54 protein-coding genes (2 of these 54 cut by a window edge) are annotated in these 56,996 nt (G+C 57.4%); 28 read left to right on the top strand and 26 right to left on the bottom strand.

Annotated elements, in window-relative coordinates; genetic code table 11:
• The 4 genes from secD to M2416_RS06095 all read left to right on the top strand — a co-directional run.
• Positions 1-448, top strand: partial view of a protein translocase subunit SecD gene (gene secD / locus M2416_RS06110; protein ID WP_071844890.1) — the final stretch only. 1,400 nt of this gene lie to the left of the window's left edge; the window shows 448 of its 1,848 coding nt (coding positions 1,401-1,848); its start codon lies beyond the left edge, outside the window; it ends in the stop codon at positions 446-448.
• A gap of 10 nt (positions 449-458) precedes the next feature.
• Positions 459-1,430 carry a protein translocase subunit SecF gene (gene secF / locus M2416_RS06105; RefSeq protein WP_041144284.1) on the top strand — a complete coding sequence of 324 codons (972 nt, stop codon included), beginning with the start codon at positions 459-461 and terminating at the stop codon, positions 1,428-1,430.
• 309 nt (positions 1,431-1,739) lie between these two features.
• Positions 1,740-2,117, top strand: a complete 378-nt coding sequence (locus tag M2416_RS06100) for a VOC family protein (RefSeq protein ID WP_259222692.1) — start codon at positions 1,740-1,742, stop codon at positions 2,115-2,117.
• Between the two features lie 49 nt (positions 2,118-2,166).
• Positions 2,167-2,862: a helix-turn-helix transcriptional regulator gene (locus tag M2416_RS06095; protein WP_259222690.1), complete on the top strand. Its 696-nt coding sequence runs from the start codon at positions 2,167-2,169 to the stop codon at positions 2,860-2,862.
• A 51-nt stretch (positions 2,863-2,913) separates the two neighbouring features.
• On the opposite strand, the gene M2416_RS06090 is transcribed toward M2416_RS06095, so the two are convergent.
• Positions 2,914-3,798, bottom strand: coding sequence for a nucleoside-specific channel-forming protein Tsx (locus M2416_RS06090; protein WP_045854198.1), 885 nt, complete (start codon positions 3,796-3,798; stop codon positions 2,914-2,916).
• Between the two features lie 293 nt (positions 3,799-4,091).
• Complete coding sequence (locus tag M2416_RS06085) at positions 4,092-4,634, bottom strand: SadB/YajI family lipoprotein (RefSeq protein ID WP_076944655.1); 543 nt, start codon at positions 4,632-4,634, stop codon at positions 4,092-4,094.
• Between the two features lie 148 nt (positions 4,635-4,782).
• Here M2416_RS06085 and nrdR point away from each other — a divergent pair, with 148 nt between their 5' ends.
• From nrdR to pgpA, 6 genes are all read left to right on the top strand, one after another.
• Positions 4,783-5,232 carry a transcriptional regulator NrdR gene (gene nrdR / locus M2416_RS06080; RefSeq protein ID WP_004858609.1) on the top strand — a complete coding sequence of 150 codons (450 nt, stop codon included), beginning with the start codon at positions 4,783-4,785 and terminating at the stop codon, positions 5,230-5,232.
• 3 nt (positions 5,233-5,235) lie between these two features.
• Positions 5,236-6,339, top strand: a complete 1,104-nt coding sequence (ribD, locus tag M2416_RS06075) for a bifunctional diaminohydroxyphosphoribosylaminopyrimidine deaminase/5-amino-6-(5-phosphoribosylamino)uracil reductase RibD (protein WP_259222682.1) — start codon at positions 5,236-5,238, stop codon at positions 6,337-6,339.
• 197 nt (positions 6,340-6,536) lie between these two features.
• Entirely contained in the window at positions 6,537-7,007 is a 471-nt protein-coding gene (ribH, locus tag M2416_RS06070; RefSeq protein ID WP_041144290.1) for a 6,7-dimethyl-8-ribityllumazine synthase, read from the top strand.
• Positions 7,008-7,029: 22 nt separating this feature from the next.
• Positions 7,030-7,449, top strand: a complete 420-nt coding sequence (nusB, locus tag M2416_RS06065) for a transcription antitermination factor NusB (protein ID WP_041144291.1) — start codon at positions 7,030-7,032, stop codon at positions 7,447-7,449.
• Between the two features lie 97 nt (positions 7,450-7,546).
• Complete coding sequence (thiL, locus tag M2416_RS06060; protein ID WP_259222678.1) at positions 7,547-8,524, top strand: thiamine-phosphate kinase; 978 nt, start codon at positions 7,547-7,549, stop codon at positions 8,522-8,524.
• The gene (gene pgpA / locus M2416_RS06055) at positions 8,505-9,017 is read left to right on the top strand and encodes a phosphatidylglycerophosphatase A (RefSeq protein WP_175636946.1); all 513 of its coding nucleotides are present in this window, start codon (positions 8,505-8,507) and stop codon (positions 9,015-9,017) included. The genes thiL and pgpA overlap by 20 nt, the downstream gene beginning before the upstream one ends.
• Positions 9,018-9,075: 58 nt before the next feature.
• Here the strand turns inward: pgpA and M2416_RS06050 are convergent, their stop codons facing one another.
• From M2416_RS06050 to xseB, 4 genes are all read right to left on the bottom strand, one after another.
• Positions 9,076-10,050 (bottom strand): aldo/keto reductase, encoded by a 975-nt coding sequence (locus M2416_RS06050; protein ID WP_076944658.1) that lies wholly within the window; start codon positions 10,048-10,050, stop codon positions 9,076-9,078.
• 67 nt (positions 10,051-10,117) lie between these two features.
• Positions 10,118-11,980, bottom strand: a complete 1,863-nt coding sequence (dxs, locus tag M2416_RS06045) for a 1-deoxy-D-xylulose-5-phosphate synthase (protein ID WP_076944659.1) — start codon at positions 11,978-11,980, stop codon at positions 10,118-10,120.
• 18 nt (positions 11,981-11,998) lie between these two features.
• Complete coding sequence (ispA, locus tag M2416_RS06040; protein ID WP_076944660.1) at positions 11,999-12,898, bottom strand: (2E,6E)-farnesyl diphosphate synthase; 900 nt, start codon at positions 12,896-12,898, stop codon at positions 11,999-12,001.
• Entirely contained in the window at positions 12,899-13,141 is a 243-nt protein-coding gene (xseB, locus tag M2416_RS06035; protein ID WP_041144297.1) for an exodeoxyribonuclease VII small subunit, read from the bottom strand. It lies immediately after the preceding gene.
• A 285-nt stretch (positions 13,142-13,426) separates the two neighbouring features.
• On the opposite strand from xseB, the gene thiI reads away from it, so the two are divergent.
• Positions 13,427-14,875 carry a tRNA uracil 4-sulfurtransferase ThiI gene (gene thiI / locus M2416_RS06030; protein ID WP_259222670.1) on the top strand — a complete coding sequence of 483 codons (1,449 nt, stop codon included), beginning with the start codon at positions 13,427-13,429 and terminating at the stop codon, positions 14,873-14,875.
• A 101-nt stretch (positions 14,876-14,976) separates the two neighbouring features.
• Here thiI and yajL read toward each other — a convergent pair whose 3' ends face one another.
• Both yajL and panE read right to left on the bottom strand, forming a co-directional pair.
• Positions 14,977-15,570 carry a protein deglycase YajL gene (gene yajL, locus M2416_RS06025; RefSeq protein ID WP_259222668.1) on the bottom strand — a complete coding sequence of 198 codons (594 nt, stop codon included), beginning with the start codon at positions 15,568-15,570 and terminating at the stop codon, positions 14,977-14,979.
• A complete protein-coding gene (panE, locus tag M2416_RS06020) occupies positions 15,533-16,444 on the bottom strand; it encodes a 2-dehydropantoate 2-reductase (protein ID WP_259222663.1) in 912 nt (303 codons plus the stop codon). The genes yajL and panE overlap by 38 nt, the downstream gene beginning before the upstream one ends.
• Positions 16,445-16,642: 198 nt before the next feature.
• On the opposite strand from panE, the gene M2416_RS06015 reads away from it, so the two are divergent.
• On the top strand, positions 16,643-17,134 hold the full coding sequence (locus tag M2416_RS06015; protein WP_041144301.1) for a YajQ family cyclic di-GMP-binding protein: 492 nt from the start codon (positions 16,643-16,645) through the stop codon (positions 17,132-17,134).
• Between the two features lie 27 nt (positions 17,135-17,161).
• Here the strand turns inward: M2416_RS06015 and M2416_RS06010 are convergent, their stop codons facing one another.
• From M2416_RS06010 to M2416_RS05975, 8 genes are all read right to left on the bottom strand, one after another.
• Complete coding sequence (locus M2416_RS06010) at positions 17,162-18,526, bottom strand: MFS transporter (RefSeq protein ID WP_045854210.1); 1,365 nt, start codon at positions 18,524-18,526, stop codon at positions 17,162-17,164.
• Positions 18,527-18,682: 156 nt separating this feature from the next.
• Complete coding sequence (locus tag M2416_RS06005; RefSeq protein ID WP_259222658.1) at positions 18,683-19,861, bottom strand: Gfo/Idh/MocA family protein; 1,179 nt, start codon at positions 19,859-19,861, stop codon at positions 18,683-18,685.
• A gap of 339 nt (positions 19,862-20,200) precedes the next feature.
• Positions 20,201-21,565 carry an MFS transporter gene (locus tag M2416_RS06000; protein ID WP_041144304.1) on the bottom strand — a complete coding sequence of 455 codons (1,365 nt, stop codon included), beginning with the start codon at positions 21,563-21,565 and terminating at the stop codon, positions 20,201-20,203.
• 10 nt (positions 21,566-21,575) lie between these two features.
• Positions 21,576-22,394, bottom strand: a complete 819-nt coding sequence (locus M2416_RS05995; RefSeq protein ID WP_135185123.1) for a sugar phosphate isomerase/epimerase family protein — start codon at positions 22,392-22,394, stop codon at positions 21,576-21,578.
• 65 nt (positions 22,395-22,459) lie between these two features.
• Entirely contained in the window at positions 22,460-24,163 is a 1,704-nt protein-coding gene (locus M2416_RS05990; protein ID WP_259222650.1) for an FAD-dependent oxidoreductase, read from the bottom strand.
• A 10-nt stretch (positions 24,164-24,173) separates the two neighbouring features.
• Entirely contained in the window at positions 24,174-24,494 is a 321-nt protein-coding gene (locus M2416_RS05985; protein WP_004099512.1) for an NIPSNAP family protein, read from the bottom strand.
• A 13-nt stretch (positions 24,495-24,507) separates the two neighbouring features.
• On the bottom strand, positions 24,508-26,184 hold the full coding sequence (locus M2416_RS05980; protein ID WP_259222647.1) for an FAD-dependent oxidoreductase: 1,677 nt from the start codon (positions 26,182-26,184) through the stop codon (positions 24,508-24,510).
• Positions 26,181-27,002: a shikimate dehydrogenase family protein gene (locus M2416_RS05975; protein WP_041144308.1), complete on the bottom strand. Its 822-nt coding sequence runs from the start codon at positions 27,000-27,002 to the stop codon at positions 26,181-26,183. Before M2416_RS05975 ends, M2416_RS05980 begins: the two co-directional genes overlap by 4 nt.
• A gap of 152 nt (positions 27,003-27,154) precedes the next feature.
• On the opposite strand from M2416_RS05975, the gene M2416_RS05970 reads away from it, so the two are divergent.
• Positions 27,155-27,913 carry an IclR family transcriptional regulator domain-containing protein gene (locus M2416_RS05970; RefSeq protein ID WP_041144309.1) on the top strand — a complete coding sequence of 253 codons (759 nt, stop codon included), beginning with the start codon at positions 27,155-27,157 and terminating at the stop codon, positions 27,911-27,913.
• 50 nt (positions 27,914-27,963) lie between these two features.
• On the opposite strand, the gene cyoE is transcribed toward M2416_RS05970, so the two are convergent.
• The 7 genes from cyoE to M2416_RS05935 all read right to left on the bottom strand — a co-directional run bounded on the left by cyoE (position 27,964) and on the right by M2416_RS05935 (position 35,371).
• Entirely contained in the window at positions 27,964-28,851 is an 888-nt protein-coding gene (gene cyoE, locus M2416_RS05965) for a heme o synthase (protein ID WP_045854212.1), read from the bottom strand.
• Positions 28,852-28,862: 11 nt separating this feature from the next.
• Positions 28,863-29,192 (bottom strand): cytochrome o ubiquinol oxidase subunit IV, encoded by a 330-nt coding sequence (locus M2416_RS05960; RefSeq protein WP_041144311.1) that lies wholly within the window; start codon positions 29,190-29,192, stop codon positions 28,863-28,865.
• Entirely contained in the window at positions 29,192-29,803 is a 612-nt protein-coding gene (locus M2416_RS05955; RefSeq protein ID WP_076944669.1) for a cytochrome o ubiquinol oxidase subunit III, read from the bottom strand. The genes M2416_RS05960 and M2416_RS05955 overlap by 1 nt, the downstream gene beginning before the upstream one ends.
• A complete protein-coding gene (gene cyoB, locus M2416_RS05950; protein WP_041144313.1) occupies positions 29,793-31,784 on the bottom strand; it encodes a cytochrome o ubiquinol oxidase subunit I in 1,992 nt (663 codons plus the stop codon). Before cyoB ends, M2416_RS05955 begins: the two co-directional genes overlap by 11 nt.
• A 19-nt stretch (positions 31,785-31,803) precedes the next feature.
• A complete protein-coding gene (gene cyoA, locus M2416_RS05945; RefSeq protein ID WP_041144314.1) occupies positions 31,804-32,751 on the bottom strand; it encodes a cytochrome o ubiquinol oxidase subunit II in 948 nt (315 codons plus the stop codon).
• Between the two features lie 520 nt (positions 32,752-33,271).
• On the bottom strand, positions 33,272-34,747 hold the full coding sequence (ampG, locus tag M2416_RS05940; protein WP_259222645.1) for a muropeptide MFS transporter AmpG: 1,476 nt from the start codon (positions 34,745-34,747) through the stop codon (positions 33,272-33,274).
• A 45-nt stretch (positions 34,748-34,792) separates the two neighbouring features.
• On the bottom strand, positions 34,793-35,371 hold the full coding sequence (locus M2416_RS05935) for a lipoprotein (RefSeq protein WP_123706769.1): 579 nt from the start codon (positions 35,369-35,371) through the stop codon (positions 34,793-34,795).
• 303 nt (positions 35,372-35,674) lie between these two features.
• Between M2416_RS05935 and bolA the strand changes: the two genes are divergently transcribed.
• The 9 genes from bolA to M2416_RS05890 all read left to right on the top strand — a co-directional run bounded on the left by bolA (position 35,675) and on the right by M2416_RS05890 (position 46,152).
• On the top strand, positions 35,675-35,992 hold the full coding sequence (gene bolA / locus M2416_RS05930; RefSeq protein WP_041144317.1) for a transcriptional regulator BolA: 318 nt from the start codon (positions 35,675-35,677) through the stop codon (positions 35,990-35,992).
• 344 nt (positions 35,993-36,336) lie between these two features.
• A complete protein-coding gene (gene tig, locus M2416_RS05925) occupies positions 36,337-37,635 on the top strand; it encodes a trigger factor (RefSeq protein ID WP_041144318.1) in 1,299 nt (432 codons plus the stop codon).
• 359 nt (positions 37,636-37,994) lie between these two features.
• The gene (gene clpP / locus M2416_RS05920) at positions 37,995-38,618 is read left to right on the top strand and encodes an ATP-dependent Clp endopeptidase proteolytic subunit ClpP (RefSeq protein ID WP_003021624.1); all 624 of its coding nucleotides are present in this window, start codon (positions 37,995-37,997) and stop codon (positions 38,616-38,618) included.
• Positions 38,619-38,750: 132 nt separating this feature from the next.
• Positions 38,751-40,025 carry an ATP-dependent protease ATP-binding subunit ClpX gene (gene clpX, locus M2416_RS05915; protein ID WP_041144319.1) on the top strand — a complete coding sequence of 425 codons (1,275 nt, stop codon included), beginning with the start codon at positions 38,751-38,753 and terminating at the stop codon, positions 40,023-40,025.
• 184 nt (positions 40,026-40,209) lie between these two features.
• Positions 40,210-42,564: an endopeptidase La gene (lon, locus tag M2416_RS05910; protein ID WP_076944672.1), complete on the top strand. Its 2,355-nt coding sequence runs from the start codon at positions 40,210-40,212 to the stop codon at positions 42,562-42,564.
• A gap of 207 nt (positions 42,565-42,771) precedes the next feature.
• A complete protein-coding gene (gene hupB / locus M2416_RS05905) occupies positions 42,772-43,044 on the top strand; it encodes a nucleoid-associated protein HU-beta (RefSeq protein ID WP_002444653.1) in 273 nt (90 codons plus the stop codon).
• A 213-nt stretch (positions 43,045-43,257) separates the two neighbouring features.
• Complete coding sequence (gene ppiD / locus M2416_RS05900) at positions 43,258-45,132, top strand: peptidylprolyl isomerase (protein ID WP_076944673.1); 1,875 nt, start codon at positions 43,258-43,260, stop codon at positions 45,130-45,132.
• A 148-nt stretch (positions 45,133-45,280) separates the two neighbouring features.
• Positions 45,281-45,643 (top strand): ComEA family DNA-binding protein, encoded by a 363-nt coding sequence (locus M2416_RS05895; RefSeq protein ID WP_259222641.1) that lies wholly within the window; start codon positions 45,281-45,283, stop codon positions 45,641-45,643.
• A 110-nt stretch (positions 45,644-45,753) separates the two neighbouring features.
• Positions 45,754-46,152 (top strand): YbgC/FadM family acyl-CoA thioesterase, encoded by a 399-nt coding sequence (locus M2416_RS05890; RefSeq protein ID WP_041144323.1) that lies wholly within the window; start codon positions 45,754-45,756, stop codon positions 46,150-46,152.
• 101 nt (positions 46,153-46,253) lie between these two features.
• Here the strand turns inward: M2416_RS05890 and queC are convergent, their stop codons facing one another.
• Both queC and M2416_RS05880 read right to left on the bottom strand, forming a co-directional pair.
• Complete coding sequence (gene queC / locus M2416_RS05885; protein ID WP_041144324.1) at positions 46,254-46,949, bottom strand: 7-cyano-7-deazaguanine synthase QueC; 696 nt, start codon at positions 46,947-46,949, stop codon at positions 46,254-46,256.
• A 66-nt stretch (positions 46,950-47,015) separates the two neighbouring features.
• On the bottom strand, positions 47,016-48,716 hold the full coding sequence (locus tag M2416_RS05880; RefSeq protein WP_259222638.1) for an SgrR family transcriptional regulator: 1,701 nt from the start codon (positions 48,714-48,716) through the stop codon (positions 47,016-47,018).
• A gap of 562 nt (positions 48,717-49,278) precedes the next feature.
• Here M2416_RS05880 and cof point away from each other — a divergent pair.
• The gene (cof, locus tag M2416_RS05875) at positions 49,279-50,097 is read left to right on the top strand and encodes an HMP-PP phosphatase (protein ID WP_259222637.1); all 819 of its coding nucleotides are present in this window, start codon (positions 49,279-49,281) and stop codon (positions 50,095-50,097) included.
• A 59-nt stretch (positions 50,098-50,156) separates the two neighbouring features.
• On the opposite strand, the gene M2416_RS05870 is transcribed toward cof, so the two are convergent.
• The gene (locus tag M2416_RS05870) at positions 50,157-51,209 is read right to left on the bottom strand and encodes a PLP-dependent cysteine synthase family protein (protein WP_045854225.1); all 1,053 of its coding nucleotides are present in this window, start codon (positions 51,207-51,209) and stop codon (positions 50,157-50,159) included.
• A gap of 115 nt (positions 51,210-51,324) precedes the next feature.
• On the opposite strand from M2416_RS05870, the gene M2416_RS05865 reads away from it, so the two are divergent.
• The 5 genes from M2416_RS05865 to amtB form a co-directional block, all read left to right on the top strand.
• Positions 51,325-51,783, top strand: a complete 459-nt coding sequence (locus M2416_RS05865) for an Lrp/AsnC family transcriptional regulator (RefSeq protein ID WP_041144328.1) — start codon at positions 51,325-51,327, stop codon at positions 51,781-51,783.
• A 42-nt stretch (positions 51,784-51,825) separates the two neighbouring features.
• Complete coding sequence (locus tag M2416_RS05860; protein ID WP_076944677.1) at positions 51,826-53,598, top strand: SmdA family multidrug ABC transporter permease/ATP-binding protein; 1,773 nt, start codon at positions 51,826-51,828, stop codon at positions 53,596-53,598.
• Complete coding sequence (locus M2416_RS05855) at positions 53,591-55,369, top strand: SmdB family multidrug efflux ABC transporter permease/ATP-binding protein (protein WP_123706778.1); 1,779 nt, start codon at positions 53,591-53,593, stop codon at positions 55,367-55,369. Before M2416_RS05860 ends, M2416_RS05855 begins: the two co-directional genes overlap by 8 nt.
• Positions 55,370-55,611: 242 nt before the next feature.
• Positions 55,612-55,950: a P-II family nitrogen regulator gene (gene glnK / locus M2416_RS05850; protein ID WP_004858743.1), complete on the top strand. Its 339-nt coding sequence runs from the start codon at positions 55,612-55,614 to the stop codon at positions 55,948-55,950.
• 33 nt (positions 55,951-55,983) lie between these two features.
• Positions 55,984-56,996, top strand: the 5' portion of a protein-coding gene (gene amtB, locus M2416_RS05845) for an ammonium transporter AmtB (protein ID WP_041144331.1). It continues 277 nt past the right edge of the window; only the first 1,013 of its 1,290 coding nucleotides appear in the window; its start codon is at positions 55,984-55,986; its stop codon lies off the right edge, out of view.

Raw genomic sequence — 56,996 nt, 5'->3', positions numbered from 1 at the left:
CATGATCTTCTTCTATAAGAAGTTCGGCCTGATCGCGACCTCTGCGCTGGTGGCTAACCTGGTGCTGATCGTCGGTATCATGTCCCTGCTGCCTGGGGCGACGCTGAGTATGCCGGGGATTGCGGGTATCGTCTTAACCCTTGCGGTGGCGGTCGATGCGAACGTTCTGATCAACGAGCGTATTAAAGAAGAGTTGAGCAACGGGCGTTCCGTTCAGCAGGCAATTGATGAAGGTTACAGGGGCGCATTCAGCTCGATCTTCGATGCGAACATTACGACGTTGATCAAAGTTATCATCCTGTACGCGGTCGGTACCGGTGCAATTAAAGGGTTTGCTATTACCACCGGTATCGGTGTGGCAACCTCGATGTTTACCGCTATCGTCGGCACCCGTGCCATCGTGAACCTGCTGTACGGCGGCAAGCGCGTTAAAAAGCTGTCTATCTGAGGAGTGCGTTGTGGCACAGGAATATACTGTTGAACAATTGAACCACGGCCGTAAAGTCTATGACTTTATGCGCTGGGACTACTGGGCTTTCGGCATTTCCGGTTTTCTGCTGATTGCCGCCATTGTCGTGATGGGCGTGCGTGGCTTTAACTGGGGTCTCGATTTCACCGGCGGTACGGTGATTGAAATTACCCTCGAAAAACCCGCCGATCTGGACCAGATGCGCGAAGCGCTGCAGAAGGCGGGCTTTGAAGAGCCGCAGCTGCAGAACTTCGGCAGCAGCCGCGACATCATGGTACGTATGCCGCCGGTACATGATACCAACGTCAGCCAGGAGCTGGGCAGCAAGGTCGTGAGCGTGATTAACCAATCGACCAGCCAGGAAGCGACGGTTAAACGAATCGAGTTCGTGGGGCCGAGCGTCGGGGCCGATCTTGCGCAAAGCGGTGCGATGGCGCTGCTGGCGGCGCTGATCTGTATCCTGGTATACGTCGGCTTCCGTTTCGAATGGCGTCTTGCTGCCGGGGTGGTCATCGCCCTGGCGCACGATGTGGTCATTACGATGGGTATCCTCTCGCTGTTCCATATCGAGATTGATCTGACCATCGTTGCCTCGCTGATGTCGGTTATCGGCTACTCGCTGAACGACAGCATCGTGGTATCTGACCGTATTCGTGAAAACTTCCGCAAGATCCGCCGCGGTACGCCGTACGAGATCTTCAACGTGTCGTTGACCCAGACGCTGCACCGTACCTTGATCACATCCGGGACCACGTTAGTGGTGATCCTGATGCTGTATCTCTTTGGCGGTCCGGTTCTCGAAGGCTTCTCGCTGACGATGCTGATCGGTGTCTCCATCGGTACGGCCTCTTCTATCTACGTGGCGTCCGCACTGGCGCTGAAGCTGGGCATGAAGCGCGAGCATATGCTGCAGCAGAAAGTGGAGAAAGAAGGGGCGGATCAGCCGTCAATTCTGCCGTAAGGCAGTCCCGTTCTGATAACGCAATCCCGGCCGCAAGGCCGGGATTTTTTTATTACAGCGTCGCCAGTTTTGGCTACTCTTCATTATCCGCATGTGATGACAGGGAGTAACGCCCGCGGCCGTCGCAACCCGCTTCGCACTCCCCAACCGACCCTCCGGCACGCCCGGCCCTGCGCCTGCGCAAAGCCGTACAGGCTCCGGGTAGCGAAGAGGCGCTGTACGGCAGGGAAGCTAATCGCTACTGACACTACGCTGTCAGTAGCCCTGTCGTAGACTTCTCCTGAAGCCAAACAATGGACAGGAGGATGTATGAACAACGTAATTAACTGGTTTGAAATTCCGGTCGCCGATATGGATCGTGCGGTGGCGTTTTACGAGCCGGTGCTGCAGGTGACGCTGCGTCGGGAAAATATGGATAGCGCTGAAATGGCCGTGTTCCCGTACCAGGATCCGGCTCCCGGCGGCGCGCTGGCAAAATTTGACGGGGTTAAACCTGCCGATCAGGGATGTATTATCTATCTGCATACTGACAATCTGGCCGCGACGCTCGACCGCGTAAGCTCCGCCGGCGGGCGCTGCGTCTTTGGCCCGCTTGAGCTGTCGAAGGATATTGGCACCATCGCGCTGTTTATTGACAGCGAAGGTAATCGGATTGGCCTGCATCAACCGAAGAACCTGTCCCGTTAATGCTCAAAGACGCCTGCGGGACAGGCCCTAAACAGTAAGAGAAGAGAGAATGAGCCGACGCGCCGACCGCCTTTTTCAAATCGTGCAGATCCTGCGGGGGAGAAGGCTGACCACCGCCGGACTGCTGGCGGAGCGGCTCGGCGTATCGGAGCGCACCGTCTACCGGGATATCCGCGATCTGTCGCTCTCCGGCGTGCCGGTGGAGGGGGAGGCCGGCAGCGGATATCGCCTGCTGGCCGGCTACAGCTTGCCGCCGCTAATGCTGACGACCCAGGAGTCGGAAGCGCTGGTGGCCGCCATTCGGCTGCTGCAAACCTGGGGAGGCGAATCGCTGTCCCAGGCGCTGGAGTCGGCTCAGGAAAAGGTGCTGGCGATTTTACCTGAGGAGAGCCGGCGCAAGGCCGAGCAGTCGCGGCTGTTTGCGCCGGACTTTGGCGTTCAGGGCTACAGCAAGACGCAGTTCGATCTGGTGCATCGGGCGGTTTCTGGTCAGCGGGTGCTGGCGCTGCACTATCGCGATGAAGCAGGAAAGGTGTCGCAGCGTGAAGTGCTGCCGCTGGGGCTCTTTTTCTGGGGCGAGCGCTGGCTGCTGGTGAGCTGGTGCGAGCTGCGCGATGATTACCGCTGCTTTCGCCTCGACCGCTGTCTGGAAGTGGCGGCTACCGGGCGTCTTTTCAGCGAGCGGGCCGACCGTTCATTGAGTGATTTTCTGCGTAAGGTGAGGTGCGAAGATCGTGAGTCATAATGCGGGTCAATCGATATCCCCGGCGCAGAGGCCGGGGACCATCAGGCAGGATTAGAAGTTGTAACCCACCACGAAGTAACCACCCCAGCCGGTAGAGCGAACGTTGAAGTCGCCGTCACCAAAGTTCAGCTTCGCGTCGTTAGCCCACTGACCGCCGTTATGGAAGTAACGCGCCACTACCGAGTAGTGCCAGTGCGCGTAGTTCAGCGCCAGGATGTGGCTGGAGGCGATGGAGTTGCTGGTGCGCGCGTGTTTGCCGTTCTGGTCGTAGAAGTTGTCATCGCCCAGATCGGAGCCCCAGTCAAAGTTGGTGAAGCCGATGTAGCTCAGCGAGCCGCCCCACAGGTCGGTCAGCGGAACAAAGTATTTCACCTTGAAGCGGTAGCCATCCCACTCGTTTTCGTTGGATGCGCCGTAGTTCTGCCACTGGTATTTGGCGTAGACGTTGAGGGAGAGGCTCATCGGCAGGCCGGTATCGATGTCGGTACCGAGGCCCATATACCAGGTGCTCTGACGACCGGATGCGTTGCGGCCCATGTCGTAGATGTAGTTGTTAGCGAAATACCACTCTTTAAACGGACCGAAGCTCAGGTCGGTATTGGTCAGCTTATCGATAGAGAAACGCGGCTCAATTTCCATAAACAGCGGGGAACCGTGGTTCCAGATACCTTTCGCGTTGGTGTTACCGCCGAAGAATACCGGTGCATCCATGTAACCATAGAAATCAAACCAGTCTTTCTTGGCAAAGGCTTCGTATTCCAGGTAGGTATCGTTACGGATTTGTGGCCCAAAACGGGTGTGGTAGCTACCCACCACGTTTACACTCTGGTGCCACCAATCAGACAGGTACTGCGGTTTGTCGTTTTCTGCCGCGCCGGCAGTGAAAGATGCGGAGAGCGCCACAACGGCGCTTGCTGCCAGTAATGTTTTTTTCATAATGATGCCACTGTTTAAATTGAGCCAAAAGGCGTGAAGAAAATTGCCGAAGCGTTTCTAAATATTTCGTATTTCTGTGGCGTCTATTATAGAAATCATTGCTCACAAAAATACGTGTTGTTTCACAGATCGAAAACATACGTAATCGATTGCGTTCACGATTCTATGCATTTCTTGACAGAATGCCACTGAAATTCATCAGTGAGACCCATTTTTACTGAACTGTTGTGAAAAGTTGTAAGTGGATTTTAGGCGGGAAAAACCGGGCGTCAGAAACACCCGGTGGAAGCGGTCTACTGCGCGTCTGCGGGCTGAATATCGTGGATGCGTACGAAGCCTAGCTGTTCCGGCGTGACGCCGCTGAGGCGTAGCGGAATATCGACGTCGCTCGGTGCCAGAATGCTGGCGGGAGCGCTAATCAGCTGGTCGCGGACGTTGACTTCCCGGTAGCTCTCGGTGGTACCGCTGATCTGCCCGGAGGCCACGGTTGCGCTAAATGCCGGCAGCGGATCGTTTGATTCGCCCTGAATACGCAGGGTCAGGCGGGTGCCGTCGCCGTCGGGAGCGATATCGCGCAGCGACATCCGCAGGGTGCCTATCTGGCTGTTCAGCCGCGCCGGGGTTTTCGCGCCGGGCAGCAGGTAAACGCCGCTGCTGGACTTCGCGTTAAGGGCGTTTTGCTGGGTAATTTTCACCGTTTGCTGATTGAGCTGGGTCATCTCCTTGCTCAACGTGCTCACGCTCTGATTCATCTGGCGAACTTCGCTTTGTTGAGCGCAGGCGCTGAGCGTAAAAAGGCTACCCACAATCGCCAGCTGCAAATAACGTCTTGTCATGGTCGGGATTCCGTTAACAGAGGGATGCTTAATGGTAGATCGTTTGCATAAGCGCACTATAGATCCTTTGTCTCAAAAGCTCTTTCTTTGTAGTCGGGTCACTTCGCGGTAAACTACCTGCCAGTTTAACTTGATGCCAGGACGCGCTATGCACTGCCCTTTCTGTTTCGCCGTAGATACTAAAGTGATCGACTCTCGCCTGGTGGGGGAGGGCTCTTCTGTACGTCGTCGTCGGCAGTGCCTGGTCTGCAATGAACGCTTTACCACTTTCGAAGTGGCCGAGCTGGTGATGCCGCGAGTGGTAAAAAGCAACGACGTCCGCGAACCCTTCAACGAAGATAAGCTGCGCAGCGGGATGCTCAAAGCGTTAGAAAAGCGTCCGGTCAGCGCCGACGATGTAGAAATGGCGCTCAACCACATCAAAACGCATCTGCGCGGCACCGGTGAACGCGAAGTTCCCAGCAAAATGATCGGTAACCTGGTGATGGAGCAACTAAAGAAGCTCGATAAAGTCGCCTACATCCGCTTCGCTTCCGTCTATCGCAGTTTTGAAGACATCAAAGAATTCGGCGAAGAGATCGCCCGCTTACAGGATTAAGCCATGCATGACGAAATATACATGGCACGCGCGCTCAGGCTCGCCGCGCGCGGTCGCTTCACCACCCATCCAAACCCGAACGTCGGCTGCGTCATTGTTAAAGATGGCGAAATTGTTGGCGAAGGTTTCCACTACCGCGCCGGCGAGCCGCATGCCGAAGTGCACGCGCTGCGTATGGCCGGTGAAAGGGCCAAAGGCGCCACCGCCTACGTCACCCTGGAGCCCTGTAGCCATCACGGACGCACGCCGCCGTGCTGCGATGCGCTGATTGCCGCAGGCGTTGTGCGGGTGGTGGCCGCGATGCAGGACCCCAACCCGCAGGTCGCCGGGCGCGGTCTGTATCGCCTGCAGCAGGAAGGTATCGACGTCAGCCACGGCCTGATGATGGGCGAGGCCGAAGCGCTGAATAAGGGCTTCCTGAAGCGAATGCGCACCGGCTTTCCCTATATTCAGCTAAAAATGGGCGCCTCGCTTGACGGCCGCACGGCAATGGCCAGCGGCGAAAGCCAGTGGGTCACCTCCCCGCAGGCGCGACGCGACGTGCAGCGCCTGCGCGCGCAAAGCCACGCGATACTCACCAGCAGCGCCACCGTCCTCGCGGACGATCCGGCGCTGACCGTGCGCTGGGACGAGCTCAGCCCTGATATTCAGGCACGCTATCCGCAGGAGAATCTGCGCCAGCCGCTGCGTATTGTCATCGACAGCCAAAACCGCGTGACGCCGCAGCACCGCATCGTGCAGCAGGCGGGAGAAACGCTGTTTGCCCGCACCCGTCAGGACTCCCGCGAGTGGCCTGAGAACGTGCGCACTCTGCAGGTTCCGGAGCATAAAGGCCATCTCGATCTGGTGGTGCTGATGATGCAGCTGGGCAAGCAGCAGGTTAACAGCATCTGGGTGGAGGCCGGTCCTGCTCTGGCCGGCGCGCTGCTGCAGGCGGGGCTGGTGGACGAGCTTATCCTCTACATTGCGCCTAAACTGTTAGGAAGCGACGCGCGCGGACTCTGCGCGCTGCCGGGGCTTGAGAAGCTGGCCGACGCTCCCCATTTCAAATTCAACGAGATACGTCATGTAGGCCCGGACGTTTGCCTGCATTTAGTCAGCGCATGATCGCCCTGCCAGACGGGGAAACCGTGCCGCTACGCCTGATTATTCAGAATGCGACGAGACGGTCAGCGAGGGACGCAGCCTGAAGAGAGGCCGGGTCAGCCGCAGCTCACGTCAGTGCAGTTTGCAGGATGAAGTGTATAAAATATTATGGTAGAATCCGCCCCCCTTGCGGGGCCAAATGAACCCGAAGGAAGAGTATGAACATTATTGAAGCTAACGTTGCTACCCCGGACGCTCGCGTCGCCATCACCATTGCGCGTTTCAACAACTTTATCAATGACAGCCTGCTGGAAGGTGCTATCGACGCCCTGAAGCGCATCGGTCAGGTAAAAGATGACAATATTACCGTTGTTTGGGTTCCAGGCGCGTATGAGCTGCCGCTGGCGGCTGGCGCACTGGCAAAAACCGGTAAATATGACGCGATAATTGCGCTGGGTACGGTGATCCGTGGCGGTACCGCGCACTTTGAATATGTGGCTGGCGGAGCAAGCAATGGCCTGGCGCACGTCGCCCAGGAAAGCGAGGTTCCGGTAGCCTTTGGTGTTCTGACCACCGAAAGCATTGAGCAAGCCATCGAACGCGCTGGCACCAAAGCCGGTAACAAGGGCGCAGAAGCTGCGCTGACCGCGCTGGAAATGATTAACGTATTGAAAGCCATCAAGGCCTGAATTTTTTTGTAAGGGGAATTCCGTGAAACCTGCTGCTCGTCGCCGCGCCCGTGAGTGTGCTGTCCAGGCGCTTTACTCCTGGCAGTTGTCGAAAAACGACATCTCTGATGTTGAATACCAGTTCCTGGCGGAACAGGACGTTAAAGATGTCGACGTTCCGTATTTTCGCGAACTGCTGTCCGGAGTGGCGACTAACAGCGCATACCTCGACGGCCTGATGAAGCCGTACCTGTCCCGCCTGCTTGAAGAGCTGGGCCAGGTTGAGAAGGCGGTACTGCGTATCGCGCTGTTCGAACTGTCAAAACGTGACGATGTGCCGTACAAAGTCGCCATCAATGAAGCCATTGAGCTGGCGAAAACCTTCGGCGCTGAAGATAGTCATAAGTTTGTCAACGGCGTGCTGGATAAAGCAGCTCCGGCAATTCGTCCCAACAAAAAGTAAACTCCAGGTCGGGCTTTGCAGGACTCATCCTCGTGAACCCGGCCTTAGAGCCTATTTCGGTAGGCTCTCATTTTTTTCTTTTGCTGAGGCATAACGTATGGCATGCGGCGAATTCTCCCTGATTGCCCGTTATTTTGATCGCGTAAAAAGCATGCGTCTCGATGTGGAAACCGGCATTGGCGACGACTGCGCACTCCTGAACATTCCCGAGAAAAAAACGCTGGCAATCAGCACCGACACCCTGGTGGCGGGCAACCATTTCTTACCTGATATCGATCCTGCCGATCTGGCCTATAAAGCGCTGGCCGTTAATCTGAGCGACCTCGCGGCGATGGGCGCGGAGCCGGCGTGGCTAACGCTGGCGCTGACGCTGCCGGAGGTGGACGAGGCGTGGCTGGAGTCCTTCAGCGATAGCCTGTTTATGCTGCTCAACTATTACGACATGCAGCTGATCGGCGGTGATACCACCCGCGGCCCGCTGTCGATGACGCTGGGTATCCACGGCTTTGTGCCGCCGGGACGCGCCCTGAAGCGCTCCGGGGCGAAGCCCGGCGACTGGATTTATGTGACCGGTACGCCCGGCGACAGCGCCGCGGGGCTGGCAATACTGCAGGAGCGGCTGGCGGTGGGTGACGCCGCCGACGCCGACTATCTGCTGGCGCGCCATCTGCGCCCGATGCCGCGCGTGCTGCAGGGCCAGGCGCTGCGCGATCTGGCGAGCTCGGCTATCGACCTCTCCGACGGCCTGGTCTCCGATCTGGGCCATATCCTCAAAGCCAGCGGCTGCGGGGCGCGCATCGACCTTGACGCGATGCCGCTATCCGAGGCGATGCAGCGTCAGGTTGAGCCGGAGATGGCCCTGCGCTGGGCGCTTGCCGGCGGCGAAGATTATGAGCTGTGCTTTACCGTACCGGAGCTCAATCGCGGCGCGCTCGATGTGGCAATCGGCCAGCTCGGGGCGCGATTTACCTGCATCGGGCAGGTTTGCGCCGAAGCCGACGGCCTGCAGTTTTTGCAGGCAGGTAAGGCGGTGAAGCTTGATTTAAAGGGGTACGATCATTTTGGTACGCAGTAAAGATAGTGCAAAAAGTCGGCTGAACCTGCTTAACCCCTGGCATCTGCTGGCGACCGGATTCGGTAGCGGGCTAAGCCCCATCGTCCCCGGGACCATGGGGTCGCTGGCGTCGATTCCGTTTTGGTACCTGATGACGTTTTTGCCCTGGCAGATCTATTCGCTGGTGGTGATGATGAGCATCTGTATTGGGGTCTATATCTGCCACCGCACGGCCAAAGATATGGGCACTCACGATCACGGCAGCATCGTCTGGGATGAGTTTGTCGGGATGTGGATAACCCTGATGGCGCTGCCGACGCTCGACTGGCAGTGGGTAGCTGCCGGATTCGTCATTTTCCGCATTTTCGATATGTGGAAGCCGTGGCCGATTCGCTGGTTTGACCGTAATATTCACGGCGGAATGGGGATCATGGTCGATGATATCGTCGCCGGCGTGATTTCGGCGGGCGTGCTCTACGTCATAGGCCATCACTGGCCGATCGGCCTTATCTGACGGCAGAACCCCGGCGGCGCGATGCCTGCCGGGGTTCTGGCTTAACGCCGTCGGCGGGCTATTTGAATCCGACCACCGGATGCGGCCTGTACGGCGCTTCCAGCTTTTCTATCTGCTCCGGCGTCAGGGTTAAATCGACGGCGTTCAGCAGCTCATCCAGCTGATCCTGACGCGAGGCGCCGATAATCGGCGCGGCGACGCCGGGCTTGCTCAGCAGCCACGACAGCGCCACCTGCGCCCGTCCGACGCCCAGCTCCTCCGCCACCTCCGCGAGATTCGCCGCGATCAGCTCATCGTTGCTATCGCTGGCGCTATACAGCGACTGGCCAAACTCATCGGAGACCAGCCGCGCGGTGGTTTCTCCCCACGGGCGGGTGAGACGGCCGCGCGCCAGCGGGCTCCAGGGGATGACCGAGACCCCCGCGCGGTTGCACAGCGGCAGCATCTCGTTCTCTTCTTCGCGGTAGATCAGGTTGTAATGATCCTGCATGGTGACGAAGCGCGCCCAGCCGTGACGCTCCTGCAGCTCCAGGGCCTGGGCAAACTGACGGGCATGCATCGACGAGGCGCCGATATAGCGCGCCTTACCCGCCTTAACCACCTCGTTCAACGCTTCGAGGGTCTCTTCAATCGGCGTGGTGTAATCCCAGCGGTGGATTTGCAGCAGATCAACATACTCCATGCCCAGGCGCCGCAGGCTGTCGTCGATAGAGCGCAGGATCTGCGCGCGGGAGAGGCCTTCCGGCAGATCGCCCACCTGGTGATAAACCTTGGTGGCGACCACCACTTCGTCGCGGCGGGCAAAGTCGCGCAGGGCGCGGCCAACGATCTCTTCGCTGCTGCCTTCGGAGTAGCTGTTGGCGGTATCAAAAAAGTTGATGCCGCCTTCCAGAGCGCGCTGGATCAGCGGGCGGCTGCTCTCTTCCGGTAGCGTCCAGGCGTGTTTGCCCCGATCCGGCTCGCCGAAGGTCATGCAGCCAAGGCAAAGTCGGGAAACCCGGAGGTCGGTCGCTTCTGGGGTGATATATTGCATAGCTGCGCTCCTGCTCTTTGCTTAATGGAATTCCTTTAAGCATAGCAGGAGCGCTATCGGGGAGGGATCAGGCCAGCCAGGCGTTGATTTTGGCTTCGATACCGGCGGCATCGAGACCGAGGTCGACGTGAACTTCTTCCTGGGTTCCCTGGGGAATAAAGAAGTCCGGCAGACCGATATTCAGCACCGGCACCGCGCGGCGATGCGCCATCAGCAGTTCATTAACGCCGCTGCCCGCGCCGCCCATGATCGCGTTCTCTTCCAGCGTGACCAGCGCCTCATGCCCGGCGGCCAGCTGCAAAATCAGCGCGTTATCAAGCGGTTTCACAAAGCGCATATCCACCAGGGTGGCGTTGAGCTTGTCCGCCACCTGAGCGGCTTCCTTCAGCATGGTGCCGAAGTTAAGGATCGCAATTTTCTCGCCTTCGCGCTTCACCACGCCCTTGCCGATCGGCAGCGAGGCCAGCGGCTCCAGCGTTGCGCCGGTACCGGTTCCACGCGGATAGCGCACCGCGCTTGGGCCGTCGCCGTAGTGATAGCCGGTATACAGCATCTGGCGACATTCGTTCTCGTCGCTCGGCGTCATGATGACCATCTCCGGAATACAGCGCAGGAAGGAGAGATCGAAGGCCCCCTGGTGCGTCTGTCCGTCGGCGCCGACGATGCCGGCCCGGTCGATGGCAAACAGCACCGGCAGCTTCTGGATAGCGACGTCGTGAATCACCTGATCGTAGGCGCGCTGCAGGAAGGTGGAGTAAATGGCCACCACCGGCTTATAGTCACCGATAGCCAGCCCGGCGGCAAAGGTCACCGCGTGCTGCTCGGCGATAGCCACATCGAAATACTGGTCAGGGAATTTTTTCGAAAATTCGACCATCCCCGAGCCTTCGCGCATGGCCGGCGTCACGGCCATCAGCTTGCTGTCTTTCGCCGCAGTTTCGCACAGCCAGTCGCCGAAAATTTTCGAATAAGAGGGCAGGCCGCCGCTGCTTTTTGGCAGCACCCCGCTGGTATGGTCAAATTTCGGCACCGCGTGGAAGGTGATCGGGTCTTTTTCCGCCGGCTCATAGCCGCGGCCTTTTTTGGTCATAATATGCAGGAACTGCGGCCCTTTCAGATCGCGCATGTTCTTCAGCGTATTGACCAGCCCGAGCACGTCGTGACCGTCCACCGGTCCGATGTAGTTAAAGCCCAGCTCTTCAAACAGAGTCCCGGGAACCACCATGCCTTTGATATGTTCTTCGGTGCGTTTGAGCAGCTCTTTAATCGGCGGAACGCCTGAGAAGACCTTCTTGCCGCCTTCGCGCAGGGTCGAGTACAGCTTTCCGGAAAGCAGCTGCGCGAGATGATTATTCAGTGCGCCGACGTTCTCAGAAATCGACATTTCATTGTCGTTGAGCACCACCAGCAGGTCGGGTTTGATATCGCCCGCGTGGTTCATGGCCTCAAACGCCATCCCGGCGGTGATCGCCCCGTCGCCAATGACGCAGACCGCGCGCCGCTGCTTGTTTTCCTTCGCGGCGGCAATGGCGACGCCAATGCCCGCAGAAATGGAGGTCGATGAGTGTCCGACGCTCAGCACGTCATATTCGCTTTCGCCGCGCCACGGGAACGGATGCAGGCCGCCTTTCTGCCGAATAGTGCCGATTTTGTCACGGCGGCCGGTCAGAATTTTATGCGGGTAGGCCTGGTGGCCAACGTCCCAAATCAGGCGGTCGAAAGGGGTGTTATAGACGTAGTGAAGCGCCACGGTCAGTTCAACCGTGCCGAGGCCGGAGGCAAAATGCCCGCTGGAACGGCTGACGCTGTCCAGCAGATAGCGCCGAAGTTCGTCGCACAGCTTCGGCAGGCTATCTTTCGGCAACAAACGCAGCTCCTGGGTGGAATCTACCAGCGCCAGGGTCGGGTATTTGGCAATATCAAAACTCATCAGAGACTCATTTATTGTTTATTTATCACGCTGAATTATGTAATTCGCGAGCGCTTCCAGTGCCGTGGTATCCAGAGATTGCGCGGCCAGCTCATTTAGCGACTGGCGGGCGTCTTCAATCAGGCCGTGCGCTTTGTTTCGGGCTTGCTCAAGACCCAGAAGCGCGGGGTAGGTACTTTTGCCCAGCTGCTGATCGGCTCCCTGACGTTTGCCAAGGGTCGCAGTATCCCCTACCACGTCAAGAATGTCATCCTGGACCTGGAAGGCGAGACCGATATTTTCCGCATAGCGATCGAGCGCCGGCAGCGCCGCACGGCCGCGTTCGCCGGCGCTCAGGGCGCCCATGCGTACCGCCGCGCGAATCAGCGCCCCGGTCTTATGGCGATGAATGCGCTTGAGCGCCTCAAGGTCAACCTGCTGGCCTTCGGCTTCGAGATCCAGCGCCTGACCACCGCACATCCCGGCAACGCCGCTGGCCTGAGCCAGCTCGGAAACCATCGCCAGCCGGTCGCGATCCGGTACTTCCGGCATCGCCGCATCACTTAGTATAGAAAACGCCAGCGTTTGTAGGGCATCTCCGGCAAGAATTGCGTTGGCTTCGCCAAATTTAATATGGCAGGTAGGCAGACCGCGACGCAGATCGTCATCGTCCATGGCCGGCAGATCGTCATGCATCAGCGAATAGGCGTGGATGCATTCAACGGCCGCGGCCGGCGCGTCCAGGGTTGCACGGCTGACGCCAAACATGTCGCCGGTGGCGTATACCAGGAAGGGGCGCAGGCGCTTGCCGCCTAATAATGCGCCGTACTGCATGGCTTCAACCAGCGGAGTGTTCTGAAACGGCAGCGGCGCAAGAAAACGGCGCAGCGCGTCGTTGGCCTGCTCAACGCAGGCCTGAAGCTGTTGCGGGAAATCCATCTATTCAGCGTCCGGTGTAAAAGGCGTCAGCGGCGTATCTTCGCTCTCTGCCAGCAGAATTTGTACGCGCTGCTCGGCCTGTTGCAGCTTTGCCTGTCCCTGACGCGCCAGCTGCACGCCGCGCTCAAACTCACCGAGCGCTTCTTCTAACGGCAGAGCGCCGCTTTCCAGACGATTGACGATCTGCTCCAGCTCGCTCAGGGCGGTTTCAAAGCTGGCCGGGGCCTCATTTTTCTTTGGCATAGTGAATTTAGACTCTTGTTATGTCGCGACAGCAGTATGGTAACGAAGTCACGTGGTTAAGCAAATATGCGCCTTATCCGGCAAGCGATCCTGGCCTAAGCCTGACGGTCTCCCGGCGAACCTGTCGTTCCGGCGGCGGCAGATGATTTAGCGTAAAACACGCAATGCCGGGTGAAAAGCTTCCATTAGTGGTATACTCCGCGCCCTGGATGCAGGCACCGCGGTGCACTGCAGTACATCTTTTGCTTAAAGCCCTGTCGGGCTTGCCAACGAACTATTGTCGCCATGAAGTTTATCATTAAATTGTTCCCGGAAATCACCATCAAAAGCCAATCTGTGCGATTGCGCTTCATTAAAATCTTAACCGGGAACATTCGTAACGTTCTCAAAAACTATGATGAGACGCTCGCCGTCGTTCGTCATTGGGATCATATCGAAGTTCGCGCGAAAGACGAAAATCAGCGTCCGGCTATTCGCGATGCGCTGACCCGAATTCCCGGTATTCACCATATTCTCGAAGTCGAAGACGTCCCCTTCACTTCGCTGCACGATATTTTCGAGCAAACGCTGCCGCTGTGGCGCGAGACGCTGGAAGGCAAAACCTTCTGCGTGCGCGTGAAGCGTCGCGGTAAGCATGAGTTTACCTCTATCGAAGTGGAACGCTACGTCGGCGGCGGCCTCAACCAGCATATCGAGACCGCCCGCGTTAAGCTGACCAACCCGGATATCACCGTTAATCTGGAGATCGAAAACGATCGCCTGCTGCTGGTGAAAGGGCGCTATGAAGGCATCGGCGGTTTCCCTATCGGCACCCAGGAAGACGTGCTGTCGCTGATTTCCGGCGGCTTCGACTCCGGCGTTTCCAGCTACATGCTGATGCGTCGCGGCTGTCGCGTACACTACTGCTTCTTTAACCTCGGCGGCGCGGCGCACGAAATCGGCGTTCGTCAGGTTGCGCACTACCTGTGGAACCGCTTTGGCAGCTCCCACCGCGTGCGTTTTGTGGCGATTAACTTCGAGCCGGTAGTCGGTGAGATCCTCGAAAAAGTTGACGATGGCCAGATGGGCGTCGTGCTCAAGCGCATGATGGTTCGCGCGGCCTCTCAGGTAGCCGAGCGCTACGGCGTGCAGGCGCTGGTGACCGGCGAAGCGTTAGGCCAGGTATCCAGCCAGACGCTGACCAACCTGCGGCTGATCGATAACGTCTCCGATACGCTGATTCTGCGTCCGCTCATCTCTCACGATAAAGAGCACATCATCAACCTGGCGCGCGAAATCGGTACCGAAGATTTTGCCCGCACCATGCCGGAATACTGCGGCGTGATCTCGAAGAGCCCGACCGTGAAGGCGGTGAAGGCGAAGATCGAAGCGGAAGAGCAGAACTTCGATTTCAGCATCCTTGAGAAGGTGGTGGCGGAAGCCAATAACGTCGATATTCGCGATATCGCCCAGCAGACTCAGCAGGAAGTGGTTGAAGTTGAAACCGTCAGCGGTTTTGGCCCCAACGACGTGATCCTGGATATTCGCTCGGTTGACGAGCAGGATGAGAAACCGCTGAAGGTGGAAGGCGTCGACGTGGTTTCGCTGCCGTTCTACAAGCTGAGCACCCAGTTCGGCAACCTCGACCAGAGCAAAACCTGGCTGCTGTGGTGCGAGCGTGGCGTAATGAGCCGCCTGCAGGCGCTCTACCTGCGCGAGCAGGGCTTTGAGAACGTGAAGGTCTATCGCCCGTAGCCCGCGAAGCGTGACGGTCACCTCGCCCGGCGCGAGCGGGGGAAGTCCCGGATAGCGGCAGCGATGCCTTATCCGGGCGACCGAGCCTGACCCGTCGCGGATCAGGCTTCGTAGAAGTTATATATTCCCGCCGGTATTATCAGCTGTGAAGCGACCTCGTGCGCCTTCTCACGACTGACCAGCAGATCGATCATCTTGAGCGCAAAATCAATCGCCGTTCCCGGCCCCTGGCTGGTGAGCAGGTTAACCCGCGGATCCCAGACGACGCGCTTATCCTGCCACTGCCCGACGGGGATTTGCGCCTTCAGAGCCGGAAAGCCGGTCATGTTGCCGATGGGGAAAAGGTTGTGCGGGACCAGCACCGTGGCGGCAGCGGCGCAGATGGCGGCGACGATCCGCCCGGAGAGATGAAACTGGCGGACCGTTTCGACCAGCAGCGGGCTATCGCGGAAGTATTCCGCGCCCTTGATGCCGCCGGGCAGAACGATAATGTCATAGTCGCCGTCGGCAACCTCGACCAGCGGCGCATCGGCCAGCAGCTTAACGCCGCGCGAGCAGACAACGGTCAGGCTGCCGTCGCCGGCGACGCTGGCGGTGGTGACCTGCACGCCGCCGCGTACTAATAAATCGATAGCGGTGACCGCTTCCGTCTCTTCGCTACCAGGGGCGAGGCAAATCAGTGCCGACGCGCTCATATTCATTCTCCTTACGCTTGACCAGTTCAAACATGCGGGCGTTTTCCGGTACGGCAAGGCCGTGGGCGCGGGCGCGCTTGAGCAGAAAACCGGTGATATAGTCGATTTCCGTATGACGCTGAGCGCGGATATCCTGCAACATCGAAGAGATATTTTCTGCCGTACTTTCAATTACCTGATGGACATAAAATAGCAGGTTTTCCGGCGATGTATGTATGCCTTCGCGCTCCATCACCGCGGCAACTTCCCGGCAGATAGTCTCTACTTCCCCCGCCGCGTCGCGCAGATCGCCGTTTTTACAGTTTCGTAGCGCCGTCAGGGGATTAATCACGCAGTTGACCGCCAGCTTGCTCCATAGCGCCGGCTGGATATTATTGTGCCAGGCCACGTCGGGCAGGACGTTTTGCAGCGTATCGGCAAGCGCGCTGTAGTCCTGCGGATAGCCTTTCGCCGGGCCAATATGGGTGGTCCCGTTAGCGACGTGAACGATAACGTTGCCGTCGCGCCGCGCGGCCTGGGTGGTTGACGCCAGCAGCAGGGGCTGGGTGACGCCTTTGAGCTCGTCGACGGTGCCCATTCCGTTATGGATAAGCAGTATCGGGGAGGAGGCGGGCAGGCGCTCGGCGAGGTTCTTTACCGCCGTAGAGACCTGCCAGGCCTTCAGGGTAACCAGCAGCAGGTCGCTGCTGGCGAGAAAATCGGGATCGTTAGCGGTTAACGATTCGTTGAAAATGCTGCCGTCACTCTCGACCAGATTGACGCTGCAGAAAGGCTGTGGGACGCGCAACCACCCCTGGACTTCGTGTCCATGTTTACACAGCGCGGTCAGCCATAGCTGCCCAAGCGCACCGCATCCGAGTACGGTTACCTTCATTAATCCTCCTCACCTGCGACAATCCCAGGCACTCATAACTAAAGTATATACTCGTTGTCCTTCCTGCTGCAGCCAATGCCGTCGCGGCTGGAAAAACCTGGAGCATAGCGCCGTTAGCTATGCTTGCGGGATAACCAGTTGAGTTATGCCGTGTTGCAGGTATTATGCAACGCAAAAGAAACGAAAGGAGAGGAAAAGATGCCATCTTTCGATATTGTCTCTGAAGTCGATCTTCAGGAAGTTCGAAACGCCGTAGAGAATGCGACCCGTGAAGTTGAATCGCGTTTTGATTTTCGTAATGTGGAAGCCAGTTTTGAGCTGAACGAAAAAAATGAGACCATCAAGGTTCTCAGCGAGTCTGATTTCCAGATTAACCAGCTGCTGGATATTCTGCGCGCTAAGCTGCTGAAACGCGGCATTGAGGGCAGCTCTCTCGAGGTGCCGGAAGAGTTCGTGCACAGCGGTAAAACCTGGTTTGTGGATGCCAAACTGAAGCAGGGCATTGAGAGCACGATGCAGAAAAAAATCGTTAAGCTCATCAAAGACAGCAAGCTGAAGGTGCAGGCGCAGATTCAGGGCGAAGAGATCCGCGTGACCGGCAAGGCGCGTGACGATCTGCAGGCGGTAATGGCGCTGGTGCGCGGCGGCGATTTAGGCCAGCCGTTCCAGTTCAAGAACTTCCGCGACTAATAAAAAAGCGGGTTATCCCCGCTTTTTTTAACTGCCTTTTATCGCCTGCTCAACCTCGAAGCGATTGGTCAGCTTGCTGTCGATTTTGACGTAGACCGAACGCTCTTCGGCAACCACCAGCGCCTGCTTCACCCCGTCGAGGGCCAGCAGACGCGTCTGCAGCGAATCATCTACGGCCACCTCACCCGGGATTTCAATTCTCAGGCTGCTGACGTACGGCGGCTCGCTCATCGTTCCGGCAACCAGCAGCCACAGCATCGCCAGCAGCGCGCCGAGCAGGAACACGGTCTGCGAATCGAAGAAGCCGTCAACCCAGCCGCCGAGCGCGCCGCCGATCGCCACGCCGAGAAACTGGCTGGTGGAGTAGATGCCCATCGCGGTGCCTTTATACCCGGCCGGCGACTCTTTGCTAATCAACGACGGCAGCAGCGCTTCCAGCAGGTTAAAGGCGAGGAAGAACAGCTGAACCCCCGCGACCAGCTCCCAGAAGTATCCGCCCGCGCCCCACAGGACGATTTCGGCGACCAGCAGCAGCGCAACGCAGAACACGAAGACCTGCTTCATCTTGCGCTTCACTTCGGCATAGATGATAAACGGCACGACCGAGACAAAAGAGATAAGCATGGTCACCAGATAAATCTTCCAGTGCTCAGCGGCGGGGAAGCCTGCGGCTTCCAGCTGGCCGGGAAGGGCGACGAATGTCGACATCAGCATGATGTGCAGGCACATAATGCCGAAATTGAGCTTCAGCAGCTTTGGCTCGGCGAGCACTTTGCTAAAGCAGCCTTTTACCATGCCTGATTCGCGGTTCAGCACGTGATTATGGCTGTTGGGCACCACCCACAGGGTGAGCAGAATGCCCATTGACGCCAGTCCGGCGATCATCCAGAACAGGGCGTGCAGGCCCAGCTGGTGGGTGACTATCGGCCCCAGCACCATGGCGATAGCAAAGGTGACGCCGAAGCTGACGCCAATAAAGGCCATCGCTTTGGTGCGGTTCTGCTCGCGGGTTAAATCGGAAAGGAGCGCCATGACCGCGGCGGCAATCGCCCCGGAGCCCTGCAGCGCCCGGCCGAGAATAATGCCCCAGATGGAGTCGCTGAGCGCGGCGATAACGCTGCCAATAACGAAGATCAGTAGGCCGCCTACGATCAGCGGCTTGCGGCCGATACGGTCGGAAAGCAGGCCGAACGGGATCTGAAACAGGGCCTGGGCCAGTCCATAAATACCAATCGCCAGACCGATAAGCGCCTCGCTGGCGCCCTGTAATGCCATACCGTAGGTGGTGAGAACCGGCAGAACCATAAACATGCCGAGCATACGCAGCGAGAATACGGTTCCCAAACCCCAGGTCGCGCGCAGTTCGCCTGGCGTCATTTTGTTATCGTTCATTACCACCTCAATCTAAAAACTGCGCCTAGTGTAGTGGGGGGAGCCGGAAGCGTAAATAAATGTTTGTTTAACAGATATTACCGGTCTGTTGCGCGGCGAGGTAAGTGCGGTAGAAATAAAGAAACCGGTGGAGGAAGCCCCACCGGGATGCAGCATTTATTGTAAATTAAAGTCAACCCACTGGCCGCCGGCGTCGGCGGATTTCACGCATTGTTCAACCCAGTAGACGCCGTGCAGGCCGGCCTCGACGTTCGGGTACCAGAAGTCTGCCAGCAGCTCGGCATCGCCGCGATCCGTCGCATCCATGGCAATAGCGAAGCGGCGGTAGAGGTTTGCCCAGGCTTCGAACAGACCCTCAGGATGGCCGCCGCCGATGCGATCGTCCGCCAGCGCCTCACGGCTGAGGTAGGGCATTCCGCGCTCAAGGATCCGTGCCGGTTCGCCCTGCACCTCGTAGCTGAGCTGGTTGGGGCGCTCATCCCACCATTCGATACTGGCTTTTTCACCGACCACGCGCACCTTTTGCGAATGCATGGCGCCGCTGTTGACTGCGCTGGTCCACATCGAACCGACCGCACCGTTGTCGTACTCCATCAGCACGAAGGCGTTATCTTCCAGCGGCGCCCTGGACTTAACGAAGCTCTGGCGGGCGCACATCAGGCGCTTAATGCTGATCTGCGGCACCATGGTTTCGGCGATAAACAGCGGATGCGTTGCGAGATCGCCCAGCACGTAGCTCGGGCCCGCGTACTCCGGCGTCACCCGCCAGCGGGTCGATTCCGCCTGCAGCTCGACCGCCTCGTTATGAAAACCGTGGGCGAACTGCATGGTGATCACCCGAATCTGGCCGAGCAGCCCTTCGGCGATCATCTGCCGCGCCTGCTGGACCATCTGATATCCGGCATAGCCGTAGGTGACGCCGACGATTTTGTTCTGCCGTCGGCTCAGCGCCAGCAGCTCGTTGGCTTCGGCGGCGGTGAAGCACAGCGGTTTTTCGCAGATAACGTGCAGCCCGGCTTCCAATGCGGCTTTGGCGATCGCAAAGTGGGTATTGTTTGGCGTGGTGACCGACACCACCTCGACGCCATCGGGACGCAGCGCCTCCTCGCGGAACAGGGTTTGATAATCGGCGTAGCAGCGCTCTGGCGCGACGCCGAGCTGCTGGCCAAACCGGCGTCCGCGTTCGGCATCGATATCGAGCGCGCCCGCCAGCAGGGTAAAGACGTCGTCGCGCAGCGCCGCAGAGCGGTGGCTGTAGCCAATCTGGCTGGTGCCGCCGCCGCCGACCATCCCCCAGCGCAGGGAACGGGGCAGGGGTTTCATGCCGTTTAACATGGAGCTCTCCTTTCAAAAACACGGGTGTCAGAGGGGACGTTGAGTGATTCCTGCCGCTTGCGCCGTCGACGGGGCATATTTCGGCATCCACATTATGGAATTATTTATTTCATTTTATTGTTAGTTTGAAATTTATTTTTCGTTTGTGCGAGGGCGATCGAAAAATGGCCGCACTCCGGGGAGATACGGACAGGAGAGAGTGTGAGGTGTTACGTAAGGCGGTGCGGCTTGCTGCCGCACCGCCTGCTTCTCAGACCGTACGCATGGCGGGCTGATGGGGGGCCGCAGTATGCCAGGAGGCAGCGGCTCCGACGGCAATAGCGGGCGTAGCTGTTTTATTCACGATGCGCTCCCGGCTGCTGCGGGTGATGCGCTATCGTCGGCGTGGGGAGAATCGGCAAACAGCTCTTTGGCAATCAGTCCAGCCACGGTCAGGGCCGCCGGAATACCGAGGATCAAAAAGACGCTTTCAAAGCTGAGGTTTAGCGCCATCATTTCGGCACCGGCAAAGGCGCTGATAATAGCCCCGACGCGGCCGATGCCGTGCATCCAGCTGGAGCCGGTAGCCCGCGCCTGGGTCGGATAAAAACGCGCAGAGAGCGCGTTCATTCCGGTATTGCCGCCGTTCAGACAGGCCCCGCTAATAAAGGCCAGCAGGCACAGAAGAGTAAAGCTGGCCGCGGCATAGCCCATTGCCATGGTAAACAATCCGCCAACGGCAAAAATAACCGCCAGCGCACGGTGCGGGTTAATGCGGTCCATCAGCCAGCCGGCAAACAGCGAGCCGAGGGTCCCGCCGGCCTGATAGATGGCGGTCATTATTGCCGCCTGGCTTACCGTCATGCCGACCTCTTTAACCAGCGTCGGCAGCCAGCTACCCAGCAGATAGACCAGAAAGAGTCCCATAAAATAGACCAGCCACAGCATCAGCGAGCCGAAGCGATACCGGCGGGAGAGCACGATGCGCATTGCGCTGCCGCTGACGGGCTGCGCTGGCAGGGTAAACTCCGCGTCATCGGCGATTTGCCCGGGATAAAGCCGCCGCAAAATCGTGCGGACCCGCGCGGCAGGAGCGCCCTTAATCACCAGAAAACGCACCGATTCCGGCAGCTTCCAGATAAGCACCGGCGCAAACAAAATAGGCAGCACGCCGCCTAAGGCCATTAAGGAGTGCCAGCCAAAGCGTGGAATCAACCACGAGGCGGAAAATCCTCCCGCCGCCGCGCCGAAGGTGAAGCCGCAAAAGATAATCGTAATAATGAACGATCGCCGCCGCTCCGGCGCATATTCTGAGACCAGAGTACCCATATTCGGCATCGCAGCCCCCAGCCCGAGCCCGGTCATAAAGCGGAAGAAGATCATCTGATCGATATTTTGCGAAAATGCGGTAGCGATGGTCCAGAAGCCAAAGAAGAAGACGCTGTTAACGATGATTTTTTTCCGCCCCAGCCAGTCGGCAAGCGGGCCGGAAAAAATAGCGCCCAGCGCCAGACCAATCAGCGCGGCGCTAATGACAAAGCCGAGCTCATGGTTGGTGACTCCCCACTCCTGCTTCAAGGTAGGGGCGATAAAACCCATAATCGCGATATCAAAACCATCCAGCGCGATCACGCAGAAACCTAAGAAAACCACCAGCTTCTGATAGCGGCTTAAGGGGTTATGGTTAATTAACTCTCTGACATCCAGGCGTTGAGTCTGTGTCATAGCGCGTCCCTCAGACGGATGGCTGCAGATAGGACTGCGCGGCATTGAACAGCAGCTGCGCGCGCTCAAGTGCGGGTAAGGCGCCCCGCTCACCGCTTAACGGCACCTCGAGCGAGACGGCGAGCGTCGCGGGAAGGGCGGCCATCAGGCCCGATAGATCGAGGCCGCCCTCGCCGGGAACGTTACGCGCGGCGCGGGCCTGATGGATAAGCTCCTGCTCATTGTTCGGGAGTGCTGCCGGAGCGTCACACAGCTGCATATAGTTCAGGTAATGGTGCGGAAGGCTGGAGAGCGTCTCGAGCGATTCGCCTGCTCGCCAGAAATGGATAGCGTCGATCAGAATACCTACATCCGATCTGCCGCTGGCGTCAATCACGCTGCGGGCGTCGGCAATAGTACGCAGGCAGGTCCAGGGCATGGGTTCGAGATTCATCGTTAAGCCATACTCTTTACCCGCCTGCGCCAGCGCCGCGAGGCTCTCCGCGCTGCGGTTCAGATGGCTATCGTTGCCGGCGACCAGCACCTGTTTTGCCCCCAGGCGCTCGGCGGTCTGCATAAACAGATGCAGCTGCGCATCCAGAGCAAAGTCTGGCGTCAGGCGAACAATTTCAACATCGGAAACATGAATACCGGTATCGCGAAGCGCCGCTAAGGTTTCGCGAACGGTGGCGGTATCGCCGAGCATGTCGTAGTTTGGGTCGGATGGCGTGGCGGGAAGTAGCCGCAGTCCGACGTGAGTAAAGCCGGTTTGAGCGGCAATCCGCACCTGTTCCGGCGGCGAAACATCCAGCACGGTCAGGGCGGCGAGTGACAGGGTACGCATGTTCATAAAGACTCCAGTACAGTGGCAGGTGGTTGTTGTTATGTAGACGGCCGTCCCTGGTGAGTTGTTGTTTACTGCATTGTTTTATCTGTATTTTCTGTCAAATGTTTACCAACAAGATAACCAAAGGTCATCGCCGGACCGAGCGTAATACCGCCGCTGGGATAGTATCCCCGCATCACGCTCGACATATCGTTACCGATGGCGTACAGGCCGGAAATGGGCTGCTGCTGTGCGTCCAGCACGCGAGCCTGTTCATCGGTTTTCAAGCCGCTAAAGGATCCGAGTGAACCCGGCAGGATGCGTACCGCATAGAAAGGGGGACGGCTCAGCGCGCCTAAGGTCGGGTGGTGAGGATTGGCAGCGTCGCCCTGGGCCTGGTTATAGGCCGAGGCTCCGCGCTGGAATTCATCGTCCCTGCCGCAGGCGGCGAAGGTATTAAAGCGGCTGATGGTCTCCTTCAACTGGGTGCTATCGATAGCACATTTTTCTGCCAGCGCCTCCAGCGTCTCGCCTGACTGCAGGTAGCCGGTGCGCAGCCATGCCCTGGCTGAGAAAGGGGCCGGACGAGCCTGGCCTAGTCCATAGCGGCGCAGCGCCAGGCTGTCGGCAAGCAGCCACGCCTGCGGAGTTTCTCCAGGCGGCGTGGCTTCCAGCAGGGCGGCAATAAAGTCGTGATAGGAGTCAGCTTCGTTGGTGAAGCGCCTGCCGTTGGGCAGTACGGCGACAAACCCCGGCTTAGCACGTTCAACCAGGTGCGGGAACGGCAGCTGCAGGCCGCTGGCGAGGGTGACGCGTGAAACCGGCGCCCAGGCCATCGCGTGTCTGAGCGAGTCGTCAAACTGGCCGCCGACCGACTCTCCCAGGCGGATCCCATCCCCTTCATTGCCCGGCGGGGCGGCCGAGAAGTGGCCGTAGCCGCTTGCCGCGTGGGCGACATGCTGAGCCAGGCGCTGCTTATCGTGGGGGAAGCCGCCGCAGGCGAGAATAACCGCATTTGCGCTGACCTGAACCTGACCCTCATCGCTGCGTAATACCGCGCCGGTCACGCCGGCTGCTGACGTTAAGAGGCGTTCTACCGGCGCATTCAGCTGGAAGTTGACGCCAGCATCCAGGGCCGCGCGCAGCAGGCGCGCCACCAGCGCGTTACCGTTGACCAGATGCCGTCCGCGACCGTGGCGTAAGCGCTGCCAGCCGTGGCGCAGCAGGCGCCGTGCGGCATACAGCGCAGAGCGCGGAGAGCGAGTGGCGTTAAAGAAATGCGTCATGTCGGCGCCGCCAGTAATCCCCATACCCGCAAGGCTGATTGTCTCGAGCGGCGGCCTCAGTCGATGCAGCCAGTCACCGAGCAGGCTGCCATCGAACGGCCGGGCGGTGACGGAACGTCCGCCCTGCGCGTAGCCTGGCGAGTCGTGAAAATCAGGCATCCGGCTGCCGGAAATAAACTGCACTACCGTGTTGTGGCGAAAGAAATCGATCATTTCCGGGCCGTATTGCAGAAAAGTGAGCAGGCGGGCATCGGCGGGTTGCCCCGCCATTTCGTGTTGAAGATAGGTGAGCGGCACGCTGGCGTCCTCTTCGATGCCCTCCTCGCAGGCCAGCGGATTGCGGGGGATCCACAGCCAGCCGCCGGACCACGCGCTGGTGCCGCCAATCACCGACTCTTTTTCCGCCACCAGCACGCTGGCGCCGTTGAGGGCGGCGGTGACGGCGGCTGAGAGACCCGCCGCACCGGAGCCGACAATCAGCACATCTACTTTCACATGCCTGCTCATCTATGACTCCTTATTGCAGCGGTGAAAAATCGGTAGGGCGCAGCAGAACGGACTCCAGGCGCTCGACGGCCGCCAGCTCGCGGTTTTTGCGAGAGAAGGTGAGCCAGCGTTCGTCCTGCGCCATTCGCGCGCGGCGTACCAGGCGATCGTCAAGACTTTCATAAGCCCAGATATGCACCACCTGATTAACGACGCCAATCTCGGTAAAGAAGAAACCAATCAACTTGCCGAGATGTTCGGTTTGTACGGCGTAGGCATCGCTTTTATAGAGCGCCAGCCAGTCGGCCATTTTTAATGGGTTGATGGTGTAGGTACGTTTTTCGTAGATCATGACATTCTCCTGATTAAAGTGCGGGTTGTTGCGCCATGTGGGTGGCGCAGAGATAGCCGAAGGTGAGCGCCGGGCCGAGAGTGATTCCGGGGCCGGGGTAGGTCCCGGCCATCAGTGAATCCATATCATTGCCTACGGCATACAGCCCTCTAATGGGCTGACCTTGTTGATTAATGACCTGAGCATCGGCGGTGGTGACCACCCCGCGTGAGGTGCCCAAATCACCGGTATAGAGCGTGATGGCGTAAAAGGGTGCCGCGGTGAGCGGGGCGTTACAGGGGTTAGGCTGGTGGCCGGGATCGCCCATTACGCGGTTATAGCTGTTGCCCCCTCTGGTAAATTCCGTATCGCTGCCGCTGGCGGCATCGTGGTTATATCGGCTAACGGTAGCGGTCAGGGTTTGTCCATCGATCCCTAGCGCCTGCGCGAGCTGGGCAAGAGAATCCGCTTTATGCAGATAGCCGGCCTTTATCAGCGCGTCGTTATTGACCGGGGCAGGACGCGCCAGCCCGAGTCCATAGCGCTTCATGGCCAGCGCATCGCAAATCAGATAGCAGGGCGCATTTTCTTCCCGGTTTTGCATCGCGCTGGCGAAATGGTGGTAGGAGTTAGATTCATTCACGAAACGCACGGCGCGCTGGTTAACGGCAATGACGCCGGGCTTGGCGCGGTCGGTGACGAGGTGCGGGAAACGCTCTTCGCTGCCATCCGCATGACGCAGGACGGAGACCGGCGCCCAGAAAAAGTTTGACGGTAAATCGCCCCCCTGCCGGGCGTTCAGGAGCGCCGTCAGGCGAAAAGCCGCGCCGTCATTGGCGTCGGGCGACATGGTGTAGTGCTGGCGCGTTTTCGGCCGGTATCGTGCGGCCAGTCGGCCGGCGGCAAATCCCCCGGCGGCCAGCACCACGCCCTGGTGCGCATGGAGTACGCTTTTCTGGCCCGCATGCTCAATCTCGACGCCGGTGACTTCACCGTTGCTTTCGATGAGCGACGTTACGTTGACGTTCAGCCGCAGGCTCATGCCCTTGCGAAAGGCGAGGGTGGCCATCCGCGCAATTAAAGCATTGCCCATCGCCAGCCGGGTTCCCCGAGGATATTTCAGGCGATCGCGGCCATAGCGCAGCAGCAGCTTTGTGCAGTGGGTGAATGAGCGTAGCGAGCGGCGCATATCGAGAAAATGCTGAATATCGACGCGGTTGACCATCATGCCGCCGAATAGCAGCATCCCCAGTGGAGGCGATCGCAGTTCACGAAACCGGTCGCCAAGCCTGCGGCCGTCGTATTCGACGACCTCAAGCGCGCGGCCAACGTCAACGGCGCCGGGCTCATCCGGGTAATAGTCGGGAGAGAGCGGGCGCAGGCTGTATTTCACCGCGCCCTCTTTTTCCAGAAAGGCCAGCGCTTCGCGCCCTGAGCTGACGAAGGCATCCACCATCTCCGGGCGGTAGTGCTGCTCGCCGATAATCGTCTTCAGGTAGGTTTTTATGGTTTGTTCCGGGCCGCTTTTTCCCTGCTGGCGCGCCTGATCGCTATCGTTGATCCATACGGCTCCGCCTGAAATAGCCGAGGTGCCGCCAAACTGAGGTGCTTTCTCCAGCATCAGGACCGAGAGCCCTTTACAGCACGCCGTCACCGCTGCGGCAAAACCTGCCGCGCCGCTGCCGATAACAATAACGTCCCAGCTTTTCATGCGACCGCCCCTTCTTCATGAGCGATGGCGCCAATGAACTGCCCCATCAGCTTCATCTGCGCTAAGGCCATTTCAGGCCCGGTTTGCACCACGCAGCCCCGGGCTTGAGCGAAGGTCAGCAGGGGAGTCATCACCGGTGCGGTGACGACATCAGCGACATAGGTGGTGGCCTCCAGCGTATCCAGCAGGGTTTGCGGCAGCGGCAGCGCGTCAAAGCCGCTCATTCCGGCGGGGGAGCCGTTGACCAGCAAATCAAAGCCGTTAAGGGTGTCCGGCAGCGTGGCGAGGTGCAGCTCTGGAAAGCGAGTGGCCAGGCGGTTATGCAGCAGCTGCAGAGTGGCCGAATTCTGGTCGTGGAGAGTCAGGTGGCTGATACCCGCTTCGCACAGGCCCCATGCGATGGCGCTCCCTACGCCGCCGCAGCCTGACAGCAGCGCTTTTTTTCCGCAGGCCTGAAATCCCCGCATTTTTGCGGCAAGCAGAAAGCCGACGCCGTCCAGCATATCGCCCTGTAAGCGGCCGTCCGGCAGCTTACGCACTACGTTTACCGCGTTGAGGTGGCGCGCTCGCGGGGTGAGCTCATCGACCAGGGAGGCGACGCGCTGCTTGTGCGGAACGGTAACCAGCACGCCGCTCATATTCTGCCATCCACGTAACGCGTTCAGGTAGTCAGCCACCGCCTCCGGCACGATATCAACCGGGATCATCACGCTGTCCTGGCCCTGCCCGGCAAAGTAACGGTTGAAATTCTCCGGTGATTTAACCTGTGTAATAGGGTGGCCGATAACGGCAACAACCTGAGTGAATCCACTGACCATTTCAAACCTCACTTGTTAAATGAATGTTGTGAAAGTATTTCAGTGGACGCTGGGAGCGGCAACGCAGAATTCGGACGTGTTGGTTGTTAATCGCACCATCACTGCGATAATCGCACTAAACTGAGTCTCTTGTTGCAAAAGTGTGAACAACTATGCAAAACCAAATACATCCACGCGATTTGATCGTCGGACTGCAAAAAGGGCTGGCGCTGATCCAACTCTTTTCAAGAGAGTATCCCCGTCTCTCCGTCCCGCAGGCGGCAAAAATGAGCGGGCTGACGCAAAGCGCGGCGCGGCGGTTCTTTCTCACCCTGCTGCATGAGCGCTACCTGCAGACCGACGGACGCTACTACTGGCTGACGCCAAAAGCGCTGCGCCTGGGGCAGGCCTATGTTGATTCGGCCCAGTTCCCGCGGATGGTGCGGCCGATTGTTGAGTACATTGCCAGCCGCACGGAGGAGCACGCCTCGGTTGGGGTGATTGATGATGACGAGCTGGTTTATATCGCCCGCAGCAAACATACGCCGTTTAACTCCACCTCGGTTCGGCTGGGTGAGAGGGTACCGATTTACTGCACTGCCGGCGGACGTCTGTGGCTGGCATCGTTGGCTGAGGCTGAGTGCGAAGCGGTCCTGCAGCGCATCAGGCGCGAACAGCGCACCCCTTATACGGTGACCGATATTGCACCGCTAATGGAAAAGATTGCCCAGATCCGTAGGCAGGGATACGCCGCGATTGAGCAGGAGTTTGAAATTGGGATGTTAGTGCTGGCAGTGCCGCTGGCGGATAGGGAAGGGGTGTACTGGGGGGCGCTGAGCTTGACCAGTCATCTGTCGCGGACCTCGCTTGATGCCCTATGCCGCGATCATCTTGATTTACTCTACAGCGCGCAGGCGATGCTGATTAGCTAGCGGGACAAATAAAAAACCCCGCCGAAGCGGGGTTTGTCACAGAGCCAATCTTATCCGACGTAGGCCAGCAGATTGTGCGAGTTCGGCACCATAAAATCGACGGACATCATCACCGACAGCGCGGTAATGGCGACGATGGAAAAGACGAACAGCTTGCGCGCCCAGACTTTATCATCGGCCACTTTGTAACCGCGCAGCGCCATACCCAGCCACCAGACGCTCACTGCGGCCGCCACGACCAGGTATTTATACCCGGCGTAGCCACCCAGAGAGAGCATCAGCGTCGCGACGGCGAAAGCAATGATGTAGACGGTGATATGGTTCTTGGCAACCGAGATACCTTTCACTACCGGCAGAACCGGAATATTTGCCGCCTGATAATCCTTGAAGCGGAAAATCGCGATGGCATAGGAGTGAGGCATCTGCCACAGGCTAAAGATAGCCAGCAGAATGGCGGCACCGCTGTCGAAATTACCGGTAACCGCACAGTAGCCAATCACCGGCGGCGCAGCGCCGGAGAGAGAACCAATCAGCGTGCCGTAAACGGAGTGGCGCTTCATGTACAGGCTGTAGACGCCGACATAAACCACGAACCCCATCACCCCCAGCCAGCAGGCCAGGGGATTAGCGCCAAACCACAGGAGCATGAAGCCAGCAATACCCAGCAAGGTGGCGTATACCAGCGAAGCTCCTGGCGAGATCAGCCCTTTGACCAGCACCCGGTTTTTCGTCCGTTCCATCTTGCGATCGATATCACGGTCGATGTAGTTGTTGAATACACAACCCGAGGCGACCACCAGGGACACGCCAAGGAGCGTCCAGGCGAACAGCGGATAGTCGATGTGGCCCTTAGAGGCCAGCAGGAAACCGCCGATCACCGAGATCAGGTTGCCGAAAATGATGCCAGGTTTCGTTACTTGCAGGTATTGCTTAAACATACTCGCCGCTCTTAGTGCATCATCATGTTGTAGTTCAGGTTCCACATAATCCAGATGGAGCCGATAACAACGATAGCAATGATGATTACGGTGAAGATAAACGCGGTCAGGTTCCAACCTTCGTCAGATTTGCTGTTCATGTGCAGGAAGTACACCAGGTGTACCACGATCTGCACAACAGCAGTGACCAGGATAGTTCCCAGAATAGCCGCATGCGATGCGGAGCCACTCATAACCATAGCAAACGGAATGACCGTCAGAATGATCGACAGGATAAACCCTGTCATGTAGCTCTTAACGCTGCCGTGAGAAGCGCCGTTATGATCGGTAGAATGACTCATTACATTGCCCCCATCAGGTAAACAACAGAGAACACGCAGATCCACACCACGTCCAGGAAGTGCCAGAACAGGCTCAGGCACATGATACGGGTACGGTTAGTTGGTGTCAGGCCGCGACGCGACACCTGGAACATCAGCACCGCCATCCAGATCAGACCGGAGGTGACGTGCAGACCGTGCGTGCCGACCAGCGCGAAGAACGCTGACAGGAAGCCGCTGCGATCCGGACCCATACCTTCAACAATCAGGTGATGGAATTCATAGATTTCCATCGCGATGAACCCTGCCCCGAAGAGGAAGGTCAGCGCCAGCCAGGAAACGACCTGGCTCTTGTTGTTTTTGTACATGGCGATAGCCGCCATGCCGTAGGTGATGGAGCTGAACAGCAGCAGAGCAGTTTCAACCAGAACGAACGGCAGTTCGAAAATATCTTTACCGGTCGGGCCGCCCGCCGTGCCGTTCACCAGAACGGCATAGGTAGCGAACAGGGTGGCGAAGATAATGCAGTCGCTCATCAGGTAGATCCAGAAGCCGAATACCTTCATCGGCCCTGTATCGTGATGCCCGTGGTCGTGTCCGTGGGCGTTATGCGCAAGAGTATCAGTTGCCATTTTTCAGCCCCGCTTTGTTAATTTCATCGAAATGCTGACCTTCCAGTTTTTCGACTTCTGCAACAGGCACGTAGTAATCCACGTCTTCGTCAAAGCTCTTAATAATCCAGGTGACAACGATGCCGACAAAGCCAACAATCGCCATCCACCAGATATGCCAGATCATCGCGAAACCAAACACCGTTGCGAAGGCAGCAATAACGATGCCGGCGCCGCTGTTTTTCGGCATATGAATCTCTTCATAGCCTGCAGGTTTCTTGTACGCTTCGCCTTTTTCTTTCATTTCCCAGAACGCATCGCGCTCGTGGACGTTCGGAACGATAGCAAAGTTATAGAACGGCGGAGGTGAAGAGGTTGCCCACTCCAGAGTACGGCCGCCCCACGGGTCACCGGTCAGGTCGCGGTTTTGCTCACGATCGCGGATGGAGACGTAGAACTGAATCAGCTGGCAGAGGATACCGCAAGCGATCAGCGCCGCGCCGCATGCTGCAACAACCAGCATCGGGTGGAACTGCGGATCGATTTGCTGGCTCAGACGACGGGTCATCCCCATGAAGCCCAGCACGTACAGCGGCATAAACGCTACGAAGAAGCCGATGATCCAGAACCAGAACGCGCGTACGCCCCAGGTTTCGTTCAGCGTGAAGCCGAAGGCTTTTGGCCACCAGTAGGTCAGACCTGCGAAGCAGCCGAAGACCACGCCACCGATAATAACGTTATGGAAGTGGGCAATCAGGAACAGGCTGTTGTGCAGAACGAAGTCCGCGCCCGGAACCGCCAGCAGTACACCGGTCATGCCGCCTACGGAGAAGGTGACGATGAAGCCGATAGTCCACAGCATGGCAGAGTTCAGGACGATACGTCCCTGGTACATAGTGAACAGCCAGTTGAAGATCTTCACCCCGGTCGGGATGGCGATAATCATGGTTGTAATACCGAAGAAGGCGTTGACGTTCGCACCGGCACCCATGGTGAAGAAGTGGTGCAGCCAAACGATGAACGACAGAACGGTAATACAAATGGTTGCCCATACCAGCGAGGTATAGCCGAACAGACGCTTACGCGAGAAGGTTGCCGCGATTTCGGAGAACACGCCGAATACCGGCAGAACCAGAATGTACACTTCCGGGTGACCCCAGGCCCAAATCAGGTTGATGTACATCATCATGTTGCCACCCATATCGTTGGTAAAGAAATGGGTGCCCAGGTAGCGGTCCAGGGTCAGCAGCGCGACGGTGACGGTCAGAATTGGGAAGGAAGCAATAATCAGGATGTTGGCGCACAGAGAAGCCCAGGCGAACACGGGCATCTTGAACATCGTCATGCCAGGGGCACGCATCTTGATAATGGTCACAAAGAAGTTAATACCGGTTAAGGTGGTCCCGATACCGGACAGCTGGAGAGCCCAGATCCAGTAATCGACCCCAACGCCCGGGCTGTACTCGATTCCCGATAGCGGCGGGTAGGCCAGCCAACCGGTCTGCGCGAACTCACCGACGCCCAGAGAGAGGTTAACCAGAATAACGCCAACAACGGTGAACCAGAAGCTCAGGTTGTTAAGGAACGGGAACGCCACGTCGCGCGCGCCGAGCTGCAGCGGAACAACGAGGTTCATCAGACCGATAACAAACGGCATCGCTACGAAGAAGATCATGATAACGCCGTGGGCGGTAAAGATCTGATCGTAGTGGTGAGGAGGCAGGAAGCCCGCATCCCCGGCCGAGGCCAGCACCTGCTGGCTACGCATCATGACGGCGTCAGCAAAGCCACGCAGCAGCATAACGATTGCTACGATGACGTACATGATACCGAGTCGTTTGTGGTCAACCGAAGTCAGCCACTCTTTCCACAGGTAGGACCACTTACCGAAGTAAGTGATTGCCGCCAGAAGCGCCAGTCCCCCGATGATGATTGCAGCTACCGTAATCACGATAATAGGTTCGTGATAGGGCACTGCATCCAGTGTTAGTTTTCCGAACATCGTTTTCTTCCTCGGTCCCTTAGTGAGCGGTTTCCGCGTGGCTCATGTCCATGCCTTCCATTCCTTCGTGCGCTGCGTGCTCGCCTTCAGGTTGGGACATGTCCATGCTCTTGCCGTGAGACATGAATTTGCCGATAACGTCTTTAAACAAATCTGGCTTCACGTTAGAGAAGTATTCCACTTTGTTGTATTCGCTAGGCGCAGCCACTTTTTCGAAGGCAGCCATGGAGTCCATGGTGTTCGAAGACTGTTTTACTTTCGCTACCCACTGATCGAAAGATGCACGATCCGGCGTGGCGAGAGCTTTGAACTTCATTCCTGAGAAGCCCGGGCCGCTATAGCTTGCGGAGATACCGTCATAAGTACCAGTTTCGTTCGCGATGAGGTGCAGCTGAGTCTGCATCCCGGCCATTGCGTAAATCTGGCTGCCTAAACGTGGGATAAAGAACGAGTTCATCACGGAGTTAGAGGTCACTTTGAAGTGTACCGGTACGTTCGCCGGGAAGGCGATTTCGTTGACGGTAGCAATACCCTGTTCCGGATAAATAAAGAACCATTTCCAGTCCATCGAAACAACTTCGATGACGATCGGATTCTCTTCGTGAGCTAGCGGTTTGCTTGGCTCTAATGCGTGAGTGGTTTTCCAGGTCAGAACGGCCAGGAACAGGATGATCAGGATAGGAACCGTCCAGACCACAGCTTCAACTTTGTTGGAGTGTGACCAGTTCGGGCTATACTTCGCATCTTTATTGCTCGCGCGATACTTCCAGGCAAATCCTACTGCCATTAAGACGGCGGGAATAACGACAATCATCATCAGGCCAAAGGCCGTCAGTATCAAAGAACGTTGCTCCAGTCCAATCTGTCCTTTTGGGTCAAGGAGCGCAGAATCACAACCACTGAGTAATACAGTACCTGCGATTAATGACATCCATCCCAAACTTTTATTGTATTTCCTAAGTCTCATTGAACGACCTCAATTCCACGGAATCTGGTGGCGCTTAAAGTGTGCGGGCATTTTACGGGAAGGTTGCATTACTGTAAACATGATTGGAGCTGTGTCAGTTCCGTGTTAGTGGGTTCTGCTTGCTTTGTCACATATGTAACCGAGTGTGACGCTGTCGCTTGCAAAGCCTGATTTGCGCTGGATCTATAACGAAAGGGATAAGAATGAAGTTGCTTATGGGGTAATGAGTATAACCATCGAGAAAATAGCACAACTAATTAACATTTAATTATCAAATAAAAGACATCGACGGCGAGAGGAAATAAACGGCCTTTGCTGAATCGTTTAAATTATTTAATGAATTGAATAAAAGTTGTCAATAATTTCCCAAAATGTAAAGCGCACAAAACAACAAATGAAAAAAGGAAAATATAAAATCGTTAATAAGCCGTTATAATTACGTTTAGTGATTAAAACGGCTTATTCCCGCCGTCGACAGACGCGGGCCCAGGCGCGCTGGGCCCCGCAGAACGCGTCAACCCTAAGCCAGCTCTGTTTTGCGCAGGGCCAGATAGTCCAGCAGGCTGCCGAGCAAAATGCCGCCAATGGCGGTCAGCGCCGCAATCTCCAGCAGGCCGGTTAAGAAGGAGAACGCGGTGTAATTGAGGGCGTTCAGCACCAGCAGCAGCAGCCAGACCGCCAGCATGGCGCAGCCGATAGTCAACACTATCAGGGCCAGGGAATAGGCCTGCCGATAGTGCGTGCGCGGCATAAACGTCTCCGTGCGCTGGGTATGTTCCAGGGTACGCCGACAAATAAGCAGCAGCACGATGCCGGGAACGGCCGCCACGACCGAGAAGAGATAAAACGTCGGCCAGCCGTGGGCTTCAACAAACCAGCCGGCAATCGGCCCGACGTACACGCGCCCGACGGCAGAGAGCGCCGACAGCAGCGCAAACTGGGTGGCGGAGAACGATTTATTGCACAGCGTCATTAATAGCGCGACAAACGCCGCGGTCCCCATCCCGCCGCACAGGTTTTCAAAAAATACCGCCGTGGCCATCGAGTAGATATGCTTATCGGTAATTGACAGCAGCCAGTAGCCGGCGTTGGAGACCCCCTGCAGCAGGCCGAAAATCAGCAGGGCGCGAAACAGGGTCAGGCGCTGCATCAATATGCCGCCATACAGGGCGCCGACGATCGTGGCAAACAGCCCCAGCGTTTTATTCACCATTCCCACCTCACCGGCGTCAAAACCGACGCCGCGGATCAGAAAAGTGGTCGTCAGGCTCATCGCGAAAGCGTCGCCGAGCTTATAAAGGACGATTAACAGCAGGATCAGCCAGGCGTTGTTGCGGCCGAAGAAATCGCGAAGCGGTTCCGCGACGGCCTGCTCAAGGCTTTTCGGTACCGGGATCGCGTCGCTGGGTTCCGGCGCCAGCAGGGTGGCGATAATGCACGGAACCAGCAGCGCGGCCATCAGCCAGTACATGCCCTGCCAGCCGAGCCAGCGGTCGGCCAGCCACAGCGCCAGTCCGCCGGAAACCAGCATGCCCAGGCGGTAGCCCAGCACGCTAACCGCGGCGCCGGCTCCGCGCTCCTCGGCGGCCAGAATGTCGGTTTTCCACGCGTCGAAGACGATATCCTGCGATGCAGAACAGAAGGCAATAACCACCGCCAGCGCCGCCATCCAGCGCAGCTGCGTCGAGGGTTCAAGGAAGCCCATGGCCGCGATGGCGATAAGCAGCAGAAACTGCGTCAGCAGCAGCCAGCCGCGGCGCCTGCCGAGAAACGGCGGCGTGTAGCGGTCCATCACCGGTGACCACAGGAACTTGAAGACGTAGGCCTGGCCGACAAGCGAAAAGAAACCGATGGTTTTCAGATCGATATTCTCGACGGTCATCCACGCCTGCAGCGTGCCGGAGGTGAGGGCGAGAGGCAAACCGGAAGCAAAGCCAAGGATCAGCAAAATAGCTGATTTAGGCTGCTGAAAAATACGTAAATAGTGACTGGACATGGGCCTGTAGCACGAACCCGACCGCTGGCCGGGTTCGTGGTTTTATTAACGCGCGTTTTGCTTGATGAAGTCGTGGATGCTGGTGTCCTGCGCCATGTCGGCGATAGTGTCGGTCAGAACGCTGTTCACCGCATTGGCAATATTCTTATTGGTAGCCTGGAATGCGCCTTCCACGGAATAGCTGGCGCGGTAGTTTTTGGTCATCTTCGTGCCGTTCGCCGCGGTGGCGATGATGGCGATATCCGCCTTGGTGGCGATGTTGTAACGCACGTTGCCCTGGGAAACGTCGGCGTACAGTTTATTCACGATGATTTGCAGATCGACGGCGCCGTTCGGCCCAATCATATAGCCGCGGGCGGTCATCTGTTTCTCCAGCACTTCCTGCAGCAGGAAGCGGAGATCGCGGGAGGCGGTCAGGGTGACCTGCTGATTATCGCGGGTCACTTTGGCCAGGGCCTGGTCCGGACGCTGATCGGCGCCGTTAATGCTGACGGTAACGCCCATCAGGCTTGGGTCCTGCTGAGGCAGGGACATTTTCGGCGAGACATCAATAGTGGTCGGCGGTGTGGCACATCCTGCCAGCATAAACATTGCGACCAGCGGGAAAAGAATTTTCTTAAACATGTTCAGGGGTCTCAAGGCATGGTGTTGTTATGAGGAAAATTGCCGTCATCATAACATCGCCAACGGCGAGGGGAAGTGGCAACGTATGTAAATTCATCGCGCTGTGCGTTTTCTGGCCGTCTTCCCATTTTTATGGCAATCCGCACGGACATTACGCCAGGCAGAGTCAGTAAACTTGATACTTTTGAATGAAAATATCAGAGAAATGCTAATTTTTTGTTGTTTTCCGGTAATGGAAACGGTAAAAGCGGCTAACATTTAAAAGGAATGGCGGCATCTCAGCGTTGTCGGAGGAGAAAATTCATGATGATACGTGAACAGATCGAAGCAAAACTTAGGGCAGCGTTCGACCCCGTGTATCTCGAAGTCGTGGATGAAAGTTATCGCCACAATGTTCCCGCGGGCTCCGAAAGTCATTTTAAAGTGGTGCTGGTGAGCGATCGTTTCACCGGCGAGCGTTTTCTCAGCCGTCACCGTATGATTTACGGTACGTTGACCGAGGAGCTGTCTGGCCCCGTGCACGCGCTGGCGCTGCATACCTATACGATTAAAGAGTGGGAAGGACTCCAGGACACCGTCTTTGCCTCCCCTGCCTGTCGCGGGGCCGGAAGCATCGCGTAGAAATCCTATTTGCAACCGCCGGAGCTTTTCCAGTATGTTGCGTGAAGATTTACCAGAAAACGGCCTACGGGCCGTTTTATTTTGCCTGGAAAATGTGCGCTATGGACACTTTTACAGGTAAATTTGCACGAGAAATGTGAAAAATGCCGCAGCAGTGGGCGACAACCGTTCTCGACTCACAAAAGTGATGCCGCTATAATGCCGCGTCTTATATGAATGTCTTCGGGATGATTCTGACGACAGGGAATGTGTTTCTGAAGTGAAGAGGGCATCCCGGTTCTGCGAAGCAACCTACACGCGCTTCCAGAGTTGACCGAGCACTGTGATTTTTTTGAGGTAACAAGATGCAAGTTTCAGTTGAAACCACTCAGGGCCTTGGGCGCCGTGTAACGATTACTATCGCTGCTGACAGCATCGAGAATGCTGTCAAAAGCGAGCTGGTCAACGTAGCGAAAAAAGTTCGCATTGACGGCTTCCGCAAGGGTAAAGTGCCGATGAATGTTGTCGCTCAGCGTTATGGCGCATCCGTTCGCCAGGACGTGCTGGGTGACCTGATGAGCCGTCACTTCGTTGACGCCATCATCAAAGAGAAAATCAATCCGGCTGGCGCACCGAACTATGTTCCGGGCGAATACAAGCTGGGTGAAGACTTCACCTACGCGGTAGAATTCGAAGTTTATCCGGAAGTTGAGCTGCAGGGTCTGGACGCGATCGAAGTTGAAAAACCGGTTGTTGAAGTGACCGAAGCTGACGTCGACACCATGCTGGACACCCTGCGTAAGCAGCAGGCGAACTGGAAAGACAAAGACGGCGCTGTTGATGCAGAAGACCGCGTAACCATCGACTTCAGCGGTTCTGTTGACGGCGAAGAGTTCGAAGGCGGCAAAGCGTCTGACTTCGTACTGGCGATGGGCCAGGGTCGTATGATCCCGGGCTTTGAAGACGGTATCAAAGGCCACAAAGCTGGCGAAGAGTTCACTATCGAAGTGACCTTCCCGGAAGAGTACCACGCAGAAACTCTGAAAGGTAAAGCGGCTAAGTTCGTTATTAACCTGAAGAAAGTTGAAGAGCGTGAGCTGCCGGAACTGACTGCAGAATTCATCAAACGTTTCGGCGTTGAAGATGGTTCCGTAGAAGGTCTGCGCGCTGAAGTGCGTAAAAACATGGATCGCGAGCTGAAAGGCGCCGTGCGTAACCGCGTGAAGACTCAGGCTATCGAAGGTCTGGTGAAGGCTAACGAAATCGACGTTCCTGCGGCACTGATCGACAGCGAAATCGACGTTCTGCGTCGTCAGGCTGCTCAGCGCTTTGGTGGTAACGAAAACCAGGCTCTGGAACTGCCGCGTGAGCTGTTCGAAGAGCAGGCTAAACGCCGCGTTGTTGTTGGCCTGCTGCTGGGCGAAGTGATTCGTACCAACGAGCTGAAAGCGGACGAAGACCGCGTGAAAGGCCTGATCGAAGAGATGGCTTCTGCTTACGAAGATCCGACTGAAGTTGTTGAGTTCTACAGCAAAAACAACGAACTGATGGACAACATGCGTAACGTAGCTCTCGAAGAGCAGGCTGTTGAAGCGGTACTGGCGAAAGCTAAAGTTTCCGAGAAAGCGACCTCCTTCAGCGAGCTGATGAACCAGCAGGCGTAATTTCGCCCGGCGGTTTAAGGTTCGAGCAAAACCCGTTGCCGAGAGGCTGCGGGTTTTTTTTTAGAACAATGATGGCGTTAGGACGAGTGCGAAAAGCCGATTTCAGTGATAGCGTTACGACAAAAGATTGTTATGCTTGAATTATGGCGACAACGCCCCCATTACCGGGGAACGTAACTGCACGCGTGAAATCATGCATAATGACGAAGCGTGTCTGGCCGCCATCATTGAGGACGCAGGAATTCAGCTTAAGCAGCGGTAATTCGAATGATGACGGGCAGAAGACTCTGGCTGATAATCCGTCCATAAGGTTACAATCAGTGCAGCAGGTTTATTCAAAATTAATCCAGGAGACGGAAATGTCATACAGTGGCGAACGAGATAACTTTGCACCCCATATGGCCCTGGTGCCGATGGTCATCGAACAGACCTCGCGCGGTGAACGTTCTTTTGATATCTATTCCCGTCTGCTCAAGGAGCGCGTCATTTTTCTGACCGGCCAGGTGGAAGACCACATGGCGAACCTGATCGTGGCGCAGATGCTTTTTCTGGAAGCAGAAAACCCGGAAAAAGACATTTACCTGTACATTAACTCTCCGGGCGGGGTGATTACCGCCGGGATGTCAATTTATGACACCATGCAGTTCATCAAGCCTGACGTGAGCACCATTTGTATGGGCCAGGCGGCGTCCATGGGCGCGTTCCTGCTGACCGCAGGGGCGAAAGGCAAGCGTTTCTGCCTGCCGAATTCCCGCGTGATGATCCACCAGCCGCTGGGCGGCTATCAGGGTCAGGCAACGGATATCGAAATTCACGCCCGTGAAATCCTGAAAGTGAAGGGGCGCATGAATGAACTGATGGCACACCATACGGGTCAATCCCTTGAGCAGATTGAGCGCGACACCGAGCGTGACCGCTTCCTGTCTGCATCAGAAGCGGTGGAATACGGCCTGGTCGATTCCATTTTGACCCATCGTAATTGATGCCCCTGGCGCAAGGGTGCCGCTATACTTGTCTGAAGTAGGGCGGCACAACGCTTACCAGCGGCTTGCGCCTGAGAATGGCATTTGCGTCGTCGTGTGCGGCACAAAGAACTTAATAAGAGGTTTGGACTCATGACAGATAAACGCAAAGATGGATCGGGCAAATTGTTGTATTGCTCTTTTTGCGGCAAAAGCCAGCATGAAGTGCGTAAGCTGATCGCCGGGCCATCCGTGTATATCTGCGACGAATGCGTTGATTTATGTAACGACATCATTCGCGAAGAGATTAAAGAAGTGGCGCCGCATCGCGAGCGCAGTGCACTGCCGACTCCGCACGAGATTCGCCACCATCTTGACGATTACGTTATCGGCCAGGAACCGGCGAAAAAAGTGCTGGCAGTTGCGGTATACAACCACTACAAGCGCCTGCGCAATGGCGATACCAGCAACGGCGTAGAGCTGGGTAAAAGCAACATTCTGCTGATTGGGCCGACGGGCTCCGGTAAGACTCTGCTGGCGGAAACGCTGGCTCGCCTGCTGGATGTACCGTTCACCATGGCTGACGCCACCACCCTGACCGAAGCCGGTTATGTGGGTGAGGACGTCGAGAACATCATTCAGAAACTGCTGCAGAAATGCGACTACGACGTGCAGAAAGCGCAGCGCGGCATCGTTTATATCGATGAAATCGACAAAATTTCCCGTAAATCGGATAACCCGTCGATTACCCGTGATGTTTCTGGTGAAGGCGTGCAGCAGGCGCTGCTGAAGCTCATCGAAGGCACCATCGCCGCCGTTCCGCCTCAGGGCGGGCGCAAGCATCCGCAGCAGGAGTTCTTGCAGGTTGATACCTCCAAGATTCTGTTTATCTGCGGCGGTGCGTTTGCCGGCCTGGATAAAGTGATTTCTCATCGCGTAGAGACCGGTTCCGGAATTGGTTTCGGCGCGACGGTAAAAGCGAAATCCGACAAGGCCAGCGAAGGCGAGCTGCTCTCTCAGGTTGAGCCGGAAGATCTGATCAAGTTTGGTCTGATCCCCGAGTTTATCGGCCGTCTGCCGGTGGTGGCGACCCTCAACGAGCTGAGCGAAGACGCGCTGATTCAAATCCTGAAAGAGCCGAAAAACGCCCTGACCAAGCAGTATCAGGCGCTGTTCAATCTGGAAGGTGCTGAGCTGGAGTTCCGTGATGAAGCGCTGGACGCTATCGCCAAAAAAGCGATGGCGCGTAAAACCGGCGCCCGCGGCCTGCGTTCTATCGTAGAAGCGGCGCTGCTCGATACCATGTACGATCTTCCTTCGATGGAAGACGTCGAAAAAGTGGTTATCGACGCCTCGGTTATCGACGGACAAAGCAAGCCGCTGCTGATTTACGGGAAACCGGAAGCGCAGCAGGCGTCTGGTGAATAATTAGCCAACTCGCTCAAGCAGTTAACCAAAAAGGGGGGATTTTATCTCCCCTTTTGTTTTTCCTGCATTCCTGCCGTTGAATGTGTGGATTACATCCCCATATACTGGATTACATATTAACGGCGACGCGATCAAGAGTCGTGCCGCCGGCTACCTGGCGGACTTTAAACTAAGAGAGAGCTCTATGAATCCTGAGCGTTCTGAACGCATTGAAATCCCCGTATTGCCATTGCGCGATGTGGTGGTTTATCCGCACATGGTCATACCCCTGTTTGTAGGGCGGGAAAAATCTATCCGTTGTCTTGAAGCGGCTATGGACCATGATAAAAAAATCATGCTGGTTGCGCAGAAAGAAGCTTCAACGGATGAGCCGGGTGTAAATGATCTTTTCACCGTCGGGACCGTGGCGTCAATTTTACAGATGCTGAAGCTGCCTGATGGCACGGTAAAAGTGCTGGTTGAAGGCCTGCAGCGGGCGCGTATTTCCGCGTTATCCGACGACGGCGAGCATTTTTCAGCGAAAGCGGAGTACCTCGAATCGCCTGCTATTGAAGAGCGCGAGCAGGAAGTCCTGGTTCGCACGGCTATCGGTCAGTTTGAAGGCTACATCAAGCTGAACAAAAAAATCCCACCAGAAGTGCTGACGTCGCTGAATAGCATCGACGATCCCGCGCGTCTGGCGGACACCATCGCGGCGCACATGCCGCTGAAGCTGGCGGACAAACAGTCCGTGCTGGAGATGTCAGACGTTAACGAACGTCTGGAGTATCTGATGGCGATGATGGAGTCAGAAATCGATCTGCTGCAGGTTGAGAAGCGCATTCGCAACCGCGTTAAAAAGCAGATGGAAAAGTCCCAGCGTGAGTACTATCTGAATGAGCAGATGAAGGCCATCCAGAAAGAGCTCGGCGAGATGGACGACGCCCCGGATGAAAACGAAGCGTTGAAGCGTAAAATCGACGCGGCGAAAATGCCGAAAGAGGCGAAAGAAAAAACCGAAGCGGAACTGCAAAAGCTGAAGATGATGTCGCCGATGTCGGCGGAAGCCACCGTCGTGCGCGGCTACATCGACTGGATGGTGCAGGTACCGTGGAGCGCCCGCAGCAAGGTCAAAAAAGATCTGCGCCAGGCTCAGGAGATCCTCGATACCGACCACTACGGTCTGGAACGCGTGAAGGATCGCATCCTTGAGTACCTCGCAGTGCAGAGCCGCGTGAACAAGCTCAAAGGGCCGATCCTGTGCCTGGTTGGGCCGCCGGGGGTGGGTAAAACCTCTCTGGGTCAATCCATCGCCAAAGCTACCGGACGTAAATACGTGCGGATGGCGCTGGGCGGCGTGCGTGATGAAGCGGAAATCCGCGGTCACCGCCGGACCTACATCGGCTCAATGCCGGGTAAACTGATCCAGAAAATGGCGAAAGTGGGGGTTAAAAACCCGCTGTTCCTGCTCGATGAGATCGACAAAATGTCCTCCGACATGCGCGGCGATCCGGCGTCAGCTCTGCTGGAAGTGCTGGATCCTGAACAGAACGTGACCTTTAACGATCACTATCTGGAAGTGGACTACGATCTGAGCGACGTGATGTTTGTGGCGACCTCTAACTCCATGAATATCCCGGCGCCGTTGCTGGACCGTATGGAAGTGATTCGTCTCTCCGGCTATACCGAAGATGAAAAGCTGAACATCGCTAAACAGCATCTACTGTCGAAGCAAATCGAGCGTAACGCGCTGAAAAAAGGCGAGTTGACCGTTGAAGACAGCGCGATCGTTGGCATTATTCGCTATTACACCCGTGAAGCGGGCGTGCGTGGCCTGGAGCGTGAAATCTCCAAACTGTGCCGTAAGGCGGTTAAACAGCTGCTGCTGGATAAATCACTCAAGCACATCACTATCAACGGCGATAACCTGCACGACTTCCTCGGCGTTCAGCGCTTTGACTACGGTCGTGCGGATAGCGAAAACCGCGTAGGTCAGGTGACCGGCCTGGCGTGGACGGAAGTGGGCGGCGATCTGCTGACCATCGAAACCGCCTGCGTTCCGGGTAAAGGCAAGCTCACCTACACCGGTTCGCTCGGTGAAGTGATGCAGGAGTCCATTCAGGCTGCGCTGACCGTGGTGCGCTCTCGTGCGGATAAGCTGGGTATTAACTCAGATTTCTACGAAAAACGTGATATCCACGTCCACGTACCGGAAGGGGCAACGCCGAAAGATGGCCCAAGCGCCGGTATTGCGATGTGTACCGCGCTGGTATCCTGTCTGACGGGCAATCCGGTACGCGCCGATGTCGCTATGACCGGGGAAATTACCCTGCGCGGCCAGGTGCTGCCAATCGGTGGTCTGAAGGAAAAACTGCTGGCGGCGCACCGCGGCGGCATTAAGACTGTTCTGATTCCTGATGAAAACAAGCGTGACCTTGAAGAAATTCCAGATAACGTTATCGCCGATTTGGATATCCATCCGGTGAAACGAATCGAAGAAGTTCTGGCACTTGCGCTGCAGAATGAGCCGTTCGGCATGCAGGTCGTCACGGCGAAATAGTGATTTCGCGCAAATTGCGCTAAGAAAAGTAGGGCTGGTAAGTAAATTCGTGCTTGCCAGCCTTTTTTTGTGTAGCTAACTTAGATCGCTGGCAGGGGGTCATCTACAACTCTGTTGTAAGGGCATGACAGTCCTGATATAACTGCTGCGCGGTCGCACCACGAAGGATTCTGGTGCGATATAAATTATAAAGAGAGGAAGAGAACAGTGAACAAATCTCAACTGATTGACAAAATTGCTGCGGGTGCGGACATTTCTAAAGCTGCAGCCGGACGTGCGTTAGATGCTTTAATTGCTTCTGTTACTGAATCTCTGCAGGCTGGGGATGACGTTGCGCTGGTAGGTTTTGGTACTTTTGCTGTTAAAGAGCGTGCTGCCCGTACCGGTCGCAACCCGCAAACAGGTAAAGAAATTACTATTGCCGCTGCTAAAGTTCCGGGTTTCCGTGCTGGTAAAGCGCTGAAAGACGCGGTCAACTGATCGGCTTCCCGTCAGGGAATTTGACGAAGTACAAGGGCGCATCGAGAGATGTGCCTTTTTTATTTGTCCAGAAAGCGACTTTATGTGTGTTTGCGGACACTTGTGGGCTGACAATCACCCCATTTTGTTGTCAAAATAGGTCCTCACGCGCGGCGGCCATCACGTGCTATGCTGCGCGAGCTAAAGTCATCTACAGCGGAGCGTTGTTACACCATGATGGACAACCTACGCACGGCCGCCAACAGCGTCGTGCTCAAGATTATTTTCGGTATCATCATTGTCTCGTTCATTTTGACCGGGGTGAGTGGTTACCTGATTGGCGGCAGCAGCAATTATGCCGCGAAAGTTAATGACCAGGAAATTGGTCGCTCACAGTTTGAAAATGCCGTTGCCAGCGAACGTAATCGCATGCAGCAGCAGCTCGGCGACCAGTTCTCTGAACTGGCAGCCAACGAAAACTACATGAAAACCATGCGCCAGCAGGTGCTGAACCGCCTGATCGACGAATCGCTGCTTGACCAGTACGCGCGTGAACTCGGCCTCAGCGTCAGCGATGCCCAGGTGAAGCAGGCCATCTTCCAGACCCAGGCCTTCCAGTCTAACGGTAAATTTGATAACGAACGTTTTGGCGGCATCGTTAATCAGATGGGTATGACCACCGACCAGTACGCTCAGGCATTGCGCAACCAGCTGACGACTCAGCAGCTGATTAACGCCGTTGCCGGCACCGACTTCATGCTGCCGGGTGAATCCGACCAGCTGGCGGCGCTGGTTTCTCAGCAGCGGGTGGTGCGTGAAGCAACGATCGACGTCAACGCGCTGGCGGCGAAGCAGACGGTGACCGACGCGGAAGTTGAGGCCTACTATCAGCAGAACCAGGCGCGCTTCATGGCGCCGGAGCAGTTCCGCGTGAGCTACATCAAAATGGATGCAGCGAGCATGCAGGAGAACGCTTCTGACGCGGAAATTCAGTCCTGGTATGACCAGCATCAGGATCAGTTCACTCAGCCGCAGCGTAACCGCTACAGCGTGATTCAGACCAGGACCGAAGCTGACGCGCAGGCCGTGCTCGACGAACTGAAAAAAGGCGCCGATTTCGCGACGCTGGCGAAAGAAAAATCTACCGACATTATCTCTGCCCGCAACGGCGGCGACATGGGCTGGCTGGAAGATGCGGCAACGGTTCCCGAGTTGAAAGAGGCCGGGCTGAAAGAAAAAGGCCAGCTCTCCGGGGTGATCAAATCTTCCGTCGGTTTCCTCGTCGTACGCCTGGTTGACGTTCAGCCTGCGCAGGTGAAACCGCTGGCCGACGTGCGCGCGGATATCGCCGCGAAGGTGAAGCAGGAAAAAGCCCTCGATGCGTACTACGCGCTGCAGCAGAAGGTGAGTGATGCCGCCAGCAACGATAACGAATCTCTGGCCGGCGCAGCGCAGGTCGCAGACGTTAAGGTTGTTGAAACCGGCTGGTTCGGACACGACAACCTGCCGGAGGAGCTGAACTTTAAGCCGGTCTCCGACGCTATCTTTAACGGTGGTCTGGTGGGCGAAAACGGCGCACCGGGCAGCAACTCCGATATCATCACCGTTGATGGCGATCGCGCCTTTGTTGTACGCATTAGCGAACATAAAGCGCAGGCCGTTAAACCGCTGGCGGAAGTCAAAGCGCAGGTGACGGATATCATTAAGCACACCAAAGCCGAGCAGCAGGCGAAGCTTGATGCGGACAAACTGCTGGCTGCCCTGAAAGACGGCAAAGGCGATGACGCGATGAAGGCCGCAGGCTTAAGCTTCGGCGCGGCGCAGACGCTGGCGCGTACCGGACAGGATCCGCTGAGCCAGGCCGCATTCGCTCTGCCGCTGCCGCAGCAGGGTAAAGCAAGCTACGGCGTGGGCAGCGATGCCAACGGTAACGTGGTCCTGCTGGCTCTGGATGCCGTTAAAGCAGGCGACATGCCGGCTGAGCAGAAACAGGCCATGGTGCAGGGTATTACGCAAAACAATGCGCAGATTGCTTTCGAAGCGCTGATGAGCAGCCTGCGTAAATCAGCGAAAATTAAGCTCGGCGATATCATCGACCAGCAGCAGTAATTTCGCGCATACTCGCAAAAGCAAGTAACGTCATGCAATCCCTAAAGGCCGCTTTCGCGGCCTTTTCCATTTCAGGCATTCGCCTTTTGTCCTCCTTTCCTCCGCTCGCTATCGTGGCTCTGCTGTCTACAAAAAAGGAGAACACAGCATGAAACCAAGAGTGAAAGCGATCGTAGTTGCCGCGGCATTACTTTGCGCTGCGGGAAGCCCGATGGCGCTGGGGGCACCTGCCGAGGGCAAGTCGTCGCTGTCGACAGGTAAGGAGAGCGCGCGGGCTAAAGCGCCCGACTCTGCCAAAGTGGGGGAGTCGGGGACGGCGAAGGTCAGCATCAATAGCGCCAGCGCGCAGGACCTGATGGAGGCGCTGAATGGCGTAGGCCTGAAGAAAGCGCAGGGAATTGTGAGCTATCGCGAAGAGTTTGGGCCGTTTAAGACCATCGACGATCTCAAGCAGGTTCCCGGAATGGGTCATGCGCTGGTAGAGCGCAACCTGGCGCACCTCACCCTGTAATTTTGCGCCGGGGGTTTGCAGCAGCGTAAATCTTTGCCAGACTAAAGAGGTCACACAGGTGGTGTGACCTCTTACCTCATTAACGATAATAAGACAAAGGCACTTGCGCTATGCAGACACAAATTAAAGTTCGCGGCTATCACCTGGACGTTTATCAGCACGTTAATAATGCCCGCTATCTCGAGTTCCTCGAGGAGGCGCGCTGGGATGGCCTGGAAAACAGCGCGGCGTTCCACTGGATGACCGCCCGCAATATCGCGTTCGTGGTGGTGAACATCAATATTAACTATCGCCGTCCGGCGGTCCTTGGCGACGTGTTAACCGTCACCAGCCACCTGCAGCAGCTGAACGGCAAAAGCGGCACCTTAAGCCAGACGGTAACCCTGAATCCCGAAGGGGAAGTGGTCGCCGATGCGATGATTACATTTGTCTGTATCGATTTGAAAACTCAGAAGGCGCTGCCGCTGGACGGTGAGCTGCGCGAGAAGCTCGAGCAGATGGAGCTGTAGCGGAAAGGGCAAGCGCCCATGTCTCCCGCTATGCTCCACCGATACTATGGCGCGCTAACCCCGCTTAGCAAAGCGCGGGCGCGGGAAGCGCCCGGCGATGCTTAGCGTAAGCCCGTTTTTTGCTTCATCAGGGCCATGATGCCGACCTTATCGGCCTGGTACTGATTCAGGCCGTTGGCACGCAGGTTACAGGAGGCGCACTGCCCGCAGCCGTCACCCTTAATGCCGTTATAGCAGGTCAGGGTTTCGCTACGAATCAGCTCCAGCTGGCCCCAGTAGTCGGCCAGCGCCCAGGTCTCAGCCTTGTTGAGCCACATCAGCGGCGTTTCAAAGCGGATATCTTTTGCCATGCCCAGATTAACGGCATGGTTAAGGGCCTTCACGAACTCGTCCCGGCAGTCGGGATAGCCGGAGAAGTCGGTTTCGCAAACGCCGGTGATGATCGCCTCTGCTTTAACCTGATAAGCGTAGATCGCCGTCAGGGTTAAAAAGAGGATATTACGCCCGGGAACGAAGGTATTCGGAATACCGCTGGCGTCCGGTTCGTAGTCCGGAACCGGAATGCTATCGCGGGTCAGGCTGCTCACCGCAAGTTCGTTAAGTAGGGTGACGTCGAGCACCTTATGGGCCACGGCGCCCAGCTTTAGCGCCAGCTCGCGAGCGACGTCGATCTCTGCGCGGTGGCGCTGTCCATAGTCAAAAGTGACGCAGTGCACTTCATCATACTGTTTCAGAGCCTGCACCAGACAGGTCGTTGAATCTTGTCCTCCGCTGAAGACAACTACGGCGCGTTTCATGGTCATTCCTGGCTATTAAAATGAAAGCCGTATGGTAGCGCTTGATGGGCGCGGCGACCAGCTTCATCACGGCGATGAGGCTGGCAGCCAGGCGCTGGCGAAATCAAACCAGCCGCGCGCGTTAAGGCGCAGGCCGTTAACCCCCGGCGGGGCGCTAATGCGATAATTATAATTGAACAGCGGCGTCATGATGGCGTCGTCCATCAACCTGTTGAATACGTTGCGCAAAGCATCGTTGCGGCTGCGCTCATCCGGCTGCGTTTGGACCGCATCAAGCGTGGCCTGCAGATGAGCATACTGCGCCCCGGTCAGCAAATTTGGCCACATGGCGTCGCAGCGTAACCACTGCTCAAGGGTATATTCCGGCGCCTCGCCGATCAGGCGATCGCCCATAATCAAATCCGCCTGCGCCAGTGCCTGGCAGCCGTCCCAGTTTTTGGCATCGTGAAAAATAAGCGTCAGGCGACAGCCGAGCTCGCTTAGCCGCTGCCGTAGCTGTTCGGCCATGGTATGCAGCTCAACCGGCAGATGGTAGAGCAGGGTAAGCCGCTCGGGCAGCGGCACCTGCCGATCTTCAGGCTCCTGCGGAATTGACCATCCGGGCAGCACTTCGTTGCTGGGAGTAATCAGATCTTCGTCGAGCGGCAGCGTTTCCAGCAGCGAAGAGCGGTGAATAAGCGCGACCAGCCGCTGGGCCTGAGCTTTGCTTAGACGAGGGCTCTGGCGCAGCGTCAGGTAGCAAAAGCCCAGGCTAATGCTATTGCTGACCTGACGAAGATGGGCCAGCTCGTCGGCATCGCCAATCGTTATCTGCACCGGATGACGGCAGCTGGTACCTAAATCCTGCTCGAAAAGCTGCGGGGTTATCCAGTATTCGACGGCCTGGATGAGCGGATGATTCAGATGATAGCGGGGATGATTCTCCAGCCGCACCAGCTCGGGGCTCAACAGCTTGAGGCGAAACGGGCCACTGCCGATCGTCGGATCGTCCGGATGCGCGAGGACGCTGCAGTAGCTGGCAAGGCGAAACGGCAGCCAGTAGTCCGGACGATGCAGCGTAATGGTCAGACGCTGGGCGTGGGTAACATCAATCCGGCTGATGCTGGCGAAGAGCGTACGCAGCGCCGGGATCGTGAGCAGCATCAGCAGACGCTGGCGTAGCTGAGGCGTCTCTATCGGGTCGCCGTTGTGCCAGAACAGCGTCGAGCGGATGTAAAAATGCCAGCGCAAGCCGTCTGCCGAGACCTGCCAGTGGTGGGCCAGATCCCCCATCGGACAGGTGCTTTGCGCATCAAAACGCAGCAGGCCGGAAAAGATCTGCCCGGCGAGGTGCTGCTCCGCCCGGCCGGGTAAAAAGCCGGGCCGCAGCGGTTCGAGCGGGCGATAGTAGGGGATGCGCAGGGTCGGCGTATTGTTCTGCCACTGACCGCCGAGGAACGGCGACAGCAGCGCTTTAAGATCGACCGGCGCCAGCTGGGCCAGCTCGAGCGCGTTTTTCTGCTGCCCGCTATTGAGCGCCAGCTCCATCATCTCATTACGCAGCATCTCAGGCGAAGTGTGAAAAAGAAGAGTGCCGCGCTTGCCGCGACCGGAACTGGCCTGCCAGCTCAGCCAGCCGGCCTCCTGCGCCTGGCGTAACAGCGTGCGGATATGACGTTCGCTGCAAAAACAGCGCTCAGCCAGATCGCCCACGGTAACCTGCTGCGGAGCGCCGGAAGAAGGCAGCCAGAGGCGCTGGTACTGGTTCAGCCTGTTCAGTAATCTCATATACACTTCATCCTTCAACCTGCCTCTGCGTTGGCCGCGCTTGCTCACCCCAGTCACTTACTGGAGTAAGCTCCCGGGGATTCGCGCACTTGCCGCCTTGATGCAGGTCGAATGATTTTGTGTATATTCACGTCACCTGGCAAGGCTGTCTCTGTGTTGCTTGTGTTGCTTGTGTTGCTTGTGTTGCTTGCGTTGGCCGCGCTTGCTCACCCCAGTCACTTACTTGCGTAAGCTCCCGGGGATTCGCGCACTTGCCGCCTTGATGCAGGTCGAATGATTTTGTGTATATTCACCCCGCCGACAAGGCTGCCTTTGTGTTGCTTGTGTTGCTTGTGTTGCTTGTGTTGCTTGTGTTGGCTGCGTATACACATCTCACTTTATAAGGCTGTCTCTGAGATGGCTGCGATTACCCGGTCCATCCTTCTGTCTCGCCCCTTCGGGGTCCGCGCAAGCGCCGCTTATAAACCCGGAACAATAAAAAATATCTATTCACTATTACTTCCGTATATCTCAGGCAATACTGGAACACAAGCAAAACCCACCTCACCTCCGGGAGCAAAACATGGCCAGACTCGCTGCATTTGATATGGACGGTACGCTGTTAATGCCGGACCATCGTCTGGGAGAACGCACGCTTTCGACCCTGAAACGCCTGCGTGAGCGCGATATTACCCTGACCTTTGCCACCGGCCGCCATGCCCTGGAAATGCGCCACGTGATCGGCGAGTTTGCGCTCGATGCATTCCTGATTACCGGCAACGGCACGCGCATCCACTCCCTGGAGGGGGAGGTGCTGCATCAATGCGATCTCGATCCGGGCGTCGCTGAACTCGTACTGCACGGTGCCTGGGATACGACGGCCAGCATGCACGTATTCAACGACGGCGGTTGGTTTACCGGGCAGGCGATCCCCGAACTGCTGCAGGCGCACGTCTTTAGCGGCTTCCGCTACCATATCTGTGATTTAAAACGCATGCCGGCGCACGAGGTCACCAAAGTGTGCTTCTGCGGCGATCATCAGGATCTCCAGCGGCTGAAAGTTCAGCTTACTGAAGCCCTGGGCGAGCGCGCGCATATGTGCTTCTCGGCCGTTGACTGTCTGGAAGTACTGCCGAATGGCTGTAATAAAGGCGCGGCTCTGGCGGTACTTAGCCGGCATCTTGGCCTGACGCTGCAGGATTGTATGGCGTTTGGTGACGCGATGAACGACCGCGAGATGCTGGGCAGCGTCGGGCGCGGGGTGATTATGGGCAACGCCATGGCGCAGCTCAAGGCAGAGCTGCCGCATTTACCGGTTATCGGAGACTGCCGCAACCAGGCCGTTTCCCACTTTTTAACGCATTGGCTGGATACACCCGATCTTCCTTATTCCCCCGAATAATCAGACCATTCCAGCAAGCCAGGCCGGGCATCGCGATGATGCATTAAGCCTGGCTTTTTTTATTGTGCCGCCGTCTTTGCCGCAATTTGCGCCTGCCACGGCGCGATGTCGCCGATATTGGCCGCCACCCACTGGGGATTGTAATAGCTTTCGAGGTAGCGCTCGCCGCTGTCGCAGAGCAGGGTCACAATCGAGCCGGTCCGCCCTTCGGCACGCATGCGTACGGCAAGCTCCAGCACGCCCCACATATTGGTACCGGTCGAAGCGCCGACCTTACGACCCAGCAGTGTCTCCAGCCACAGGGCGGTTGCGACGCTGGCGGCATCGGGCACGCGCAGCATTTCATCAACCACATCCGGAATAAATGACGGCTCGACGCGTGGGCGGCCGATACCTTCTATTTTGCTGCCGACCGGACTGCGCAGGCCGGCGTCGCGGCTCTGCCAGTAGTCGAGAAACACCGAGTTTTGTGGGTCAACCACCATCAGCTGAGTATCGTAGCCCTGGCTGCGGATATAGCGGCCGATGGTTGCCGAGGTCCCGCCGGTTCCCGCACTCATCACGATATACGACGGTTGCGGATGCGGCTCATGGGTCATCTGACGGAAGATGCTGTCGGCAATATTATTGTTTCCTCGCCAGTCGGTCGCCCGCTCGGCAAAGGTAAACTGGTCCATATAATGGCCGTTCAGTTCGCGAGCCAGGGTTTCGGAGGCGGCGTAGATTTCGCAGGCGCTGTCCACGAAATGGCAGCGGCCGCCGTAAAACTCGATCTGTTCGATTTTGCGCTTCGCCGTGCAGGAAGGCATCACGGCAATAAACGGCAGGCCCAGCAGGCGCGCGAAGTAGGCCTCCGACACCGCGGTGGAGCCGGAAGACGACTCGATAATCGTCGTCCCTTCTTTAATCCAGCCGTTGCACAGACCATAAAGGAAGAGCGAGCGCGCCAGGCGGTGCTTCAGGCTGCCGGTGGGATGGGTACTTTCATCCTTCAGGTAGATCTGGATCCCTGGAAACCCGGGCAGCGCAAGGCGAATAAGGTGCGTGTCGGCGGAGCGCTGATAGTCGGCGTTGATTTCGCTAATGGCGTGTTTTACCCAGGCGCTGTTCATCTTCATTTCCTGTTTGTCATTTTGTGCCCAGCTTAAAGGAAGTCGAAGGAAAAATTGTTGCTATTTAGCCTTTGAATTACAATAAAAGGAGTAAAATTTTCTCTATTGGTGACTTATGTTAGATAAAATTGACCGCAAGCTGCTTTCTTTACTGCAGACGGACTGCACCCTCTCTTTGCAGGCGTTGGCTGATGCCGTTAATCTGACCACCACGCCCTGCTGGAAACGGCTGAAGCGGCTGGAAGATGAGGGTATCCTGCGGGAGCGGGTCGCGCTGCTGGATGCCGAAAAGCTCGGTCTTAGCCTGACGGCCTTCGTGCTGATCAAGACCCAGCATCACAGCAGCGACTGGTACTGCCGCTTCGTAAGCGAGGTGACGCAAATGGCGGAAGTTCTCGGCTTCTGGCGCATGGCGGGGGAGTATGATTACCTGCTGCGGGTCCAGGTCGCGGATATGAAGCGCTACGACGATTTTTATAAACGGCTGGTGAACAGCGTTCCGGGACTCTCCGATGTGACTTCGAGTTTTGCCATGGAACAGATAAAATACACCACGGCCTTACCGATTGATTAACGGCGTTTGCCGCGACGATTTATACACTCAGGATTTAACTGCTTGCGATTATTTGCTCAACTTAGCTGGTACTTCCGCCGGGAGTGGCGCCGTTATCTCGGCGCTATTGCTCTGCTGGCCATTATCGCCGTCCTACAGCTGATCCCGCCTAAGGTGGTGGGAATTGTGGTTGATGGCGTCACCAAAGAACATTACACCGCAGAAAAGGTGTGGATGTGGATTGGCGTGCTGGTACTTATCGCGATAATGGTTTACCTGCTGCGCTACGTCTGGCGCGTGCTGCTGTTTGGCGCCTCTTATCAGCTGGCCGTCGAGCTGCGGGAAGATTTCTATCGCCAGCTGAGCCGCCAGCATCCGGCCTTCTACCTGCGCCACCGCACCGGCGACCTGATCGCCCGCGCCACCAACGACGTTGACCGGGTGGTCTTCGCGGCGGGCGAGGGCGTGCTGACGCTGGTGGATTCGCTGGTGATGGGCTGCGCGGTGCTGATCGTCATGTCGACGCAAATCAGCTGGCAGCTCACGCTGCTGGCGCTGCTGCCGATGCCGGTGATGGCGCTGGTGATTAAGCGCAACGGCGATGCGCTACACGAGCGTTTTCGCGTGGCGCAGGCGGCGTTCTCAAGCCTCAACGACCGAACCCAGGAAAGCCTGACCAGTATCCGCATGATTAAAGCCTTTGGCCTGGAAGACCGGCAGTCGGCGCAGTTCGCGGCCGATGCGCAGGATACCGGTAAGAAAAACATGCGCGTGGCGCGCATCGATGCGCGCTTTGACCCGACGATTTACATCGCTATCGGCACCGCCAATCTGCTGGCGATCGGCGGCGGAAGCTGGATGGTGCTGCAGGGCAGCATGACCCTGGGCCAGCTCACCAGCTTTGTGATGTATCTGGGGCTGATGATTTGGCCGATGCTGGCGCTGGCGTGGATGTTTAATATCGTCGAGCGCGGCAGCGCGGCCTACAGCCGAATTCGCACCATGCTGGAAGAGGCGCCGGCGGTCAAAGACGGTAGCGAATCGGCGCCGGAAGGGCGCGGAACGCTTAGCGTCGCCGTGCGCGAGTTTATCTATCCTCAGGCCAGCAAAGCGTCGCTGGAGAAGGTCAATTTTGTGCTGCAGCCGGGGCAAATGCTCGGCATCTGCGGGCCAACTGGCGCGGGGAAAAGCACGATTCTGGCGCTGATACAGCGCCACTTCGACGTCACCCAGGGAGATATTCGTTTTCATGATATTCCCTTAACCCGGCTGCAGCTCGACAGCTGGCGCGGCCGGCTGGCGGTGGTCAATCAGACGCCGTTCCTGTTTTCCGACACCGTGGCAAACAACATCGCGCTCGGCAGGCCCGACGCGACGGCCGAGCAAATTGAGCGGGTGGCGCGCCTTGCCAGCGTTCACGAGGATATCCTGCGCCTGCCTCAGGGCTATGAGACCGAGGTGGGCGAACGCGGCGTGATGCTCTCCGGTGGACAGAAACAGCGCATCTCCATTGCCCGCGCGCTGCTGCTGGAGGCGGAGATCCTGATTCTTGACGATGCCCTGTCGGCGGTAGATGGCCGCACGGAGCACCAGATACTCTATAACCTGCGGCAGTGGGGAGAGGGGCGGACGGTAATCATCAGCGCCCATCGGCTATCGGCGTTGACGGAAGCCAGCGAAATTCTGGTGATGCAGCATGGCCATATTGCCCAGCGCGGCCGCCATGACGTGCTGGCAGCGCAGCCGGGCTGGTATCGCGATATGTACCGCTATCAGCAGCTGGAGGCGGCGCTGGATGATGCCCCTCATGACCTGGAGGAGGCTGCCGATGCGTAGTTTTACCGAACTCTGGCCAACCTTAAAACGCCTGCTGGCCTACGGCTCGCCGTGGCGCAGGCCGCTGCTGATTGCGGTCGGAATGATGTGGGTTGCGGCCGCCGCCGAAGTCAGCGGCCCGCTGCTGATCAGCTACTTCATCGACAATATGGTGGCGAAGAATTCGCTGCCGCTGAAGCTGGTTAGCGGCCTCGCGGTGGCCTATCTTGGCCTGCAGATCCTCGCGGCGACGCTGCACTACAACCAGTCGCTGCTGTTTAACCGCGCCGCCGTCGGCGTCGTTCAGCAGCTGCGTAGCGACGTAATGGATGCCGCGCTGCGCCAGCCGCTGAGCGAATTCGATACGCAGCCGGTCGGGCAGCTTATCTCCCGGGTGACTAACGACACCGAGGTGATCCGCGATCTTTACGTCACCGTGGTGGCGACGGTGCTGCGCAGCGCGGCGCTGATTGGCGCCATGCTGGTGGCGATGTTCAGCCTCGACTGGCGCATGGCGCTGGTGGCGCTGGCGATTTTCCCGGCGGTGCTGATCGTCATGATGATCTATCAGCGCTACAGCACGCCTATCGTCCGGCGGGTGCGCGCCTGGCTGGCGGATATCAACGACGGCTTTAATGAAGTGATTAACGGGATGGGGGTTATCCAGCAGTTCCGCCAGCAGGCGCGGTTCGGCGAGCGGATGCGCGAGGCCAGCTATGCCCACTATCTGGCGCGCATGCAAACGCTGCGTCTCGACGGCTTCCTGCTGCGTCCGCTGCTCAGCCTCTTCTCGACGCTTGTGCTGTGCGGGCTGCTGATGCTCTTTGGCTTCAGCGCCTCGGGAACCATTGAGGTCGGGGTGCTGTACGCCTTTATCAGCTATCTCGGCCGGCTGAACGAGCCGCTGATTGAGCTGACTACGCAGCAGTCGATGCTGCAGCAGGCGGTGGTGGCCGGCGAGCGGGTCTTCGAGCTGATGGATCGACCGCGTCAGGCGTGGGGTCAGGACGATGCTCCGCTGCGCAGCGGGGCGGTATCGATCGAGGATCTCTCGTTTGCCTACCGCGGCGATCGGCTGGTGCTGCAGGATATCAATCTGGAGATTCCGTCCCGCAGCTTTGTGGCGCTGGTGGGCCACACCGGCAGCGGCAAAAGTACGCTTGCCAGCCTGATGATGGGCTACTACCCGCTGAGCAAAGGCGAGATCCGTATTGACGGCCGTCCGCTCTCTTCTTTAAGCCACAGCGCATTACGCCAGGGCGTCGCCATGGTGCAGCAGGATCCGGTCGTGCTGGCCGATACCTTCTACGCCAACGTCACTCTCGGCCGCGATATCAGCGAGGCGCAGGTCTGGGACGCGCTGGAAGCCGTGCAGCTGGCCGAGCTGGCGCGCGGCATGGAGGGCGGGCTTTATACCCAGCTGGGCGAGCAGGGCAACAATCTCTCGGTGGGCCAGAAGCAGCTGCTGGCGCTGGCCAGGGTGCTGGTCGATACGCCGCAGATACTGATCCTCGACGAGGCAACGGCCAATATCGATTCCGGCACCGAGCAGGCGATCCAGCAGGCGCTGGCAAAGGTTCGTCAGAACACGACGCTGATTGTGATTGCCCACCGCCTGTCGACGATAGTCGAAGCGGATACGATCCTGGTGCTCCATCGCGGCCAGGCGGTTGAGCGCGGAAACCATCAGCAGCTGCTGGCGGAAAAAGGGCGCTACTGGCAGATGTACCAGCTGCAGCTGGCCGGCGAGGAGCTGGCGGCCAGCTCGCAGGAAGAGTCCCTGATTGCCTGATGCACTATAAGCAGGCAGTGATTCTGCGGCGATATAGCGTGGTGCAAAAATGCAACCTCTTACGCACTAAAATGGTGCATTTTTAGCCGCTCCCGGGCGCTTTCCCCCGCGTTCCCGGGTCGTTTCCCGCTTTTCTCCATCAAAAGGGCCGCTTAGCGGTCCTTTTTCATTTCTGGCATAGCCTTTGCTTTATTCCCTGTGTGTTAGCTGCTGCCATTACGAATTCTGATCGGAGGGGACTTATGAAGCTGGTTACCGTGGTAATCAAACCGTTTAAACTGGAAGACGTTCGCGAAGCGTTATCTTCCATCGGCATTCAGGGCCTGACGGTCACTGAAGTGAAAGGGTTTGGCCGCCAGAAAGGCCATGCTGAGCTGTACCGTGGCGCCGAATATAGCGTTAACTTTTTGCCGAAGGTAAAAATTGACGTGGCGATCGCCGACGATCAGCTGGATGAGGTCGTTGACGTCATCAGTAAAGCGGCATACACCGGGAAAATTGGCGATGGCAAAATTTTTGTCGCCGAGCTGCAGCGCGTTATTCGCATCCGCACCGGCGAAGCCGACGAAGCGGCACTGTAACGTCCAGACCACACAGTGATGGGGATTGAGAAGATGAAAATAGCAACAACAATGAAAACAGGTCTGGGTGCGCTGGCGCTTCTTCCAGGATTGGCCATGGCCGCACCGGCGGTGGCAGATAAAGCCGACAACGCCTTTATGATGATCTGCACCGCGCTGGTGCTGTTTATGACGATTCCGGGCATCGCGCTGTTCTACGGCGGCCTGATTCGCGGCAAAAACGTGCTTTCGATGCTGACTCAGGTGATTGTCACCTTTGCTCTGGTGTGCGTTCTGTGGGTGGTCTACGGCTACACGCTGGCGTTCGGTACCGGCGGCAGCTTCTTCGGCAACTTTGACTGGGTATTATTGAAGAATATTGAGCTGAAAGCGCTGATGGGCTCCTTCTATCAGTACATTCACGTCGCTTTCCAGGGCTCCTTTGCCTGTATTACCGTCGGCCTCATCGTCGGCGCGCTGGCGGAGCGTATTCGCTTCTCCGCGGTGCTGATCTTCGTGGTGGTGTGGATGACGCTCTCCTATGTCCCGATTGCCCATATGGTATGGGGTGGCGGTCTGCTGGCGACGCACGGCGCGCTGGATTTTGCCGGCGGTACCGTCGTGCATATCAACGCCGCGGTTGCCGGGCTGGTGGGTGCCTACATGATGGGCAAACGCGTGGGCTTTGGCAAAGAGGCGTTCAAACCGCATAACCTGCCGATGGTCTTCACCGGCACCGCGATCCTGTACGTTGGCTGGTTTGGCTTCAACGCCGGTTCTGCGAGCGCGGCGAACGAAATTGCGGCCCTGGCATTTGTGAATACCGTCGTGGCGACTGCCGCTGCGATTCTGGCCTGGACCTTCGGCGAATGGGTGACCCGCGGTAAGCCGTCCCTGCTGGGCGCCTGCTCCGGAGCGATTGCCGGTCTGGTCGGCATTACGCCAGCCTGTGGTTACATCGGCGTGGGTGGTTCACTGATTGTCGGTCTTGCTGCTGGTCTGGCGGGTCTGTGGGGCGTGACTGTCCTGAAGCGCTGGCTGCGCGTTGACGACCCGTGCGATGTGTT

The organism is Klebsiella sp. BIGb0132 (assembly GCF_024810075.1).
GTDB classification, from domain to species: domain Bacteria; phylum Pseudomonadota; class Gammaproteobacteria; order Enterobacterales; family Enterobacteriaceae; genus Klebsiella; species Klebsiella terrigena.
Note: the sequence above shows the minus strand (reverse complement) of the source record. Positions and strands in the feature narration are given on the sequence as shown.

Excerpts from the sequence above, each read along its gene's own strand:
- M2416_RS06100 (WP_259222692.1), top strand. The coding sequence starts at position 1,740 with ATGAACAACGTAATTAACTGGTTTGAAATTCCGGTCGCCGATATGGAT.
- M2416_RS06095 (WP_259222690.1), top strand. The coding sequence starts at position 2,167 with ATGAGCCGACGCGCCGACCGCCTTTTTCAAATCGTGCAGATCCTGCGG.
- M2416_RS06090 (WP_045854198.1), bottom strand. The coding sequence starts at position 3,798 with ATGAAAAAAACATTACTGGCAGCAAGCGCCGTTGTGGCGCTCTCCGCA.
- M2416_RS06085 (WP_076944655.1), bottom strand. The coding sequence starts at position 4,634 with ATGACAAGACGTTATTTGCAGCTGGCGATTGTGGGTAGCCTTTTTACG.
- nrdR (WP_004858609.1), top strand. The coding sequence starts at position 4,783 with ATGCACTGCCCTTTCTGTTTCGCCGTAGATACTAAAGTGATCGACTCT.
- ribD (WP_259222682.1), top strand. The coding sequence starts at position 5,236 with ATGCATGACGAAATATACATGGCACGCGCGCTCAGGCTCGCCGCGCGC.
- ribH (WP_041144290.1), top strand. The coding sequence starts at position 6,537 with ATGAACATTATTGAAGCTAACGTTGCTACCCCGGACGCTCGCGTCGCC.
- thiL (WP_259222678.1), top strand. The coding sequence starts at position 7,547 with ATGGCATGCGGCGAATTCTCCCTGATTGCCCGTTATTTTGATCGCGTA.
- M2416_RS06050 (WP_076944658.1), bottom strand. The coding sequence starts at position 10,050 with ATGCAATATATCACCCCAGAAGCGACCGACCTCCGGGTTTCCCGACTT.
- dxs (WP_076944659.1), bottom strand. The coding sequence starts at position 11,980 with ATGAGTTTTGATATTGCCAAATACCCGACCCTGGCGCTGGTAGATTCC.
- ispA (WP_076944660.1), bottom strand. The coding sequence starts at position 12,898 with ATGGATTTCCCGCAACAGCTTCAGGCCTGCGTTGAGCAGGCCAACGAC.
- xseB (WP_041144297.1), bottom strand. The coding sequence starts at position 13,141 with ATGCCAAAGAAAAATGAGGCCCCGGCCAGCTTTGAAACCGCCCTGAGC.
- thiI (WP_259222670.1), top strand. The coding sequence starts at position 13,427 with ATGAAGTTTATCATTAAATTGTTCCCGGAAATCACCATCAAAAGCCAA.
- yajL (WP_259222668.1), bottom strand. The coding sequence starts at position 15,570 with ATGAGCGCGTCGGCACTGATTTGCCTCGCCCCTGGTAGCGAAGAGACG.
- panE (WP_259222663.1), bottom strand. The coding sequence starts at position 16,444 with ATGAAGGTAACCGTACTCGGATGCGGTGCGCTTGGGCAGCTATGGCTG.
- M2416_RS06015 (WP_041144301.1), top strand. The coding sequence starts at position 16,643 with ATGCCATCTTTCGATATTGTCTCTGAAGTCGATCTTCAGGAAGTTCGA.
- M2416_RS06010 (WP_045854210.1), bottom strand. The coding sequence starts at position 18,526 with ATGAACGATAACAAAATGACGCCAGGCGAACTGCGCGCGACCTGGGGT.
- M2416_RS06005 (WP_259222658.1), bottom strand. The coding sequence starts at position 19,861 with ATGTTAAACGGCATGAAACCCCTGCCCCGTTCCCTGCGCTGGGGGATG.
- M2416_RS06000 (WP_041144304.1), bottom strand. The coding sequence starts at position 21,565 with ATGACACAGACTCAACGCCTGGATGTCAGAGAGTTAATTAACCATAAC.
- M2416_RS05995 (WP_135185123.1), bottom strand. The coding sequence starts at position 22,394 with ATGAACATGCGTACCCTGTCACTCGCCGCCCTGACCGTGCTGGATGTT.
- M2416_RS05990 (WP_259222650.1), bottom strand. The coding sequence starts at position 24,163 with ATGAGCAGGCATGTGAAAGTAGATGTGCTGATTGTCGGCTCCGGTGCG.
- M2416_RS05985 (WP_004099512.1), bottom strand. The coding sequence starts at position 24,494 with ATGATCTACGAAAAACGTACCTACACCATCAACCCATTAAAAATGGCC.
- M2416_RS05980 (WP_259222647.1), bottom strand. The coding sequence starts at position 26,184 with ATGAAAAGCTGGGACGTTATTGTTATCGGCAGCGGCGCGGCAGGTTTT.
- M2416_RS05975 (WP_041144308.1), bottom strand. The coding sequence starts at position 27,002 with ATGGTCAGTGGATTCACTCAGGTTGTTGCCGTTATCGGCCACCCTATT.
- M2416_RS05970 (WP_041144309.1), top strand. The coding sequence starts at position 27,155 with ATGCAAAACCAAATACATCCACGCGATTTGATCGTCGGACTGCAAAAA.
- cyoE (WP_045854212.1), bottom strand. The coding sequence starts at position 28,851 with ATGTTTAAGCAATACCTGCAAGTAACGAAACCTGGCATCATTTTCGGC.
- M2416_RS05960 (WP_041144311.1), bottom strand. The coding sequence starts at position 29,192 with ATGAGTCATTCTACCGATCATAACGGCGCTTCTCACGGCAGCGTTAAG.
- M2416_RS05955 (WP_076944669.1), bottom strand. The coding sequence starts at position 29,803 with ATGGCAACTGATACTCTTGCGCATAACGCCCACGGACACGACCACGGG.
- cyoB (WP_041144313.1), bottom strand. The coding sequence starts at position 31,784 with ATGTTCGGAAAACTAACACTGGATGCAGTGCCCTATCACGAACCTATT.
- cyoA (WP_041144314.1), bottom strand. The coding sequence starts at position 32,751 with ATGAGACTTAGGAAATACAATAAAAGTTTGGGATGGATGTCATTAATC.
- ampG (WP_259222645.1), bottom strand. The coding sequence starts at position 34,747 with ATGTCCAGTCACTATTTACGTATTTTTCAGCAGCCTAAATCAGCTATT.
- M2416_RS05935 (WP_123706769.1), bottom strand. The coding sequence starts at position 35,371 with ATGTTTAAGAAAATTCTTTTCCCGCTGGTCGCAATGTTTATGCTGGCA.
- bolA (WP_041144317.1), top strand. The coding sequence starts at position 35,675 with ATGATGATACGTGAACAGATCGAAGCAAAACTTAGGGCAGCGTTCGAC.
- tig (WP_041144318.1), top strand. The coding sequence starts at position 36,337 with ATGCAAGTTTCAGTTGAAACCACTCAGGGCCTTGGGCGCCGTGTAACG.
- clpP (WP_003021624.1), top strand. The coding sequence starts at position 37,995 with ATGTCATACAGTGGCGAACGAGATAACTTTGCACCCCATATGGCCCTG.
- clpX (WP_041144319.1), top strand. The coding sequence starts at position 38,751 with ATGACAGATAAACGCAAAGATGGATCGGGCAAATTGTTGTATTGCTCT.
- lon (WP_076944672.1), top strand. The coding sequence starts at position 40,210 with ATGAATCCTGAGCGTTCTGAACGCATTGAAATCCCCGTATTGCCATTG.
- ppiD (WP_076944673.1), top strand. The coding sequence starts at position 43,258 with ATGATGGACAACCTACGCACGGCCGCCAACAGCGTCGTGCTCAAGATT.
- M2416_RS05895 (WP_259222641.1), top strand. The coding sequence starts at position 45,281 with ATGAAACCAAGAGTGAAAGCGATCGTAGTTGCCGCGGCATTACTTTGC.
- M2416_RS05890 (WP_041144323.1), top strand. The coding sequence starts at position 45,754 with ATGCAGACACAAATTAAAGTTCGCGGCTATCACCTGGACGTTTATCAG.
- queC (WP_041144324.1), bottom strand. The coding sequence starts at position 46,949 with ATGAAACGCGCCGTAGTTGTCTTCAGCGGAGGACAAGATTCAACGACC.
- M2416_RS05880 (WP_259222638.1), bottom strand. The coding sequence starts at position 48,716 with ATGAGATTACTGAACAGGCTGAACCAGTACCAGCGCCTCTGGCTGCCT.
- cof (WP_259222637.1), top strand. The coding sequence starts at position 49,279 with ATGGCCAGACTCGCTGCATTTGATATGGACGGTACGCTGTTAATGCCG.
- M2416_RS05870 (WP_045854225.1), bottom strand. The coding sequence starts at position 51,209 with ATGAACAGCGCCTGGGTAAAACACGCCATTAGCGAAATCAACGCCGAC.
- M2416_RS05865 (WP_041144328.1), top strand. The coding sequence starts at position 51,325 with ATGTTAGATAAAATTGACCGCAAGCTGCTTTCTTTACTGCAGACGGAC.
- M2416_RS05855 (WP_123706778.1), top strand. The coding sequence starts at position 53,591 with ATGCGTAGTTTTACCGAACTCTGGCCAACCTTAAAACGCCTGCTGGCC.
- glnK (WP_004858743.1), top strand. The coding sequence starts at position 55,612 with ATGAAGCTGGTTACCGTGGTAATCAAACCGTTTAAACTGGAAGACGTT.